Source organism: Flavobacterium lotistagni (genome assembly GCF_011392125.1).
Lineage (GTDB): Bacteria > Bacteroidota > Bacteroidia > Flavobacteriales > Flavobacteriaceae > Flavobacterium > Flavobacterium lotistagni.
In genome coordinates this window covers 346,028-403,698 of sequence record NZ_JAAJBU010000002.1, presented here as the reverse complement: position 1 = coordinate 403,698, position 57,671 = coordinate 346,028, and the positions used below count along the sequence as shown (strand labels likewise).

Here is a 57,671-nt window from a genome sequence, read left to right as displayed (position 1 = left end):
ATGAAGATTTATTGGCTGAATATGGTTTTGAGCGCATCCATCAATCGCATTTGATTAATCTGGCTTATTTGAAATCTTATGTCAAGAAAGACGGCGGATACATCATCATGGCCGATAACGCACAACTGCCGATTTCACCTCGAAAGAAAGACCGGTTGCAGGAACTAATAAAAGCACTTTAACCAAAACAAAACACTGACATCATGAAAAAAATTTTACTTTTTTTAATGCTTTTTACCGGAATGGTGAATGCGCAGATTGTGAATATTCCAGATGCGAATTTTAAAGCCAAACTGTTAGCAGCTGATGTGAGCAATACTATTGCTTATTCGAATGGTGGTTATCAAAAAATCGACTTAAATAATGATGGCGAAATTCAGGTATCAGAGGCTCAAGTGATCGATTCGCTCGATGTAAACAACTCATCGATTATGGATTTGAGTGGCATAGCTGAATTTTCTAATCTTAAGGGTTTGCAATGTGCCAATAATCAACTCAGCGACTTAAACGTAAATGGTTTAATTGAGTTGCGATCATTGTTTTGTGCCAGCAATCCACTTGGCGAACTAAATCTTTCAGGATTGGTAAATCTTGAATCGCTTTATTCCTACAATATTAACCTCTCTACAATTGACCTTTCAGGATTAACTCAATTGAAAGTACTTGAAGTCGGGGATAATGCTCTAACAAATTTAGACTTGTCAGATCAAACCAACCTCTTGGAGTTGAGATGCGGTTTTAATCAAATCGCGAATCTAGATTTAAGTCCGTTGATCAATTTGAAAGGCCTAAATTGTGATGAAAATCTACTAACATCATTGAATTTGTCAGGATTATCGGCGCTTGAATCGCTGTCTTGCAACGGAAATCAATTGACAAGTTTAGATGTTAGCCAGCAGACATCATTGGTGCTTTTGAGTTGTCGTTTGAACAATCTGAATTCCCTTTTTATAAAAAACGGAACTGGAAACGGCAATCAACTGTACTTCGATGGCAATCCCAATATCGCATTTATCTGTGTAGACGAAGCGGAATTGGTTGGGGTTGACTTGCTTTTAATCACTTATGGTTATACCAATTGCGTTGTAAACACCTATTGCACTTTCACACCAGGCGGAGATTACAACACCATTTCTGGCACTTTGACTGTTGATAACAATCAAGATGGTTGTGGTCCGGAGGATAATAAGCCGAAGAATATCAGAGTAAACGTGAATGACGAATCAAATTTAAGCGCCGTTTTTACTAATTCATCCGGATTGTATACCACTTACACACAAGAAGGTAATTTTGAGGTGACACCATCGGTAGAGCACCCAGATTGGTTTAGCTTTTCACCTGTAACAGCCATGATTCCGTTTGTAGATAATAACAACAATACGGCAACCCAAGATTTTTGTATCACCGCCAACGGCGTACACCACGATGCTGAAATGGTAATATCGCCCTACACACCGGCGCGCCCGGGTTTCGATGCAGTTTACAAATTGGTTTACAAAAACAAAGGCAACCTAACCGACGACCTTTGGCTGAACTTTACCTTCAACGACAACGTGCTGGATTTTGTGTCTTCGAGCATTCCGGTCAATCATACTGGCGGATCGGTACAGGTGATGATTCCGGCGGTTCGTCCGTTTGAAAGTGGCAGTGTCGATATTACTTTAAATGTGAATTCACCTACCGAAACTCCGGCTGTGAATATAGGCGATGTTTTGACTTTTACCTCATTTGTCGATATCATTACCGACGACAACTGGAACGATAATGCCTTTACTTTGGACCAAACCGTAGTTGGTTCTTATGATCCGAACGACATTACTTGTCTAGAAGGCGATGTTGTTGCGCCCACAGAAATAGGGAATTACTTGCATTACGCCATCAATTTCGAGAACACAGGAACTTTTCCTGCCGAGAATGTTGTGGTGAAAACTGTTATAGATCCGGCGCAGTTCAACATAGATACTTTGCAACTCATGTATGCCTCGCATCCGGTGATGGCCAGACTAACCGGCAATGTGGTAGAGTTCATCTTCAGAAACATCGATTTAGGCATTGGTGGGCACGGCCATATTCTGCTGAAAATCAAAACAGATGGTGCTTTAGCGGTCGGAAGCACAGTAACCAACCGCGCCGATATTTTCTTCGATTATAATTTCCCGATAGATACAGGAACCGAAACCACGGTATTCCAGTTGTTATCGAACACAGGTTTTGAAACAGACAACAGCGTGTCGGTAGCTCCTAATCCGGCTTCAGATGTTGTGTTCATCAGCGCGGATAATGCAATCAAATCGGTAGAAATGTACGACCTTCAGGGAAGAATCATCATGACAAATCTTCCGAACAATAAAGAATCGAAATTAAATACTGCTCAACTGCCTTCCGGAATCTATTTGCTGAAAATAAGTACAGAAAGAGGTGTCAACGTGCAGCGAATCGCTAAAGATTAGGCTCAGAGCAAAAAATCAATCAAAAAGAAATAAAAACAAAAATTCAAACGCTATGAAAAATGTTTTTTTACCCTTGTTATTAGTCGGCTTTATGAGCCAAGCGCAGGTTGTGGATATTCCCGATGCGAATTTTAAATCGATACTTTTAGCGGCCAATACCGACAATGAGATTGCCTACGCTAATGGTTCGCTGATTAGGATAGATGCAAACAGTGATGGAGAGATTCAAGAAACAGAGGCCGCTGCGGTGGATTCTTTGAGTATTTTTTCCTCACAAATTTCCTCGCTGAACGGTTTAGGAAGTTTTGTCAATCTGAAATCACTGAACTGTGAAGGTAATCAAATAAACACCGTCGATTTGACGGGGCTTTCATTACTTAGTAAGCTGAAAATCAACAACAACCAGCTTTCGTCGTTGGATGTTTCTTCTTTGGCTAATCTCCAGGAACTGTATGCGTCGGCCAATTTGATTGCTAGTTTCGCAACGGCACCGAATGCGAATTTGAAACACATCGATTTGAACAACAATTCTTTAACGGCCATCAATTTGAACGGATTGACCAATCTGCAAATCTTGAAACTGAACTACAATCAGTTGCCCTCGATTGACTTGTCGGGCTTGACGGCGCTTCAAGGCTTGTATTTGAATCACAATTTGTTGACCCAACTCGATATTGCTAGTTTAACTCAGTTGTTACAGTTGGATTGTTCTTACAACTCGATTAGTGCTTTGCCGGGTTTAAACAATTTGAGCCAGTTGTCGCAGTTGGATTGCTCTTACAACACCATCAGCAGTATCAATTTTACGGGGCTCACAGCACTTCAGTATTTGAACTACAGCGGAAATAACTTAGTGTCGCTAGATGTTTCTAGTTTGACTGGTTTGATGTCTTTGATTTGTTCGGACAACGCGCTCACTTCGATTGACCTTTCTGCTTTGACTGGGCTTTTGTATTTCGAAGGTTCATTTAACGATTTTGCATCACTTGACTTTAGTGGCAACACGGCGCTGGCCAACATTATTTGCGACCACAACCCACTCACCGCTATCGATGTTTCTATGTTGCCCAATTTGACCCGACTTAACATTTCGAGCAATGCACTGACGCAAATCGATTTGAGTCAGAATCCGTTGTTGTTTGAGTTTTTTGCCACCAACAATTCGTTTTCCAGTTTGAATTTCAATGCCAATTCAGGTTTGTATTACATTGATGTGTCTGAGAACAATACCTTGGCGTCTATTTTCATGAATAATGGTACGTTCAACCAAGGTGCAGTTCCGGGTTATTTGGGAGTGGCCAATTGCCCAAACATCGAATATGTTTGTGTGCAAGAAGAAGGTATTGGCTATGTCAATAATCAACTACAGTTTACTTCGGGAGCGAGCAATGTGGTAGTGAATTCTTATTGTTCTTTTTCTCCATCAGGCGATTACAATCTGATTAAAGGAAAGATTACTTACGACGCCTTTGCAGACGGTTGTGATGCTTCAGATTCGATTTTTCCAAATTTGAGAGTGAACCTTACAGACGGAACGAATTCAGGGGCCAACTTTATCGATGCCCAAGGGAATTATTCGTTTGTTACCCAAACCGGTTCGTTTACTGTTAGTCCGAGTATTCAGCATCCGGAGTGGTTTATTTTTTCGCCGCCTTCAGCCGTAGTGAATTTTTCAGATAATGAAAATAACCAGCAAACTGTTGATTTTTGTCTGGCTCCGCTGGGCGTTCATCGTGATGTATCAGTCGTTTTGGCTCCGGCTAACCACGCGCGTCCGGGCGATACGGCGAGTTATCAGATTGTTTATACCAACAATGGCAATCAGTTGCTTTCGGGTGCTATCGATTTCAATTTCAATGACGACGTGCTTAACCTTATCTTTTCTTCAGACACCCCAGCGCAAGTGCAACCGGGAATTTTGACCTGGAATTACACCAATCTGCAACCTTTCGAAAGTAGAAGGATTGATTTGGCTTTCAGTCTCAACGCTGCTTCGGATACGCCTGCTGTCAATATTGGCGACGTGTTGAATTTTTCTGCTGCGATACTTCCCGTTGCCGATGACGAAATACCGCAAGACAACACTTTTGCGTTTAGCCAAACCGTGGTCGATGCCGATATCTTGAACGATATTATTTGTTTGGAAGGTACTGTGCTCGATCCGAGTTACATCGGCCAATACCTTCATTATATGATTAATTTTGAGAATGTCGGTACATTGGCAGCTACAAATACCGTGATTCGGTTTGAAGTCGATACAAATATTTTCGACCTCAGCACGCTGCAACTTTTGGATGCTTCTAATAACGTGGAGACACAGATCACGGGCAATGTAGTCGAATTTATTTTTCAGAACATCAATCTTGAAATTGGCGGTCACGGCCATATTCTGCTCAAGATGAAAACCTTGGAGAACTTACCAGAATCAACTGTGGTTTCCAATCGGGCCAGTGTCTACTACGATTTAAATGCGCCATTAGATACACCGACGGTCAATACGGTTTTCCAGACATTGTCTAGTGTAGATTTTCTCAATGAAGCTTCGGTGGTGCTTTTCCCGAACCCTGCTTCGAATGAAATCAACGTTTTGGCCAAGCATTCAATCGAAAGCATCACCCTTTATAATCTTCAGGGAAGTCAAATAGGCAAAAATGTCACCAACGGCAAAGAAGTAAAAATCAACCTAAATCAATATCCTTCAGGAGTTTACTTAGTCAAAGTAGTAACGTCTAAAGGGGTTCTAATCGAGAAGTTAGTGAAAAGGTAATTATACCGGTTGTTTTTTCCGAGAACGCATTGCCCAAAAGCAGTGCGTTTTTTGCTGTTACAGGTAGCTATATCTAATTTGCAACTTTTATAATTTAATTAACGATTTGCTTGCGAAATTGTTTTTTTAATTCATAGGGAATTCCATAGATTTGTTAAATTATTATTTCAACAGACAAATTTCCAATCACACTATGTCAAAAACTGCAATATTAGAATTAGATGGCAAGAAGTATGAGTTTCCGGTCATCGTCGGAAGCGAGAACGAAGTAGGAATCGATATCAACAAACTTCGCGATTTAACAGGTGCCATTACGATGGATCCGGGTTACAAAAATTCCGGTTCATGCACCAGCGAAATTACTTTCTTAGATGGCGAAGAAGGCATTTTGCGTTATCGGGGTTACGCTATCGAAGATTTAGCCGACAAAGCCGATTTTCTCGAAGTCGCTTATTTGGTCATTTTTGGCGAATTGCCTACCAAAGCCCAATTGCAACAATTCGAAACAGATATTCGCAAGTATACCTTAGTGAATGAGGAAATGAAAAACATCATCGACGGTTTTCCAAAAACAGCGCACCCGATGGGTGTTCTTTCTTCACTGACCAGCGCGCTGACCGCTTTCAACCCGAAAGTAGTTAACGTAGACAATGAAAAGGAAATGTACGAAGCGGTTTGTAAAACCATGGGTAAATTCTTAGTAATTGCCACCTGGACTTACCGCAAAATGATGGGTTATCCTCTGAACTATTATGACAATACCAAAGGCTACGTAGAGAACTTCATGCATTTGATGTTTGAGTTGCCAACTGGTCCTTATTCGGCTAACAAAGTTGTCGTTGATGCTTTAGACAAATTATTCATCTTACACGCCGACCACGAGCAAAATTGTTCTACTTCTACGGTACGTATAGTAGGCTCTTCACACGCAGGTTTATTCGCCTCTATTTCTGCTGGTGTATCGGCACTTTGGGGACCACTTCACGGAGGTGCGAACCAAGCAGTTTTAGAAATGCTAGAGGAAATTCACAAAAACGGAGGCGACTGCGATAAGTATATGGCCAAAGCCAAAGATAAAGACGATCCGTTCCGACTCATGGGCTTCGGTCACCGCGTATACAAAAACTTCGATCCGAGAGCGCGGATCATCAAGAAAGCTGCCGATGAAGTTTTGCAAACCTTAGGTGTGAACGACCCGATTCTCGACATCGCTAAAAAATTAGAGGAAGCCGCTTTAGTAGATGATTATTTCGTGTCAAGAAAACTCTATCCGAACGTAGATTTCTATTCAGGCATTATCTACCGCGCTTTAGGCATTCCAACGGATATGTTTACGGTAATGTTCGCCATCGGTCGTCTTCCGGGATGGATTGCCCAATGGAAAGAAATGCGTATCAACAAAGAGCCAATCGGTCGTCCGAGACAAATTTACACCGGTTATCCGCTGCGTGATTTCAAACCAGCAGACCAAAGATAAAATTCACATTTTTTCATAATTAAAGAAGCCATTCTGAAAAGGGTGGCTTTTTTGTTGGGCAGCAACAACAACTTATCAACGATTATCCACAAAGCAATAAAATTTAGGGCTGTTTGGCTATCTTTGCCCAAATCCAAAGAATTTTTATGCTAGCATTGAATGTCAAGAACGAAACTTCCCGACTGCGCGCTGTAGTGCTCGGAACCGCCGTCAGTAATGGCCCAACGCCTAAAGCCCAAGACGCTTACGATCCGAAATCTTTAGAACATATTTTAGCCGGAACTTATCCTACAGAAGCCGATATGGTAGCCGAAATGGAAGCCTTCAACAAAGTGTTCGAGAAGTATGATGTAAAGGTGTATCGCCCTGAATTGGTAGCCAACGAAAACCAAATTTTTACTCGCGACATTGCTTTTGTCATTGACGATATCATTATCGAAGCCGGCATTTTACCCGAACGCGACAAGGAATTTCCGGCCATCCAATACATCATCGACCAGATTGATCCGGCCAAATTCATCCAAATTCAAGACAAAGACAAAGTGCATATCGAAGGCGGCGATGTGATCCTTTGGAACGACTACATTTTCATCGGCACTTACCGCGGCGAAGATTACAAACAAGTCAAAACGGCGCGCACCAATCAAGCCGGTATTGATTTGATTAAGGAATTATTTCCGCATAAAAAAGTACTCACTTTTGATTTAGTAAAATCCTGGGAAGACGCCCGCGACAATGCATTACATCTCGATTGCTGCTTCCAACCTGTTGGCGCTAACAAAGCGATTATTTATAAAGGCGGTTTCAGAAATGAAGCAGAATACCAACAACTCGTTGATTTGTTCGGTGAAGAAAACCTGTTCCAAATCACGCGCGATGAAATGTACCAGATGAACTCGAACGTCTTTTCCATTGCGCCTGATGTGGTAGTTTCGGAGAAGAATTTCACCCGGCTCAACACTTGGTTGCGCAACAACGGTTTTACCGTAGAAGAGATTCCGTACGCCGAAATCGCCAAACAGGAAGGATTGTTGCGTTGCTCGACGCTTCCGCTGATCAGAGACTAATGCCCGCGTTAGGGATTGAAGCGGCAGCCCGCAGCCTTGCGAGGACTACAGCGAAAAGCCCGGCCCGCAGGGAACGCCATAACAAAAAATAAAATGAAACAAACCACCAACGCCATCCTCATGATTCGCCCGGTCGCGTTCCGTATGAACGAGCAGACCGCCGTTAATAATTATTACCAGAAAGTGCTCGACGGGCTTTCGCCTCAAACGGTTAATGCCAAAGCGCAGGAAGAATTCGATGCTTTTGTGAGCAAACTCCGCATGGTCGGCATCGACGTAACCGTCGTAGAAGATACGCTTGATCCAGACACGCCCGATTCGATTTTCCCGAACAACTGGATTTCTTTCCACGAGAACGGCGATGTGGCTTTATACCCAATGTTTGCCGAAAACCGCCGCCACGAACGCCGCGAAGACGTGCTCGATATTCTCGAAGAAAAAGGTTTTGTAATCAATGAAATCATGGATTATACCTCGGCCGAAGCAGACAATATTTTCCTAGAAGGCACCGGAAGTTTGTTGCTCGACCGCCAGAACGCAAAGGCCTATTGCGCTTTATCACCCAGAGCTGATGAGGAATTATTCATAGAATTCTGTGAGGATTTTGAATTCACGCCGATTATTTTCGAAGCCTTTCAAACCGCGGGTGGCGAGCGCAAACTGATTTACCACACCAACGTGATGATGTGCCTTGGAGAAACTTTCGCGGTCATCTGTGCAGACTGCATCGACGACAGAAAAGAACGCAAAGCCGTTTTAGACAGCCTTCGCGAAGACGGCAAGGAAATTATTCTTATTTCGGAAGACCAAGTCAACAATTTCGCTGGCAATATGCTCGAAGTAAAAGGCACCGACGATAAAAGGTATTTGGTGATGAGCCAATCAGCGCATCAAAGTTTGACTCCGCAACAAATTGCCCAAATCGAAAAACACGCGACGATTCTAAGTTCAAGCCTCGACACTATTGAAGCTTGTGGTGGGGGCAGCGCGCGTTGCATGATGGCTGAGGTTTTCCTGCCTAAGGAATAAAGTAATATTTCTCGCAAAGCCGCAGAGCCGCAAAAAAATAACAACTTCGCGCCTTAGCGTCTTTGCGAGACCATATTATAAAGCAACAGATTCTTCTATAGCCTCAGAACTTCAAGCCCGTTGCATGATAGCGGAAGTTTTTCTTCCCAAAGAATAGTCTTGCAGCGAAGCGGTCTTGAATCTTACAGCGTAGCGGTCTACCTTCTAATCAAATCCCGCGAATAATACTCAACACCGCACTGATGATATACTGGATTCCGATGGCAATGGTCAAAAATCCGACAATCCTTGAAATAGCAACAATACCTGAAGTACCGAGCATTTTAGACAAATAATGTGCGCTTCTCAAAATGATGAAAATCACCAATGAAGTGGCCAAGATCGCTAAACACGAAGGAATAATCTCTGCGGTTGTATTGTGGTCTTGGTAATAAGTAATCAGCAATGACATCGAACCCGGGCCGGCCAACATCGGCATCGCCAGTGGTGTTAAGGCGATATCATTGCGCACTTGTATTTCTTCCTCGACTTTTTTATTGATTCCTTTGTTTTTGTTGAACCGCCCGTTGAGCAGCGAAAAACCCGAACTCGCAATAATGATTCCGCCGGTAATGCGCAAAGCCGTGATGGTAATTCCGAAGAAATCCAGCACATATTTCCCGACAAAAAACGAAATCATCAGAATAATAAAAACATCAATCGAAGTCCAGAGCGAAATGCGCGAACGTTCTCTTTTGGTGTCGTCTTGCGTGAGCCCGACGAAAATCGGAACGGTTCCAATCGGGTTCAAAACCGAGAACAAAGCGAAAAACAGATAAACGAAAATTTCCATAGTTTTTGGGTAAAGTTACCGCTGCCGCTGCCTGCAAAGTTAAACTATAAATTAATCTAAAGTTAAATTTAACGCGCCAAAACCCTTGATGTTCGTAACTTCGCGCCATGGAAAAGAAAAAAACACTCGTCCTCGGGGCCACGACCAAAGCAGACCGTTACTCCAACCGTGCCATTCATTCGCTTGTCAATCATCATCATCCGGTAGTGGCTATTGGTCAGCAAACCGGTGAAGTAGCCGGTGTGAAAATCCAGACCAAAATGGTTCCGGTCAAGAACATCGATACTGTCACGCTATACCTGAATCCGCGCAACCAACGCGATTACTACAATTATATCATCGAAGCAAAACCCAAACGCGTGGTTTTCAATCCGGGCACCGAAAATCCGGAACTCTACCAACTACTCAAAAGCAACAATATCGAAGTCGAAGTAGCTTGTACTTTGGTGCTTTTGGCCACGAATCAGTATTAGAGTGCCTGAGTTCCTTAGTTCCTTAGTGCCTGAGTTTTTTTATAAGAAGCTGTTTCCGGCTGTCCGCTATATCTTTTCTGTCTTCGCCGAGGCTGCGCCATAAAAGGATGCCGCTGCCATCCGGGCTAGGGCAGTAGTAGTGATTGGAACTTTTCAGTATCAAATGAGGTACTCAGGCACTTTCTCAAAACTTCGTCTGCGAAACCGCCGGCTTGCTAATGGCCATCAATCCTAAAAAGGTAATCAATCCGTTGACGATAATCAGTTCGTTGTCGAAAACATAATCTCCGAAAAGCAACGCCGAATTTTTGCTGATTAGAAAACAAATCGCCGGAGAAAGCACGCAGATATAAGGAACCAGTTTGTCATGCACCGTTTTCGTTTTCACAAACAGCCCGAATGCGTACAATCCTAAAAGCGGTCCGTAAGTATAGGAAGCAATTTTGAAAATCATGCTCACCACCGAAGCGTCATTAATCGCGTTGAAAGCCACAATCACCAAAAACATCAAAAACGAAAAAGCGATGTGAACGCTGTGTCTGGTTCTAACAATATTGGGTTTGTTTTGGTTTTCGGTTTTGTCCATACCCAGAAAATCCACGCAAAACGAAGTAGTTAAAGCCGTGAGCGCTGAATCGGTCGTCGCGAAAGTAGCAGCGGTCAATCCGAGCAAGAACACCACCGACGGAATCAAACTCAAATGATGAAACGCAATTTCCGGAAACAGCAAATCGGTTCTGGGCTTTCCGGTCACCAAATCTGCGGGAACTTCAATGTTGTTTTTCGCGGCATACATATATAATAGCGCGCCGACGCTCAAAAAGAAAATATTGATCAGTACAAAAATACCGGTAAACGTATACATGTTTTTCTGTGCATCGCCGATATTTTTACAGCTGAGGTTCTTCTGCATCAAATCCTGATCGAGCCCGACCATGGCAATCGTGACGAAAATTCCGCCCAGAATCTGCTTCCAGAAATAAGTGCCTTTGAGATAATCTTCAAAGAAAAACACCTTCGAATAATTACTGTTTTTAACTTGTTCAAACGCTTCAAAAACCGACAAGTTCAAACTCTCGCACACAAAGAAAATCGTCAGGAACACCGAAGAAACTAAAAAGAACGTCTGCAAAGTATCGGTAATAATGATAGTTTTCAAACCGCCGCGATAAGTATAAGCGAAAATCAATCCGAGCGAAATCAATACCGTCAAAGCAAATGGCACATGATAAAAATCAAATACATAACGTTGCAAAACAATCACTACCAAATACAACCGGAATGACGAGCCAATTGTTCGGCTCAACAAGAAAATAAATGCGGCTGTTTTGTAGCTGACCGTGCCGAGCCGTTTCTCGATATAACCGTAAATCGAAGTCAGGTTCATCCGGTAATAGAGCGGCAAAAGTACTTTGGCAATAATCAAAAACCCAATAGCGTTGCCCAGCACGAACTGAAAATACTTGAACTGGTTTTCGGGGTTTCCAACTTCGCCCGGAACCGAAATAAAAGTCACGCCAGAGAGTGCTGTTCCAATCATTCCGAAAGCTACGAGGTACCATTTTGAATTTTTATTTGCTTTGAAAAAAGCCTCATTGTCGCTGTTCTTTTTACTGGTCAGGTGCGAAATCAAAAACAGCATACCGAAGTAAACTACAATCAGCAATAAAATGGCAAATGGAGTCATAGTGGGTTTTTTAATCGACGCCAAAATACGAAAAAATCAGATGGTAAGACGGTAGGATTTTAGGGCGGTAGGATTTTAGGACCGTGAAACCTTGTGGCTGAGACTTGAAATCGCTGCCCATGGGAAATCCTAAAATCTTAGGATCCTACAGTCTTACAATCCAATAATAACTATCTTTGGCGCATGGAATTCTCATCGAAACTTCTCGAAAAGGCAGTACACGAAATGTCGCAATTGCCCGGAATTGGCAAACGCACGGCACTCCGATTGGTGCTACATTTGCTCAAACAACCCAAGGAACAAACCCAATTCCTGAGCCAAGCCCTGACTCAAATGCGCGAGGAAATCAAATATTGTAACAGTTGCCATAATATTTCTGATGTCGCGCTTTGTGAAATTTGCGCTAATCCCAACCGCGACCACGGTATCATTTGCGTGGTGGAAGACATTCGCGATGTGATGGCCATTGAAAATACACGCCAATTCAAAGGGATTTATCACGTATTGGGCGGAAAAATTTCACCTATGGATGGCGTCGGTCCGGGTCAACTCCATATCTCCACTTTGGTCGAGAAAGCCAAAACAGGCAACATCCGAGAACTGATTTTCGCATTAAGTTCCACCATGGAAGGCGATACCACCAATTTCTTTATTTATAAACAAGTCAAAGATTTTCAGCTCGTTACCACTACCATCGCACGCGGAATTGCCGTTGGTGACGAACTCGAATATGCTGATGAAGTTACCCTCGGGCGTAGTATTTTACAGCGAATTCCGCTCGAAATTTCATTCAAAAACAATTAACCATTTTGTAGCGGTACTTTATTTTGTTTTTATAAATGAAAAACTATCTTTGTTTGCTAAATTTTCAAAAATCAAAATGAATCAAAAAATATTGTTTTTGATGCTCACATTGGGGCTGATACTGACCTCGTGCGTTCCTATCAAAGACCTAGTTTACCTTCAAAATAAGAATCAAGCAGACACAACAGCGGTACAGTCGGTTTCGATGAAGCCCTATCGACTGCAAATCAATGATATCATCAGTATTTCAATTAGTGCTAATGACCCTAAGTTGGTGCAAATTTTTTCAACCTCCAACCAACAAAGTGAAACATATCGAAACGAGAGTTCGCTTTATTTTGAAGGTTATACGGTAAATGACCATGGCAATATTCGTATGCCTGTGCTTGAGGAAATCAATGTGGTGGGTTACACTTTAGATGAAGTTCGGCTCATGATTGAAAAGCGTTTGCTTGAGGAGTATTTCAACAAAGAAGCCCGAATATTTGTAAAAGTCAAACTCTCCGGATTGCGCTACACCGTTAATGGCGAAATTGTTTCTCCCGGGACCAAATTGTTGTTTCAGGAAAAGCTTACGATATTAGAGGCTATTGCCAATGCGGGTGATATTACAGTTGTTGGAGATCGTAAAAACGTCACTATCTTACGACAAACTCCGGCCGGAACTGAAATTCATACGATCGACCTCACGGATGCCAAAGCCATGCAGTCACCATACTATTACGTTCAATCGAACGATTATATCTACATCAAACCGCTGAAACAAAAGTCTTGGGGCACCGGAAAAACCGGTATAGAATCCTTGACAACAGTATTCACTATGCTCACTTTAGTGGCTACAACCATTCTCCTTTTAAGAAACTAAAGCATGATTGATACTAAAGATTTTTCGTTTTTTGAAAGCCAGAACAGCTTTGATTTCAAAGGTTTTCTGATAAAAATCACGAGTTACTGGAAATGGTTCGTACTCAGTTTGATGATTACATTTGCCATTGCGCATCAGGTTAACATCCGAAAAGAAAAAGTGTATGAAATGGAAACTTCCATGGCCATCAAGGAAGAAAATAACCCGTTCTTCACTTCCAATACTAGCTTGGTTTTTAATTGGGGCGGCACTTCTGATCAGGTTCAGAACATTTCCAACACCCTGAAGTCGCGTTCGCACAATGAGTTGGTGGTAGAGCGGTTACAATATTATATCGATTATCTCAGAAAAGGCGAGTATAACTTTCAAGATGTTTATGGCGCCGTTCCTTTTACCGTTGCGATTGACAAAAGCAAGAGCCAGCTTTATTACACCATGATTTCGGTGAAATTCCTCTCGGAGAACGAATTTCAATTGCGCATCAATTTCGATGGAACCACAGCTCCACTGGTTAATTATACTGATAACAGCAAAAGTGAAATTTCGGTCGAGCATGGCGAATTTATTAAAAGGTACAGAGTCGGACAACAGATTTCCCTTCCGTTTTTAAATGCGAAATTGCTCATCAAAGACAAGCCTGGTTTTTACAAAGGCAATGAATATTATTTCCGCTTCAACGAATTTGATGAAGTTGTGGCGCGTTATCAAGGCATTAAAGTTGATATTGACCCCAAGGCGCCTTCGATTTTGCGTTTGTCGTTGCAAGGCACCAACAAAGCCAGAATGGTCGATTACTTAAATTCGACTGTCAAGATGCTTATTGATACCCAGCTAAACCGAAAGAACCAATTTGCAACCAATACCATCGAATTTATTGACAGTACCTTAGTTTCTATGGGCAAGCAACTCAAAGAAACTGGTAATGCGCTAAAGGCTTTCAATCAAGACAAAGACATGATGGCCATTCAAGACGAAGGCAATTCGATTTCTGCACAATTGTTTGATTATGAAGTGCAAAAAGATGTGCTTACGCGAAAAATTAATTATTACAACACGCTCAAAACCTACCTCAAAAACAGTCTGGATTATTCTAAATTACCAGCGCCAACAGTAGCCGGGATTGAAGATCCAAACATTCTAACCAATGTAGCTAAACTTATTGAGCTTTCGGCCCAAAGATCACAATTGGCCTATTCGGTGAAAAGCGAGAAAATTTTCAGGGATTTTGATGTGCAGATGGAAGCTATCAAGAGCGTATTGCTTGAAAATATAGCCTCGGCAACCAACTCGCTGAAATACGATTTGAACCTTACCAACAACAAAATCAATCAACTTGAAAGCAATATTCGCAAACTGCCTGAAGACAAACAGGAATACCTCAAAATCATGCGCAAATATGATTTGAGCGACAACATTTACAATGCGTTTTTGCAAAAGCGTAACGAAGCGGAAATCGTCAGAGCCGCCAACTTATCGGATATCCATTTTATTGATCCGGCCAAAGATACCGGTGGTGGGCTTATCGGGCCTAACACCAGTGTGAATTACGTATTGGCAACTTTCTTGGGCTTGCTGATTCCGCTGATGATTGTTTTTGTGTTGTTTTTCCTTGAAAACTCAATTCTCAATACCGAAGATATTAGTAAACTTACTTCAATTCCGCTTATTGGTGTGGTTGGAGTTAAGCATTCGAGCTCTAACCTTTCGGTATTTGAAAAACCAAAATCAGCACTTTCAGAATCCTTTCGAGCAATTCGTTCCTCGTTGCAGTTTCTGTATAAAAAATACGACATTACTGGTTCTAAAACCTTGATGCTCACTTCGTCTATTAGTGGTGAAGGAAAAACTTTCTGTTCACTAAATTTGGCCACTGTTTTTGCGATGAGTGAAAAAAAGACCGTTATTGTTGGTCTGGATTTAAGAAAGCCAAAGATTTTTGAAGATTTCAATATCAAGAACGATATCGGTGTGGTAAATTATCTTATTGGCCAAAAAAACATCGATGAAGTGATTCAAAGCACGCACGTTCCCTATCTTGACGTAATTACCTCAGGGCCGATTCCGCCAAACCCATCAGAGATTATCATTGGTGAAAGCATGAAAGAATTTATGCGGCAACTCAAATCGCGCTATGATTATATTATTCTTGATACGCCACCGGTTGGATTGGTTTCCGATGCACTTGAACTTGCAGAATATGTAGATCTGACCTTATATATCATGCGTCAGAATTACACCAAAAAAGACATGGTAACTTTGCTCAACAACAGGCTTAAACGAGGTGAACTTGACAATATCAGTATCATTCTAAACGGTTTCGAGAACAAAGCCAAATACGGAACAGGTTATGGTTACGGCTATGGCTATGGCTACGGTTACGGCTACGGAACCTATGGAAACGGTTATCATGAAGTAGATAAACCGAAGAATATCTTCCAGAAATTGATTTCTTTTTTGAACAAAAATTAATGGTACCCGAATGACAAATCCTAGTTGTAAAATATTGATTACTGGAGGCGCCGGATTTATCGGTTCTAATCTCTGCGAATACTTTATAAACAAAGGACATCAAGTAGTTTGCTTGGATAATTTTGCTACGGGTCATCGGCACAATCTCGAGGCTATAATCAGTCATCCGAACTTTACTTTGATTGAGGGCGATATCAGAAATCCCGAAGATTGCCAGAAGGCCGTTCAAGGTTGTGATTATGTCTTGCATCAAGCGGCTTTGGGTTCAGTTCCAAGGTCGATTAAAGATCCGGTTACGACCAATGAAGTCAATATTTCGGGTTTTGTCAATATGTTGATTGCTTCCCGAGATGCTCAAGTCAAGCGGTTTGTATATGCGGCCAGTTCTTCTACCTATGGCGATTCAGAGAAATTACCCAAAGTAGAACCCAACATCGGTAAGCCATTGTCTCCGTATGCGATTACGAAATATGTGAATGAGTTGTACGCAGAGAATTTCAGCAAAATATACGCGATAGAAACCATAGGACTCAGATATTTTAACGTATTTGGGCGCAAGCAGGATCCAAACGGAGCTTATGCAGCGGTCATCCCGAAATTTGTAATGCAATTCATGAAGCACGAAAGCCCGACCATCAACGGAGACGGAAATTATTCGCGCGATTTTACCTATATTGATAACATCATTCAAATCAACGAATTGGCGATGCTTACGCAAAATCCTGAGGCGGTCAATACAGTTTATAATGCAGCTTTCGGAGATCGCACCACGCTCAACGATTTGGTTTTTTATCTTAAAGAATTGCTTGCTGAGTTCGATGCAACCATAGGTGAAGTTCCAGTTATTCACGGCCCGAATCGAGCAGGCGATATTCCGCATTCTTTGGCCAGCATTGACAAAGCCAAGCAATTTTTAGGCTATGCTCCAAAATTTTCCATGCGTGAAGGTTTGGCCGAAGCAGTCAAATGGTATTGGTCGCATTTAAAATAAATTGAAATAAAACAAACATGAAAATAGCTGTAGTAGGTTTAGGATATGTAGGATTGCCATTGGCCCGCCTTTTTGCGACCAAATATCCGGTAGTCGGTTTCGATATTAACCAATCACGGGTAGACCAATTGAATGCCGGAACAGACTTTACTTTAGAAGTCGAACCGGAATTGCTTCAATCGGTATTGCTCAAAAATCCAAAAGAAAATGCAGTAGGGTTGTATTGTTCTACTCAGCTAGACGATATCCGTGATTGCAATTATTACATAGTGACAGTGCCTACGCCGGTCGATAAAAACAATCGTCCAGATTTGACTCCATTATATAAGTCTAGTGAGACGGTTGGGAAAGTACTGAAAAAAGGTGATATTGTGATTTACGAATCAACGGTGTATCCCGGAGTTACCGAAGAGGAATGTGTTCCGGTTTTGGAGAAAATCAGTGGTTTGAAATTCAACGTCGATTTCTTTGCGGGCTATTCTCCAGAACGAATCAATCCAGGAGACAAACTTCATACAGTAGAGAAAATCTTGAAAGTGACGGCGGGTTCAACGCCCGAAATAGGATTGAAGGTCAACGAACTTTATAAATCGGTAATTACTGCCGGTACGCACTTAGCACCCACCATCAAAGTGGCAGAAGCGGCAAAAGTCATCGAAAATTCGCAGCGCGACATTAATATCGCCTTTGTCAACGAATTGTCGAAAATCTTTAATATTCTCGGTATCGACACCCATTCTGTGTTAGAAGCGGCAGGTACAAAGTGGAATTTCCTTCCGTTCAAACCCGGTTTGGTCGGTGGTCATTGTATTGGTGTCGATCCATATTATCTGGCTCAAAAAGCGCAAGAAATGGGCTATCATCCCGAAATTATTTTAGCTGGAAGAAGACTCAACGACAGTATGGGTGAATATGTGGCTTCGCAAGTGGTCAAGCTCATGATCAAAAAAGGGGTAGTAGTTAATGGGGCTAAACTATTGATGCTTGGAATTACTTTCAAAGAAAATTGCCCCGATGTTAGAAACACAAAAATTGTCGATGTGATTGCCGCTCTAGCTGATTACGGGATTCAAGTTAATATTTATGACCCATGGGCAAACCCTGACGAAGTCGCGCATGAATACCAACTCAAAACTACCACCAGCCTGCCAGACGAAAAATTTGACGCGATTGTTTTAGGCGTGGCTCATGACAAATTCAAGCCGCTAAATTTCGATTCCTTGAAAAAAGAAAATGCCGTATTGTATGATGTTAAAGGCATCCTTGGCGCTATTGCAGATGCTAAATTATAAACTAATATAATCATGAAAATTACTTCCATTTGTTGCATCGGGGCAGGCTATGTTGGTGGGCCCACCATGGCGATGATTGCACAGAAATGTCCACATATTAAAGTGACAGTGGTAGATTTAAACGAAGATCGAATCAATGCTTGGAACGATCCGGACGTCAATAATATTCCCATTTACGAGCCAGGCCTAAGTGCGTTGGTTGCCGAAACCAGAGGGCGTAATTTATTTTTTACTACCGAGGTAGAAAAAGGTATTGATGAATCCCAAATGATTTTTATATCGGTCAATACACCAACCAAAACTTATGGTCTAGGCAAAGGAATGGCAGCCGATTTAAAATACATAGAACTTTGTGCACGTCAAATCGCGATGGTAGCCAAAGATGATAAAATTGTAGTTGAGAAATCTACTTTACCGGTAAGAACGGCCGAGGCTATCCAAAATATTTTAGATAATACGGGTAATGGCGTACAATTTCAAATTCTTTCCAATCCGGAGTTTTTAGCAGAAGGCACTGCTGTAGAAGATTTGCACAATCCTGATCGTGTACTAATAGGAGGAAACCCTACCCCAAGAGGCACGCAAGCCATCAACGCACTTGTAGAAATTTATGCCAACTGGGTGCCCAAAGACAGAATTTTAACGACTAATTTATGGTCGTCAGAATTATCCAAGTTAACAGCAAATGCCTATTTGGCACAGCGTGTTTCGTCTATTAATGCCTTGTCTGAATTGTGTGAAAGAACCGGTGCTGACGTTAACGAAGTAGCCCGAGCCATCGGTATGGATAGCCGAATCGGACCAAAGTTCCTTAAAGCATCTGTTGGCTTCGGTGGTTCCTGCTTTCAAAAAGACATTTTGAATTTGGTGTACATCGCCAAATCTTATGGTTTGAATGAAGTGGCTGACTATTGGGAACAAGTCGTGATTATGAACGACCATCAAAAGCGCCGTTTTGCCAATAACATCATTCAAACATTATATAACACGGTCGCTGACAAAAAGATTACTTTTTTAGGTTGGGCTTTCAAGAAAGACACTAATGATTCTAGAGAATCTGCCGCTATTAATGTTGCCGATCATCTTTTACACGAAAAAGCGAATATTGCTGTTTTCGATCCTAAGGTTAGAAGCAAACAAGTCATCTCAGATTTGCAGTATCTCAATGAAATGGAGTTGTCAGAACTTGAAAAATCTGTAGCAGTATTTGAAGACCCTTATCAGGCTTGCGAGAAAGCGCATGCGATTGCCATCATGACCGAATGGGACGAGTTCAAGAACTATGACTGGAAAAAAATCTACGATAACATGCAAAAACCAGCTTTTATTTTTGATGGCCGAAACCTACTTGATCCAGAAAAAATGCGGGCTATCGGCTTTATATTTTCTGCAGTAGGAAGCGCTCGCTAGACCTCATTATCAAAACATCAATAGACTGTAAAATCGATATGAAATAGTGTCGGTTTTGCAGTCTTTTTTTGTGCTTACTCCAATTAAAATTTTTATTTTTAACAAAATTTTATAGTTCAAAATAAAACGAGTACTTTTGTTACTCGTTATTAAGTAATTTCTAATGTTAGAAACCCTCATTACTTCCAAAACCAGGATTCGCATATTAGTTAAATTTTTTATCAATGTGGCCAACAACGGTTACTTGAGAGGATTGGCAGAAGAACTCAACGAATCGACCAATTCCATCCGCAAAGAACTCAACAACCTGCTCGATGCGGGTTATCTCGAGAAGGAATCCATTCAGAATAAAATCATTTACAAGGCCAACACTAAGCATCCACTTTTTTCTATTCTGCAGAAAATTGTGCGTCAGCATATTGGTCTTGATGCCATGATTGAACTGATTTTGCAACGAATGGGACAAGTGGAGTTAGTAGTTTTAATTGGTGATTACGCCAAAGGCATCGATAGCGGAACCATAGAAGTAGTACTGGTTGGAAAAGATTTGAATTCAGAGTATATCGAACAATTGATGGTGAAGATTGAACATGAAATTAAGCGTAGGGTTCGTTTTCATATCACAGAAGAGCACAACGGCGAAGGCCTGATTGTATACGGAGCTTAGAAGTTATGCCTTGGTATGTCATTTACACGAAACCCAGAAATGAAAAGAAAGTAGCCGAACGATTGAAATTGGCCGGAATTACCGCTTTTTGCCCGATGATTAACATGGTCAAACAGTGGTCAGATCGCAAAAAGAAAGTACAAGTGCCATTGCTGAATTCGTATGTTTTCGTGCAGTTGGAAGAAAAAAACCGCGAGGCAGTATTCCAAATCAGTGGTGTTGTTCGGTACTTGTTCTGGCTAGGAAAGCCCGCTGTGGTTCGTGAAGATGAAATTGACGCGCTCAAGAACGGACTCAAAGACACGATGGCTTCTTTCGAAGTCAAAGACATAAAAGTAGGCGATTTGTTGCCAATTCCTAGTGGCCCATTCCAAGGCAAGGAAGGAATTATCAAACAAATCAACAAGAATAGTTTACAATTGGTGCTGACTGAACTAGGCGTACTGATTACGCTTCATAAAGAAGACAAATTGTAAAAAAATAAAGTTCACGTTTTAAATGAATTAGCCCTGAAAATGGGACTGATGGGGCGAAGCCGTAGCAAAAAGCAACTGTAAAATGAAAAAAATACTCATCACTGGAGGCGCAGGATTTATCGGTTCGCATGTGGTTCGTCGCATGGTTCAAAAATATCCTAACTATCAAATTGTCAATCTAGATGCGTTGACTTATGCGGGCAATCTAGAGAATATCGCGGATATTGAGCACGAACCCAATTACACTTTTGTGAAAGGAGATATCGTAGATGCTGATTTTATCTCGGCACTTTTCAGAACGCACCAATTCGATGGAGTGATACATTTGGCTGCTGAATCACATGTGGATCGCTCCATTACTGATCCTTTGGCTTTTGTGAAAACGAATGTAATCGGAACGATGAATTTGCTTAATGCAGCCAAAGAAATTTGGAAAGGCAACTTCGAAGGAAAGCGTTTTTACCATATTAGCACAGATGAAGTATACGGAACTTTAGGAGCTACAGGTTTGTTTACTGAAACTACGCCTTACGACCCTAATTCGCCTTATTCCGCATCTAAAGCTAGTTCCGATCATTTTGTACGCGCTTACGGAGAAACTTACGGTTTGCCCTACGTGATTACGAACTGCTCAAACAATTATGGTCCGAACCATTTTCCGGAAAAACTCATTCCGCTATTAATCAACAACATCCTTCAAAATAAGCCTTTGCCTGTTTATGGTGACGGAAAATATACCCGAGATTGGCTATTTGTGAAAGATCATGCCGTAGCGATTGACTTGGTTTTTCACGAGGGAAAAAATCATGAAACCTACAACATTGGTGGTTTTAACGAATGGCAGAACATCGATTTGGTACGTTTGCTTTGTCGGAAAATGGATAGTAAACTAAACCAAACTGAAGGCACAGCTGAGCAGCTCATCACTTTTGTGAAAGACCGCCCAGGTCATGATTTGCGTTATGCCATCGATGCGACGAAAATCAATCGAGAACTCGGTTGGAAGCCATCGGTTACTTTTGAAGAAGGCTTGGAGCAAACCATCGATTGGTATCTGCAGAATAAAACTTGGCTCGAGAATGTCACCAGTGGCAGCTACCAGAAATACTACGAAAAGCAATACCAATAAACGCATTTTCAATGGAATCTAAACAAGATCTTACTCAGCCGCATATTATCGAACTTCCAAAAATTATGGATGTTCGCGGCAATTTGTCGTTTTTGCAGAACCAAGATCAGATTCCGTTCGATATCAAACGTGTGTTTTGGATATATGATGTACCCGGTGGCGAAACCCGTGGAGGGCATGCGTATAAAACCCAACAAGAAATTATCATTGTCATCAGCGGCAGCCTTGACATTATTGTAGTGGATGTTCACGGAAATCAAAGCAAATTCTGTCTGAATCGTTCCTATTACGGGCTCTATATCCCACCGATGCATTGGCGCCATTTAGAGAATTTCTCTACCAATTCGGTGTCGGTGCATTTGTCAAGTTCTGATTTTTCTGAAGCCGATTATATCCGCAATTACAACGAATTCCTCACAAAACCATAAGATGAAAACCACCACTGTTTTTGATTGCACCATGGTCGAGTTACCGATTAATCACCAAGCCAATGGCAATTTGACCGCCGTGAGCAATAGCAATCAAGTTCCGTTCGACATCAAGCGGGTTTATTATTTGTACGACGTTCCGGGCGGATTCAGTCGCGGCGGGCACGGACATCTGGAATTGCAGCAACTCATTGTTGCACTCAGCGGCAGTTTCGATATTATTGTCGACGACGGTCAAGTCAAAAGAACTTTTCACCTCTCGCGTCCGAACATGGGTTTGTATATGCCTTCTGGGCTTTGGCGTGAACTTGACAATTTTTCCAGCGGATCAATCTGTTTTGTTTTGGCTTCGATTGAATATGACGAAAAAGACTATTTCCGCAATTACGACCAATTCAAAGCATGGAAATCCTCGAAGTAAACGCTGCGCAATACGCCGACTATTTCCCGAATCCGAAGCAGGTTTTCAATTCGGCAGCCTTTAATGCACTCAATAGTTACAAATGCGAGCAGGTATTTTACTTAGTTTTTAAAGACACCAAAGTTAGGCTAGGAATTATTTTCGGATTGCGCGCCAATAAAATCGTTTCGCCATTTTCTGCACCTTTCGGAGGTTTTGAAGCCGCCAATGATGAGGTGCGTTTGCAACAAATTGATGCCGCAATTGAGACTCTAATCCAATGGGCCACAGAGAAAAAATTTGAAGGAATTCGCATTGTATCGCCCTCGTTTTTTTATCGAGAAAATTTCCTGAACAAAATATACAATTGCTTATACAGAAGCGGTTTTCAAACCAGCAACATTGAACTAAATTACCAATTTCCTACTCGAAAATTTACTGAAAATTATGCATCGGAGATCTGGTATAACGCCAAGAAAAACCTCAAACGAGCCCAGCAAGCGGGATTGGTCTTCGAGGAATTGACATCAGAAAATGCTAAATTAGCTTACGATGTCATTGCCCAAAACCGAAGCGAACGCGGTTTCCCACTGCGCATGACTTGGGAGCAAGTTCAAGAAACATTACAAGTAGTTAAAGCCGATTTTTTTCTAGTCAAAAGAGAGCAAATGGCTACCGCTGCAGCCGTCGTTTTTCATGTTGCTGAAGCCATTGTACAAGTAATTTACTGGGGCGATTTGCCTGCTTACGCCGAACATAAGACGATGAATTTCTTGTCATTCGAGGTTTTCAAATACTACAAGCAGCAAGGAATTCAAATCATTGACATCGGTCCATCTACCGAAGATTCTGTCCCGAATTATGGCTTGTGTGAGTTCAAAGAAAGTATTGGCTGCGAGATCAGTATCAAAACCGAATTTTATAAACCGCTGAACTGATGTTTGTACTGCATCCGGATCCGTTTTTGTTGCCCGCTTACCGCATCAGCCCTTTTCAGACTATGCATCTGGCTCAGAACGCAGCATTGGAAACCAACGATTTTGCCTCTGCCTATTTTGACCAACGTTTCGGAAAAAACCAATGGCAGTATACCTTGAACGGCCGCGAGGCGATTCGGTTGGCACTTCAAAATTATAATTTGCAACCTACTGATTTAGTAACGATACTAACCACGTCGGAGAATTTTTATATTAGTTCTTGCGTGACTAAAACCATCGAGGCCTTTTGCCAATGGAACCGAACCTTGAGTAGCGCTACCAAGTTGATTTTGGTGAACCACGAATTCGGTTATCCGCATCCCGAAATGGAAAAGCTCAAAGCTTCCGGTTTGCCTATTATTGAAGATTGTTGTACCACGTTTTTCAGTCAGGATGTTCAGAATAAAGTAGGTCAATACGGCGATTTTTCAACCTATAGTTTTCCTAAGTTTTTCCCAATTCAAATTGGAGGTTTGATCGTGGCCAATTCAGGTTATTCAACTTCGTTAACTTCTCAAATGAGCCCTATTGAAAAACAGTATCTTGAGAAAGTCATGTCGTATTACTTAATGCAAAGCAGCGATTTGCTGAGCCAACGAAAAGCCAATTTTGACTACGCTCACCAAGCCTTTCAATCGTTAGGTTTTAGTTTGAGATTTCCCAAATATGACCATGTGGTGCCGTCTGCCTTGCTTTTGAACAACCACCAACAAATTCTAGATTTGCCTTTGCTCAAAGATTATTTAGCCCAACACGGCATCCAAAGTAGCGTGTTTTATGGTGAAGATGCATTCTTCATTCCTTGCCATCAGAACTTATGCAGAGCGGATATCGATTATTTCGTTGAGGTGATTACTGCTTTTAAACAACAAACGATTCATGGGTAAAGCAAAGATTGTTTTGGCCGGTTTTGGTCAGCCGATTATTGATCTCTACCAATGGTTAGCGAGCGATTTTGATATTTTGGGTATCATTGTAGATTATCATCGTCGGGCTAAATTCCCCAACTTTTATGAATTTCTAGAAAGCAACCAGTTGTCGATTCTGGATTTTGAAAGCGCCCAAAAACTACAAGCTCAAGCCATTGTGGTATATAATTACAACAAGATTATTTCGGTTGCTAATATACAAGTTCCTTATTTGCTCAACATTCACATGGGTTTACTGCCAATTTATAGAGGAAATAATGCGAATTCTTGGGCGATTCTTAACGGAGATTACACGGTGGGTTATACGCTTCACGAGGTCAATGAAAAACTCGACCAAGGCGATATCTATTACAAATTCGGTTATACTATTCAAGCCAATGAGACCTATTTTCACGCCAAGCAAGCCATGAAAGCCGACATGCAGCAAAATCTTTCCGCACAAATTGTCCAAATCCTACAGGGCAAAGTGACTGCGCAAAGCCAGAAAGACGCTTCGTTCCTATATGCTTGCCCGCTCGTGCCGCAAGATGGAATTATTACCGATTGGAACCAACCCACGCAGGATTTCATCAGGCGGTATATGGTTTTTGCCAGACCATTAGGCACAGGGCTTCAATTAGAATACAACAATACTTTATACGAAATCAATCAACTTTCGGAAGTGCCAGGGTTTTTATCATCCAAAGGAATTCCCGGAGCGGTCGTATTACTTACTTCCGAAGGAGCCGCTTGGATCAAAACCGCAGATACGGCCATTGCTATCGAAAGTCTTACTCAAGACGGAAATGTCATTTTGCCGTCAGCACTATTTAAAATCGGACAAAGATTATGATCAAATTTTTAGATCTTCAGAAAATCAATGCTTTACACGCCAAGGAGCTGAAAGAGGCCGCAGCCCAAGTCATCGATTCAGGTTGGTTCTTAATGGGAAACCAACTCAATAGTTTCGAGGAAAAACTGGCCAAGTATATCGGTGCTTCGCATGCTATTGGCGTAGCAAATGGGTTGGACGCCTTGCGTCTGATTCTTAAAGCGTACATCGATTTGGGTGTAATGGCAGCCGGCGACGAGGTCATCGTTCCAGCCAATACTTACATTGCTTCCTTGTTGGCCATTTCAGACAATCAGTTAAAGCCGGTTTTGGTTGAGCCAAGTATCCATTCGTATAACCTCGACATTGATTTAATCGAGAAAAGCATTACCGCCAAAACCAAAGCCATTATGGTGGTGCATTTGTACGGACAAGTTTGTTGGAGCGACGATTTGCAAACTTTAGCTAAAAAATATAGCCTCAAGATTATTGAAGACAACGCTCAAGCTATCGGTGCACAGTGGAACGGCATCAAAACCGGGAATCTCGGTGATGCTGCGGGTTTCAGTTTTTATCCTGGGAAAAATCTCGGTGCTTTAGGCGATGCTGGAGCAGTAACCACTAATGATTCAGTTTTGGCAGCACAAGTTCGCGCACTAGGCAATTACGGGAGCAAACAGAAATACGTCAATGAGTTTTTGGGTTTGAATAGTAGGCTCGATGAAGTTCAGGCTGCTTTTCTAAAGGTCAAACTCGCGCATATCGATGCCGAGAACCAATACCGAAGAACATTGGCCTCAGCTTATCTCAATGGAATCAAACATCCGGAAATCCAGTTGCCGGTGCCTTCGAACAAGAACTTCAAACCTGAGGAAAATACAGAACACGTTTGGCATTTGTTTGTTATTCGTCACCCAAGAAGAAATGAATTACAACAATACCTTACCGATAACGGCATACAAACTTTGATTCATTACCCAATTCCGCCTAATAAGCAGTTGGCTTACAAAGAAATGAATGGTATTGACTATCCAATTACCAATGAAATCCACGAGACGGTTTTGAGTTTGCCCATCAGTCCGGTGCTTACAGAAACAGAAGTAGCTACTATTATCGAAGCATTAAACCGTTTCCAATGAATGCAAAGGCAACAGCACTAAAGCTAATCCTATAAATCCTAAATAAATGTGCCCGTTTCAATGACAACCGATTTAGGAAAGTAAAAAGGGAACTTAAAAACAAACAGTTAATTAATTCAGAATAAATGTTAGACAACAAATCAATACTCATCACAGGCGGAACGGGTTCTTTGGGAAAAGAACTTACCAAGACCATATTGAAAAAATGGCCGAACATCCGAAAACTGGTCATTTACTCCCGAGACGAGCAAAAGCAATTTCAGATGGCACAGGAATTTCCAGAATCGAAATATCCGGCTATTCGTTATTTTATTGGCGATGTACGCGACTTGGAACGACTCAAAAGAGCGTTCAATGGTATTGATTATGTTATCCATGCGGCAGCGATGAAGCATGTCCATATCGCAGAGTACAATCCGGATGAGTGCGTAAAAACTAACATTGGCGGAGCTGAGAACGTGATTAAGGCAAGTTTGTCCTCAACCGTTTCTAAAGTCGTTGCCCTTTCTACCGATAAAGCATGTGCGCCAATCAATCTTTACGGAGCAACCAAACTAACTTCAGACAAGTTATTCATTGCAGCCAACAACATCAAAGGCGCGCAGGACATTAAATTTTCGGTGGTGCGTTATGGTAATGTGATGGGTTCCAACGGTTCGGTGATTCCGTTTTTTATGGAGAAAAGAAAAGAAGGCGTTTTGCCCATTACCGACCCAAACATGACGCGTTTCAACATATCGTTAGAAGGTGGAGTCGATATGGTTTTACACGCGCTTGAAACTGCTTGGGGCGGCGAATTGTTTGTGCCGAAAATCCCATCATACAGAATTCTTGATGTGGCGCAGGCTATCGGACCGGATTGTGAACACCGCATTAGTGGTATTCGTCCGGGCGAGAAAATCCACGAAGAAATGATTACCTCATCAGATTCTTTCACCACTTATGATTTAGGAAAATACTACGTCATTTTGCCACAAGTCACCACTTGGAATTTGAATGCTTACATCGAGAAGTTCAATGCCAAACTGGTTCCGCAAGGATTTAATTATACTTCCGGTGAAAATACCGAATGGGAAACTGTCGATTCTTTACGGGCTTTGATTAAAGAGCATTTATACCCGGATTTTACCGTTTAAAATATGATACCTTACGGAAGACAAAATATAACCGAGCAAGATATTGCCGCTGTAGCCCAAGCGCTCAAAGGTGACTTTCTGACACAAGGCCCAACAATTCTTGAGTTTGAAAAGCAATTTGCACAGTATATCGGATGCAAGTTTGCCGTAGCTGTAGCCAACGGAACGGCAGCTTTGCACTTGAATGCGCTGGCTTTGAACGTAAAGCCCGGCGATAAAGTGATTACGACACCCATTACTTTTGCGGCTTCAGCCAATTGTATCCGCTATTGTGGTGGCGAGGTGGTTTTTGCCGACATCGACCCGAAAACTTATTTGCTCGACATCAACAAAGTAGAAGCCCTACTAAAAGCGTCGCCAAAAGGTACTTACCAAGGCATCGTTCCTGTAGATTTTGCTGGACGTGCCGTTGATTTAGAAGCTTTCCGAAAACTCGCGGACGAATATGGCTTATGGATTATTCAAGATTCGTGTCATTCGCCCGGCGGGTATTTCATCGATAGCAAAGGACAAAAACAAAACTGCGGCAACGGAAATTTTGCCGACCTAGCGATTTTTTCGTTTCATCCCGTGAAGCATATTGCCACAGGCGAGGGCGGAATGATTACCACTAACGACGAAAAACTCTACAAAAAACTCTTAGAGCTAAGAACGCATGGTATAACGCGTGATGCGGCTATTTTCCAGAATTCGCCATCATTTGCGGCAGGCCAAGAAGTTCCATACGATAGCGCTTATCCGGGCTGGTACATGGAAATGCAGACTTTGGGTTACAATTACCGTTTCACCGATTTTCAAGCCGCTTTGGGTATTAGCCAACTCTCGCGCGCAGATGAAGGTTTGCAACGCAGAAAGCAAATTGCAAAAAAATACAACGAGCGTTTCTCAAGCCATTCCAAAATTGAAGGTCATTCTGGCTTTGTGGAAGGCCACGCTTACCACTTGTATGTGATTGAAGTAGAAGATCGTTTGGGTTTATACAATGCTTTGCGCGAAGACCAGATTTTTGCCCAAATCCATTATATTCCTTGCCATCTGATGCCTTATTACCGTCAGTTTGGTTGGAAGGAAGGCGATATGCCGAATGCCGAAAACTATTACAAACATTGTATCAGTTTACCAATGTTTCCTACACTGACCGAGCAGCAGCAGGATTTTGTGATTCAAAAAGTGGAGGCTTTTTTAAACCGATAAACTCTTGAGAAGAATTGCAATCATTCCTGCGCGCGGTGGCAGCAAACGAATTCCGAGAAAAAACACCAAACTTTTCTTCGGAAAGCCGATTGTGGCCTATTCCATTCAAGCCGCTATAAATAGTGGTTTGTACGATGAGGTCATGGTTTCCACAGACGATGAAGAAATTGCCGCTATTGCCCGCCAGTACGGAGCTCAGGTTCCGTTTATGCGTTCGGATGAAAACAGTAACGATTTCGCCACCACTGTCGACGTGCTCTTGGAAGTACTCGATTGGTATGCCTCTCAGGGCCAAGAATTCCATCAAGGAACTTGCATTTATGCGTGCGCGCCGTTTGTGAGTTCAAGGTTGTTGACCGATTCATTCGCGCTGCTGGAGAAAGAAAATGGCGATTGTGTTTTCCCGAGTTTGGCTTACTCGCATCCGATACAACGGGCTTTGAAAGTGGCATCCAATGGGAAAATTGAACTTTTCGATCCGTTGAGTTCCAACACCAGAACCCAAGATCTAGAAAGAGCTTATTTCGACGCCGGTATGTTTTACACCTTCGACGTTTCCAAATTGAAGCAGACCAAAAGTCTAAGGACCCAAAATACTTTTACCATCGAAGTGGATGATTTGCTCGCGCAGGACATCGACAACGAAAACGACTGGAAGCTCGCTGAAATGAAATACCAACTGTTCTTCAAATGAGAAATTATCGTTGCCTCAACCAACAAATTTTCACCGCCGAAGGGTTTTCAATCGAGCCGATTCGCGATGAAGATAAATATGCCATCATGCATATCCGCAACGAGCAGATTTACCATTTGCGCCAAGCCCAACCGCTCACGGCAGAGGATCAAGAAAATTATTTTGCTACAGTTGTCGCTAGTTTGTTTAATCAAGAGAAGCCTGCTCAGATTTTGTTTTCCTTTTTTGAAAATGGCAAATTTGTGGGTTATGGCGGTTTGGTTCATATGAATTGGATCGACAAGAACGCCGAGATTTCTTTCGTGATGAAAACCGAGCTTGAAGCCAATCATTTTCAAAAGTACTGGGTGAATTATTTGAATTTAATTGAGCAAGTAGCCTTTCAGGAATTGCAGTTTCACAAACTATTTGTGTACGCTTTCGATTTGCGCCCGCATTTATACCAAGCGGTCGAAGTGGCCGGATATTACCAAGAAGCCCGACTCAAAGAACATTGCTTTTTCAACGGAAAGTTTATCGATGTAGTGATTCACTCTAAAATTTCCAGCAAATGAAGTTAGGCGTTTTAGTCAGCGGGAATTTAGGAAAAATTGTCTTGAAGCATTTGTATGCGAGGCACGAGATTGACTTCGTATGCACCGATTCAAAATCCGACAGCATCATTGAGTTCTGCCAAGCGAACCAAATAGCAGTTTTCGCTGGCAATCCGAGAAATGGTAAAGCAAAAGATTTTTATCATGACAAAGCCATCGAGGTATTGGTTTCGGTCAATTATCTGTTCTTGATTGAAGAAGATTTGATTGCACATCCATCAATTTTAGCCTTTAATATCCACGGCTCGTTACTGCCAAAATACCGAGGAAGAACTCCGCACGTCTGGGCCATCATCAACAACGAAACCCAAACGGGCATCACAGCGCATCTGATTGATTCGGGTTGTGACACAGGCGATATCATCGAGCAAGTAATCGTAAACATTGGCCCGAAAGATACCGGAGCCATGATTCTCCAGAAATACAATGAGCAATACATTCCATTGATTGATCAGGTATTGTCTGATATTGAAAACAACACATTAAAGACAAAAAAGCAAAACAACGCTGAGGCGACTTACTTCGGCAAACGCAGTCCGGAAGATGGCGCGATTGATTGGAATTGGCAAAAAGAGCGCATCTACAATTGGGTGCGGGCGCAAGCTGATCCTTATCCGGGCGCATTCTCGCAACTCAACGGACAAAAAATCACCATAGATGCAATTCAGTTTTCTCCCTTGGGTTTCGATTGGGAAATGCCCAACGGATTGGTGTTGTCAGTAAATCCGTTAGCAATAAAAACGCCCAATGGAGTCGTTGAAATCACTAAATACAGAACCTTCGATTTCGAAATTACTGTCGGATCGATATTGGTGTAAGCCCTCAAATTGACATGAAAATAGGAAATTTTACCATCGACCAAAATAGCCCGGTATTTATTATAGCCGAGCTTTCTGCTAACCATAACGGAAGCCTCGACAATGCGCTGGCTACGATAAAATCTGCGAAAAGGGCAGGAGCCAATTGCATCAAATTGCAAACGTACACAGCCGATACGTTAACACTCGATTCTAACAAGGAAGATTTTGTCATTCAAGGAACCATTTGGGAAGGCAAAAAATACCACGAACTTTACCAAGAAGCTTACACGCCTTGGCAGTGGCATGAAGCATTATTCAAAGCTGCGCAGGAAGAAGGTTTGATTTGTTTTTCATCACCATTCGATAAAACTGCGGTAGACTTTCTTGAATCGTTGAATGCACCTGCCTATAAAATTGCTTCGTTTGAAATTACAGATATTCCGCTGATTGAATACGTGGCTTCTAAAGGAAAACCGGTGATTCTCTCTACGGGAATTGCACAAGAAGCAGATATTGAACTCGCGCTTGAGGCTTGTCATAGAATGGGCAACTACGATGTGGCACTATTGAAATGTACCTCGAGTTATCCGGCGCCGATTGAAGAAGCCAATATGTGTATGGTAAAAGATTTAGCCGAAAGATATCAAGTCATTTCAGGACTTTCCGATCATACGATGGGCAGCACGGTTCCGATTGTGGCCACGGTTTTTGGAGCAAAGATTATCGAAAAACACTTTATAATCGATCGTGCCATTGGCGGTCCGGATGCTTCCTTTTCGATGAACGAGCAAGAATTTGCCGATATGGTCAAAGCCGTGCGTGAAGCCGAGAAAGCCATCGGAAAAGTTGATTATACTTTAACCGAAAAACAAGCCAGCGGCAAGCAATTTAGTCGTTCCTTATATATTGCCGAAGATGTAAAAGCCGGAGAAATTCTCACCGAGAAAAACTTGCGTTCGGTGCGTCCGGGTTTTGGTTTGCATCCGAAATATTATCACGAATCTTTGGGCAGGAAAGTTAAATTCGATGTAGAAAAAGGTACTCGATTTTCTTTGGATTTGGTTGATTGACTTTCAAATGAAGTACGACAAGGCGATAGCTTAGTCAATGACTTCAAAGTATAAAAATGAGCGAGAAAAGCACACATTACAAATCTATTTTCAAAGCCACTTCGATTTTCGGAGGCGTTCAAGTATTCAATATACTCATCACACTGATCCGTGGTAAGGCAGTAGCCCTGCTTATAGGAACTGCAGGGATGGGGCTCAACGGTTTGTTTCTCTCGGGCTTGAATTTAATCAAAACGATTTCTTCACTGGGGCTAGCAGAGAGTGCTGTGCGCGATTTATCTAAGGCACACGCATCAGGTGATGAGCATAAAATGCGTCTGACCTTTACGGTTTTCGGTCGCTGGATCTGGTTGACTGCTTTGTTGGGAATTCTTGTTACAATAGGTCTTTCTCCGTTGTTGAGCCGTTTCTCATTCAACGATACTTCGCATACATGGTCTTATATTGCTTTGAGTTGTACCTTTATTTTTGGCGCATTGATGGGCGGAATATACACCATCTTACGCGCAACCCGACAACTGAAATACCTTGCCCAAGCTAATGTTTTAGGCGGTGTCGCAGGATTGTTGATTGCCTTGCCGATATTTTATGTTTGGGGAATGGCTGGCGTAGTGCCTGCTATTATTGCATCGGCTTTTGCTGCTTATTTGGTCTCACTCTATTTTAAAAGAAAAGTACAGGTGCAAACCGTCGCTGTAAGTTGGAAAGAGACCATTGATCTGGGAATGCCGATGGTTAAGTTAGGATTGAGCTTGACGGTGGTGAATTTACTTGCCTCAGCGGTGGCGTTTGCTTTGAACGGTTATATTTCCAAAACCGGAACCCTTTCAGATGTTGGTCTTTATAATGCTGGTTTGGCCATCGTTGACGGTTATGTCGGGATGGTTTTCACAGCCATGTCAACGGATTATTTTCCTCGACTTTCTGCGCTGATCAACGATGAGAAGCAATGGAGACAAGTAGTCAACCAACAAGCAGAGTTGGTTTTAATCGTTCTGGCCATCGTTTTGGTTTTGCTTATTTCGACCACACCACTACTGATTAGAATCCTTTTGAGTAAGTCCTTTCTTCCAGCTCAAGATTTTATCTTTTTGGCAGTTTTGGCTATTCCATTCAAAGGTTTGGTTTGGGTGTCTGGATTCATCATTTTAGCTAAAAACAACAACAAGCTCTTTATGACTGTTGAGATTGTCGCCAACCTCTTACTCTTGATCTTGAATATTTTATGTTATCGATTGTATGGTTTAAATGGTTTGGGAATTTCTTTTTTGGTGGCGTTTATCCTGACTGCAATCATGATTTTTTGGGTTATCCAAGCGAAGTATGAATTTACATTCAATAAAGAAGTATTCAAACTGGCCACCATCTCTATGGTTTCATTGATTGCTTCTTTACTCATCATCAAAACACTGTCATCACCAATTGTTTACGTTGCTCAATTTATCGTGGTATTGCTGACTATAACCTTTTCGATGCATGAATTGAACAAGCGGGTAAACCTGAAAAGCATTGCACAAAAAGTAAGATCTAAATTTTGAATGTTGTGGCCAGAAATCCTCTGAAAATTATTGGTTTTGTTCTTACAACTTTGTTGCGTCTGAATTTGTTCCAGACTTTGTATTTCAACTTTAAATGGTTGCCTTTCAGACAAGCTTACCGACTGCCGGTTCACATATACGGAAAACTAAATTGGGCGAATAAGTCTGGTAAATTTTTAATCGAAAACACTCAAATCAAGTTTGGGATGATTGTCTTTGGAGCCAAACATGAAGTCGTAATCTGTCCGAACACACCCAGTCGAATTTTCAATGCAGGAACGGTTATTTTCAAAGGGCCAGCAATGTTCGCCAGAGGAATCAATCTAACGCTGCTTGAAGATTCGGTCTTAACCATCGGAAGGAATTTCTCAATAGGCAGCTTATCTCGAATTATCGTTTTTAGGAACATGACTTTCGGTGACCAAGTGTTGGTATCATGGGAAACCCAGTTTTTCGATACGGATTTTCATTATCTTCAAGACAAAAATCAAGTCATTAAAGACAATTGTGCTGCAGTAGATATAGGCAATCAAGTTTGGATTGGCACCAGAGCCACTATTTTGAAAGGAACGCGAATAGCCCATAAAACTGTTGTAGCAGCTGGAGCGGTTTGTTCCGGAAATTATTGCGAAAAGCATGGCGAATCAGCTCTGCTGGCAGGAGTTCCGGCGCGTTTTGTCAGAGGCGAAATGGATTATGTTACCGACAAAAGACAAGAGTGGAAACTCATGCAATATTTTAAAGAACATCCGAATACAGCAGTAAAATGGGAACATTAGTAACTGTAGCAGTCGCGACTTATAATTCGGCAGTTTTTGTTGAAGAAACGCTCGAGAGCATTTTCAACCAGAGTTATCGGCCTATTGCGTTGGTAGTCTCAGATGATTGCTCTAAAGACAGCACTGTTGCTATTGTTCAGCAATGGCTTTTGCAAGAGCGTGTGGTTCAGCGTTTTGAGAGCATCCAACTGATTACCGTGGCAGAGAATACCGGAATTTCCGCCAACAGCAATCGTTGTATTGCCGCCGCGCCGTCAGACTGGATTAAATTTTTAGCCGGCGACGATATTCTACTGCCGAATTGCATCACCGACAATATGGCTTTTGCTCAAGAAAATCCCAAGGCCAAAGTAATTTTTAGTCAAGTTCGTTTGTATCAAGACCATTTTAATCCAGAGTGTTATATCAAAACTTTGCCGCTGGAATTTCCGAACAATTTGATGCACCCTGATTTTACGGCCCAAGACCAATATAAACTATTGCTGGTTTCAGACCGAATTAACTATACACCATCTTATTTTTTCAACAAGAAAGCGGTTTTAAAAGTAGGCGGCTACGACGAGGCCAATCGTTTGATAGAAGACTATCCGATGTGGCTCCAACTAACGGCTTCTGGCGAAAAACTTTATTACCATCACCATGAAACCGTAGGTTATCGTATCCATCAGAATGCAGCTAATAATGTCGGCGATGAGGTATTGTTTAAGCCTTCTGTGTTGAATTCTTATCTGATTCGAAAGAAGATAGCCCATCCATTTTTACCTTTTGAAATCGGGAAATCGGAGCAGTTGGTTTACGGTGTTTCGAAATTTTTCCAAAGTCTGGGATGGAACAAAAACAAAGGTTTCTATCGGTCATTATACCGATTGAGCTGTTTTTATTTGAACCCGTTTTATTACATTTTTAGTTTGAAGAAGCGTTTGCCTGAGAATAAAACCAATTTTTTCTACCATTAAATGCGCCTGAGTATCATCATTCCGGCATATAAAGTGGCGGATTATATCGAGAAATGCATCCGAAGTTTGGAACAACAAGACCTGCCTGCTGCCGACTTTGAAATCATTGTAACCAACGACGGTTCACCAGATAATAGCAGCGAAATTGTTAGAAAGTTGCAAACCGAATTCTCTAACCTCACTTTAATCGACCAAGAAAATCAAGGCGTTTCGATGGCGCGCAACAATGCAATCGCCAAGGCCAAAGGAAAATATATTTTGCCGATTGATCCTGATGATTACGTTTTGCCGAACACCCTGAATCGATTGTTGACCATCGCAGAAAACGACAATTTGGATGTGTTTTATCTCGGTTTTGAAATCTTCGACGCAGCAGGAAAAAGCATCTGGCACACCAATTACGAGCTACTACAAGATAAAAAACTCGACGGTGTTGAAGGCTATTTTGCCTCGCGCGGTTCTGGTGTAATTGATCCGGATCGTTCGGTGGGAATGTTCTTCAAAAGAGAGATTCTAGAGCAGTTCCAGATTGATTATCCGAAAGATGTTCCTTATTTAGAAGACGGATTGTTCTTAGCCAAATTTTTCGCAGTTGCCCAAAAAGTAGGTTTCGATAACGAGCGGTTTTACCAACGAACCACACGCGCAGGTTCGGCTACCAATTCCAGATTGTTCTATTCCGAAAAGGCGTTGCAAGGTTTTATTAAAGCCATAGAAGATATCAAATCTTTTGGAGAAAAACATTCGTTTGAACACCAACAGAAATTATTGATTAATCATGTAGTTGCCAAATTCACTTTGTTGCCTTTAACTTCTTTGATTGGGCAGAAAAGCTTGAAAAATTATTACGCATTTATTGAAAGACTCAAAACAAAAAAAATTCACAAAATTCTGAATGAAGGCTTACGTTTCGACTATGGCCAGATGGCCAGAATTTATAATCAAAGCGCATTATTATTCTACTTATATTACCCAATCAGTTGCAAACTAAAAACTTATAAAAGATGAGAGTACAAGACATTATCCCAATTTCGATTAGAAAATCACTACTTAAAATCCATCAATCTACAGTGTGGCCCAAAGCGTTGAAAGCTTATAAAGAGTGCATCGCAGCCAACCAAATGCCATCAGAAGAACTGATTAAGAAACTCGTTTACGGTTGGGGCAATCAAGGGTTTTCGGCCCAAATTGATTACATCAAAACCTGTATCGACAAAACGATGAAATCCGAAGGCTTGATTTTCGAATGTGGTAGCGGGTTGTCTACTATTCTTTTGGGTATTATTGCACAAAAACAAGGGCGCAAGATGGTTTCGTTCGAACATATTGATTTTTGGGCGGCGCGCATCCAGAAGGAACTCGACAAAAACCAAATGACAGCAAATACGATTTATACTCGCGGTTTGAAAGATTATGGCGCTTTTGCATGGTATGACATCGACGGATTTCAGTGCGAACCCATCGGTTTGTGCATTTGCGATGCGCCTCCGGGCAACACCAAAGGCGGGCGACGTGGTTTTTTGTATTTGTTCCGCGAGTACTTGAAAACCGGAGCGATTATTTTGGTCGATGATACTATCCGCGAAGACGAACAACTCATGATTCAAGAATGGGAAAAAGAGTTGCCGATGAGTATCGAGTTTTCGGGCGTTTTTGACCCGCATGCGATTTTAAGAATCTACTAGTTTATGATTAAGAAAATAACGCTGATCGCCGGGGCAAGGCCGAACTTCATCAAGATTGCACCGATTGTCCACGCTTTGAAAAAGTCGGGAAAGATTGCCTATAGATTGGTGCATACCGGCCAACATTTTGACGAGAAGATGAGTCATACTTTCTTCACGCAGCTCCACATTCCGGAGCCCGATGTGAACCTGAATTGTGGTGGCGGCTCGCAAGCAGAACAAACTGCGGCAATCATGGTGGCTTTCGAAAAGGAACTACTGGCGAACCCGACTGATTTGGTATTGGTCGTTGGCGATGTAACCAGCACAATGGCTTGCAGTATTGTGGCGAAAAAGCTCAATATCAAAGTGGCACACGTCGAGGCCGGAATTCGTTCGTATGACATGGCAATGCCCGAAGAAATCAACCGTTTGGTGACCGATGCTATCACCGATTATTTTTTCACCACGACCACTTGGGCATCAGAAAACCTCAAAAAGGCAGGCGTGTTCGACGACCAGATTTTCTTTGTCGGTAACGTGATGATCGATACTTTACTGAGTAAACGCGAACAATTTGTTCAGCCGGGCTTTTGGAATGATTTCAACCTCGAACCTAAAAAATATTTTGTCCTCACTTTGCATCGTCCGGCAAATGTAGACAGTGCCGAAAATTTATTGGTGTTACTCAAGGAGATTACTAGCAATGTCAACGGATTGCCTGTTTTGTTTCCGATTCATCCGCGTACAGCCAAAGTACTGATGGAGTCGCATTTTACCAGCAACAACCTCAGAATTATTGAACCTTTGGGTTATCTAGAGTTCAATTATTTGGTAGAGAATGCACTATGTGTGATTACCGATTCTGGTGGGATTACCGAAGAAACGACCGTAATGGGCATTCCGTGTATGACTTTGCGTGACAATACCGAACGCCCAGAAACCATAGAACTTGGTACTAATGAATTGCTAGGGACAAATCCGCAAGCGATTGCTCCGGCGTTGAAGACTTTGTTCGATCAGCAGTGGAAGAAAGGTTCAATTCCTGAACTGTGGGACGGAAAAGCAGCTGAACGGATTGTAACTGTTCTGGAAAATTTATAAAACGCTTCGATTTTATGAGCAAAAAAATATTGCTGGTCAGTAATGCTTTTTACCCTGAGAATTCTCCGAGGTCGTTCCGAGCAACGGAATTGGCCAAAGAGCTTGTGCGGCAAGGACATAATGTGAAAGTGATTACACATCCGCGCGAAGGTGTGGAGCAATTTTGCCAAGACCACGGAATAACATACAAAAATCTTGGCTCACTTACTTGGCCGGTGCCCAAAGTGAAAGGCAGTGGTTTGGTCTTATTATTTTGGAGAATTGTAGTGCGGTTCAGCATACTGTTGTTCGAATACCCGATGATCCAACTCATTCCGTTGGTGAAGAAAGCACTCAAAGACGAATCGGGTTACGATGCACTCATTTCGATTGCTGTTCCTTATCCAATCCATTGGGGTGTTGCCTCAGCTTGGTCTGATAAGATCGCCAAAAACTGGATTGCAGACTGCGGCGATCCGTATATGGGTCAAGAAAACGACACATTCAAGCCGCCGTTTTATTTCAAATATTTCGAAAAGAAGTTCTGTCGAAAAGCTACTTATCTTACTGTTCCGACGCAAGCATCAATTAAAGGCTACTATCCTGAATTTCATTCCAAAATTAAAGTCATTCCTCAAGGTTTCCGTTTCGAAGATGTGAAGCTTTACAGCGGAGAAAAGCCATCAGACAAAATCATTTTTGGTTACGGCGGAATGTTTATTCCCGGGCGCAGAGATCCGTCAGAGTTCCTGAATTTTCTGAATTCGCTAGATGATTCGCATCGTTTTGAATTTCATATATACACCACAACGCCACAGTTTGTAGAGAGTTTCATCGGCGCATCCAAAGGAAGAATTCAACTCAAGGGCTTGCTCGACCGAAATTCATTAATGTACGAAATGAGTAAAATGGATTTTCTTGTCAACTTTGAAAATGCCGGAACCGCACAAACTCCTAGCAAACTTATCGATTACGCTATCTTGAAAAAGCCAATATTGTCGGTGCGTTTTGGTGAGATAAAAAAAGACCATTGGCTCGAATTTCTGAGCGGAAATTATCAGCAAAGTATGGTCATTGAAAATCCAGACCAATACCGCATTGAGCAGGTTGCCTCAAGGTTTATGGAACTGGTAGGTTAATTTGAAATTAGCTTGTATAAAAAAAGACCGCATCCGTTGAAGAACAATTTTATCTTCTTTATTTTTTCTCCCTTTTTGGGTTTTATCCAAGCCATCAAGCACTATCGCGAACGTTGGGCTAAAAACAGCATTTGGTTGTTTGTCATCTTTTACGGCTATACGATGTACCGTCCGGAGATTATGGATTCGAGCCGCTACGTAACCAAACTCAAGCAGCTTTATAACACACCGCTGAATTGGGAAGTTTTTATTGCTAATTTCTATTCAGACGATTCCGGAACTGTTGATATATACCAACCGCTGGTGACTTATTTACTCTCGATGGTCACTGATAACGGCAATGTCCTTTTTGCAGTTTTTGGTATTCTGTTCGGCTACTTTTATTCGCGCAATATCTGGATGCTGCTCGATTTGACCAAAAGCCAGAAAATGAACACCACCATGATAGCGATTCTTCTGGCCTTTGCTTGCGTGATCGGTTTCTGGAACCTCAATGGTGTTCGAATGTGGACCGCAGCGCACATGTTTTTCTATGGCGCATATATATTGCTGGCTGATGCAAAGAAAAAAGGCATCGTTATCGCAGTACTAAGTATTTTGGTGCATTTCTCTTTTGTTTTGCCTGTTGGGCTTTTGCTGTTGTTTTATTTTGCAAGACTGCCTTGGCGCATTTTGTATTTTTTCTTTGTATCGAGTTTTTTCATTTCAAGTCTCAACATTGAATCAATCCGAACCCGATTGGAAAGTATTGCTCCGGATTTTCTTTTGCCGCGCGTTAAGAGTTATACCAGCGAGGAATACGTAGAGACCATTTCAGATTTGAACGCTACCGGAAATTGGTATATTACTTACTACAGTACGAGTATTAACTGGTATATCATGATTTTGTTTACGGTGATTTATTTTTCTAGAAACAAATTTGGGAGTTATAACCAATCGTTTTTTAACCTGTTCGGCTTTTCGTTGTTGTTTCTCTCCATCGGAAATATCACCGCGCTTTTGCCTTCAGGAAACAGATACTTGCTCGTGGCCCAGCTTTTTGCGACGGCCTTTTTGTTTTTTTACTATGCTATTTACGATAATCGTGAGTTCAAAAAATGGGCGATGCTTTTCTCGCCGCTGTTGTTCTTTTTTATTATTGTTTCGATTCGGATGTCGTTTGATACAATTAGTTTGATGACTGTCTTGACCAATCCGATACTGGCTACATTGATTGATTTACCGATTCCGCTCATTGATTTAGTCAAATAATCATGAAAACGAAAAACCAGCTCATACAAAGCCTTAAATCGTATCTCGCGGCTTCAAAAATCAATACCAAAGGGAAATCGGTCAAAGAAAAAATCGTGCTCATTGAATCCGACGATTGGGGTGCTATTCGTACGCCATCTGCAGCAGCGGTAAAAGCTTTCGAGCAGAAAGGATTGGAGATCGCTCAAAGTATCTATAGAAATGATGCCTTAGAATCACAAGACGATTTGGAACTGCTTTTTGAAGTGCTTTCTAAACACAAAGGTTCCGATGGGCAACCTGCAAAAATGACGGCCAATGCCATCATGGCCAATCCAGATTTTGATAAGATTAAAGCATCGGGTTATACCGAATTTCATTACGAAAAATTTACCGATACTTTCCAGAAATATCCGAATCACGGCAATAATTTAACCTTGTGGAAGCAAGGCCAATCAGAGAATATTTTCCAACCGCAGTTTCATGGCCGCGAGCATCTGAATTACAAACGATGGCTAAGGGTTTTGCAACAGAAAAATGAAGCCGCTCTATTTTGTTTCGATCACAACGCCACTTATTCCGGTAAAGAAGATTACAGTTTTATGGAAGCTTACGACTGGGATTCTAAAGACGATATTCCTGAGCAAATACAAGTCATTGAAGACGGTTTTCGCATCTTTAAAGATACCTTCGGCGAAACGTCAAAATCGTTCATCGCACCTTGCTACAATTGGGATCCGATGATTGAACCGGCTCTAAAAAACCAAGGCGTCACTTGGCTGCAAGGCATTTCATCGCAATTGGTTCCAACAGGTGTTTTTGATCGGTATGATCCGATTCGCCACAGGTTTGCCGAGGAAAATCATTTAGGGCTTCGTTATAATGTGCGGAATTGTATTTTTGAACCTTCAATGAATCAGCAACGCGATTGGGTCAACAGTTGTTTGGCGCAAGTAGCCAGTGCTTTTCATTGGAACAAGCCCGCTGTGATTTGTGCGCACCGCATTAATTTCGTGGGTTATATCGATCCGAAAAACCGCGACCGAGGATTGAAAGATTTGGATGTATTACTGCGTTCCATCACCAAGAAATGGCCAGATGCCCGATTCATTTCAACCGATCAGTTGGATGCATTTTTAAATTAAATCAAAGAAAATCTCTCGCTAAGCGCTGAGATAAGAATAGATAACTTTGCGTCTCTGCGTCTTTGCGAGATCAAAAAATAAGCAGAACAAACAAGTAATAAATGAAAGCTTTTTCACAACTCAAAAAGAATTTAAAACAAGATTTTTCGAACCTGAAAAAGGTCAAAGTAGCGCTACTTGGCGATTCAGCTACTCAGTTTTTGAACATCGCCATTCGCGGGATGGGTTACGACCGCGGTTTCGATTTGCAGATTTGGGAAGCCGATTTCAACCAAATCGAACTTCAGGTCACCGACCCCAACTCAGAGCTCTACGAATTTGAACCCGAAGTCATTGTCATTTTTCAGTCGGCGCACAAGCTTTTGGGCAAGTTCAACAAGATGAAAGTCGAGCAGCACAGCCAGTTGGCGGAAAATGAATTGAACTTTATCAGCCGCATTACCGATACCATTTCGAGCCAAACCAAAGCCAAAATCATCTATTACAATTACACAGAAATCGATGACACGGTGTTCGGAAATTATTCCGGGAAAATCCAAATGTCATTTTTGTACCAACTTCGCAAACTCAACGTCGAGTTGATGAATTTCGCCTCGCAAACGGCTAATTTTTATTTGTGCGATCTTTCGAGCATCCAGAACCAATTGGGCAAACCGAACTTTTTTCAGACTTCGGTATACATCAATACCGAAATGGTTTTGAGCATTGATGCATTACCTTACGTAGCTTCGAGAACGGTCGATGTCATTGCGGCCTTGCAAGGAAAATTCAAAAAATGCGTGATTCTAGACCTCGACAATACCACTTGGGGCGGCATCATCGGCGACGACGGCATCGAAAATATCCAAATCGGAACTTTAGGCATTGGAAAGGCATTTTCAGAATTTCAGTACTGGATTAAGAAACTCAAGAATCGCGGTATCATCGTAGCGGTTTGTAGCAAAAACACCGATTCGGTGGCGCGCGAGCCTTTTGAAAAGCATCCAGAAATGGTTTTAAGATTAGAAGACATTTCTGTATTCATCGCCAACTGGGAAAACAAAGCCGACAATATCCGTCAGATTCAAAGCATTCTCAATATTGGTTTTGATTCGATGGTGTTCCTCGACGACAATCCGTTCGAACGCAACATCGTCCGCGAGAACATTCCTGAAATCACGGTCCCGGAATTGCCCGAAGATCCGTCGGAATACCTGGAATATCTGTACACTTTGAATTTATTCGAAACCATTTCTTATTCGAATGAAGATACCGAACGCACCAAACTATATCAAATCGAAGCGCAACGGGCCAGCTTGCAGCAGAAGTTCACCAACGAGGAAGATTTCCTGAAAAGTTTAGACATGCTTTCAGTGGTCGAGCCATTTAACAAGTTCAACAAACCCAGAGTAGCTCAGCTTTCCCAGCGATCGAACCAGTTTAACCTTAGAACGGTACGTTATACAGACGACGATATCGATAAGTTGATTGTAGATCCAGACGCGCATACTTTTTCGTTTACACTTGAAGACAAATATGGCGACAACGGCCTAATCTGCGTGATTATTCTCAAAACGGAATCTGCCGAAACTTTATTCATCGACACTTGGTTCATGAGTTGCCGCGTGCTCAAAAGAGGCATGGAAAATTTTGTGCTCAACACCATTGTAAATTTCGCCAAAGAAAATGGTTTCCAATACCTCAAAGGCGAATACATCCAGACCGCAAAAAACGAAATGGTGAAAGACCATTATAAAGGTTTAGGTTTTCAAGAAGCTAATGGTTTTTGGGAACTTGACGTGAACCAATACGAACAAAAAACAACTTATATTACTAAAAAATAAACTTATGAACCGCAGCGAAATTATCTCTCAAATCACAGACATTTTTATCGACGTTTTAGACAACGAAGACATCGAACTCAACGAATCCACCACCGCCGCAGACGTAGACGATTGGGATTCTTTGAACCACATTCAATTAGTAGTGGCCATCGAAAAACACTTTAAAATCCGCTTCACCTCTAAGGAAATCCAAAGCTGGGGCAACGTAGGAGAAATGATGGATACCATTCAAGAAAAAACCGCTTAATGTTCACTCAAGGCGATTCTTATTCACAGCAATTCACGGTTTCCGAAGCAGTTCACCGCGATTTTGTGGCTTTGTTCGGAGATGAAAATCCGCTGCACACCGACGAAGTTTTTGCAAAGGCTAAAGGTTTTCAAGGCTGCGTGATGCATGGTAATATCCTCAATGGCTTCTTGTCTTATTTCATTGGCGAATGTATGCCGACCAAAGACGTGATTATTCATTCTCAGGAAATTCAGTTCAAGAACGCGGTTTACATGGGCGATGTGCTCGATTTTAGCGCAACGGTTGAAGGTTTCTACGAATCGGTTAACGCTGTTGAATTCAAATTCAGTTTCAAGAATGCAGCTTCGAAAGTGGTTGCAAAAGGTAAAATTCAAATCGGATTACTGCAATGAACATACTGATCACCGGCGGCGCTTCAGGTTTGGGAGCAGCAATTACCAGAACTTTTGCGAAGAGCAGCGACAATCAAGTGTATTTCACTTTCAATGCTTCGGACGAAAAAGCCAAGGCCATCGAAAGCGAATTTCCGAACACCAAAGCCCTACGCTGCAATTTCAAAAACGCAGAAGATATCGCTCAGTTGCAACAGAAAATAAGCGAACTTGATTTAGATGTTCTAATCAACAACGCTTATTCGGGCGAACCCATCAAGACTTATTTCCATAAAATTCCAGCAGAAGATTATGCGAAGGAATTCAACGAAAACTTAATTCCGACAATTCAAATCACGCAAGCCGCAATTAACAGTTTCCGCAAGAAGAAAAGCGGTAAAATTATCACGGTTTTGACTTCGTTCCTGCTCAACACGCCACCAACAGGTGCTGCGGTTTATGTAGCCAACAAAGCTTACTTGGCCTCGCTGGTGAAAACCTGGGCAACTGAAAACGGTAAGTTCAACATCAGTTCGAATGCTATTTCGCCATCGTTTATGCTTTCTGGTTTTACCCATGACACTGACGAGCGCATCATTGAACAAATGACCGAGAGCCATCCGCTCAAAAAATTACTGACCCTACAAGAAACCGCCGACACGATTTTGTTTATGGCCAGCGCCACGCCACACATGAACGGCCTCGATATCGTACTCAACGCCGGAACTAACTTAAAATAAAACATGCTTTTTAATTCGTATCCGTTTTTTGTTTTCTTCGCCGTAGTCTTCGGGCTGTACTGGTGGGTTTTCAATAAAAATGTCAAGGCGCAGAACTTCGTGGTTTTGGCCGCGAGTTACTTTTTCTACGCTTGGGCCGATTGGCGTTTTTCGTTTTTGCTGCTCGGTGTCACCATCTTGAATTATTTTCTCGGGATTTACATCAATCGATCGGAAAAACCAATGACACGGAAAATCTTGCTGAACATAGGGTTGCTTCAAGGCATTGGCGGATTGGCGTTTTTTAAATATTACAACTTTTTTGTCACTTCGATTGCCGATGCGTTCGCTTTGATTGGTGTGCAGGTTTCGTTGCAAACCTTGAATATTATTGTACCACTTGGAATCAGTTTCTTCACGTTCCGAACTTTGAGTTACCTGCTCGATGTCGAGAAAGGCAAAGTAAAACCAATCACCGACTGGATTTCGTTTTTCACTTATGTTTCGTTTTTTCCGTCGTTATTGTCTGGGCCGATAGACAAAGCCCGAACATTCATTCCGCAACTAGAAAAACTCAGAGTGTTCAATTACGACATGGCCGCCGACGGTTCGCGACAGATTCTCTGGGGATTTTTCAAGAAAATAGTCGTGGCCAACAACATCGCGCCGCTGACCAACGAGATTTTTACCAACTACCAAACCTTGCCCGCGAGTTCGCTTTGGCTCGGTGCAGTGCTATATGCTTTCCAGATTTACGCCGATTTTTCGGGTTATTCCGATATGGCGATTGGCTTCTCGAAGTTGCTTGGCTTCAACATCACCAAGAATTTCGACAATCCGTTTTTCGCTCAGAGCATTCCCGAATATTGGAGAAAATGGCACATTTCACTCACGGCTTGGCTTACTGAATATGTGTTCACGCCGCTGAGTATTACGTTCCGAGATTACGATAAATTGGGATTGATTCTAGCGATTGTCGGGAATTTTGTAATTGTCGGGATTTGGCACGGCGCGAATTGGACTTATGTTTTCTTTGGGCTTTTCCACGGTTTGTATTTTATTCCGTCGATTCTCAATGGCACAATGAACAAAAAAATCAAAACCGATAAAACCAAACTTTGGCCCACACTAACCGAGAGTTTCAACATGGCGCGCACGTTTTTCGTCATTATGCTGACTTTCGTGATTTTCAAAGCCGATTCGATGGCGCATGCTTTTGGTTACTATAAACACATGGTTTCGACTTCAATTTTTTCAATACCAGTAATTGATTTTGCTTCAGTAGCGATTGTACTCTTGTTTTCACTGTTGATGTTCGGCACTGAATGGAAACACCGTTACCAAGATCACGGTTTAGTTTTGAGCGAACCAATGGATTTGAAACGTTGGGGTTTTTATTTGTTGCTGATGCTGAGCTTGTTGTTCTTCGGTGCTTTCGGCGAGAACCAATTTATTTATTTCCAATTCTGATCGCATGAAAAAGTTTATACAAAAGTGCGCGCTTGCAGTTTTATTGCTGATTTTGGTGAACGTTATCGCTTTCTTTGTGTTGATGGCAGTGAATCCGATGCTCAAAAAAGTGCAGGAATCGGCGAATTTCAAAAACCAGAAATTCGATTTGTTGGTTTTCGGAAACAGCATGACCGTAGATGGAATCGATTGCGATTATCTTTCCAAAAAAGGAATCAACAGTTACAACCTTGCCACCAACGGCAGTCACATGTGCTCGTCGTTATTGCAACTCAAAGCTTATTTGAAAAACAACGCCAAACCTAAAATAGTGATTATCGGATTGCCTTCTGCTACCGGGAAATCTTTGCTCAATCCGGTGCCTTACCCGAATCCGCTTGTAGATTTCTTCTATGAACCGAACCTGAAGAATTGCGTTTTGAATCCGCCGCCGGTAAATTTGCGTTGGCTGTATGTAGAATCGTTGAAGATTGTTGTTTCTAAAGCGCACCGCGAATCTAAAATCGTCCGCGGCCAATGGAAATCGCCCAAAGTCATCGCCGACGAAACTTCGTTCCAGAACAAGAAAACCGAGTTCTATTACGACAACGCAGACTTTCAGGAATTCATCAGTATTTGCAAAAACGAAGGCATCCAAGTGATTCCGATCGAAATGCCCGGCAGCAACGCCAACCGCAATTCATTGCCCTATAATTATCCCATCGAACTCGCAGACCAATCGCAGTTGAAATTGTACAATCTCAATAACTACGAGGTTTCCAGTCAATTCATCGACCCCAAAAACGACTGGTTGGCACCCGACCATTTGAACCAGAAAGGCGGCGCGAAACTGACAGCGTTCGTCTATGAAAATATTTTAAAACCTCAAATCGCAGAGCATGATTAAGATAGGTTTTACCGGTGATTTTTGCCCGTGGTTGCGTGTGGAGAAAGCTTTTGAGAATGGCAATTGGCAACCGATGTTCGATTCCGTTCGTCCGTTTTTTCTGGAAAATGATTTGAATGTTTTCGATCTCGAATGTCCGCTCACGACTTCTAATGCCAAAATCAAAAAGACCGGCCCGCATATTAAAGCCAAGCCCGAAACCGCGGCGATGCTGAATGATCTGAATTGCCAATTGGTCGCGACAGCCAACAATCATTTCAAGGATTACGGCTGGGAAGGTATGCAGGAAACTTACGAAACTTTGCGCAATCACGATATTCAATGGCTCGGAAGCGGCGCGAATTTAAACGAAGCTTCAAAGATTTTCTACTGGGAAAAAGAACAGACTAAAATAGCTTTCATTAACGTGGCAGAAAATGAATGGACGACGACTTTCGGCAAAGAACCCGGTTGTCATCCGATGGATTTACCCAATGTTTTCAATCAAATCCAAGAAGCCAAAACGAAAGCTGATTTTGTTGTGGTCATTGCCCATGGCGGCCACGAACATTACGAGTTGCCGAGTCCGAGAATGAAAAAATGGTACCGTTTCTTCGTCGATGCCGGAGCGAGCGCTGTAGTTACGCATCATACGCACATTATTTCGGGTTACGAAACTTATAAGAATGCCCCGATTTTTTACAGCCTCGGGAATTTCTGCTTCGATTGGGAAGGCCAAAGAAACCAACCTTGGAACAAAGGAATGATTGTCCGTTTGCACTTCGAGAAATCCCAACCCGTGACTTTCGAAATGGAATTCACTTCGCACAATAATGAAGAAGTAGGTGTTTTTCTGATGGACGAATCCGAGAAAAAAGCGATGCTCGATCATCTGTCAAAGCTCAATGAAATCATCCTCGACGACGAAAAACTCCAAGCCGAATTCGACCAATACATCGAAACCTGGAGCCCAGTCATGAACACTTGGATCCAACCTTACCAAGGAAAATATTTACCCAGTTTGTATAAAAAAGGCTTGCTTCCTTCGATTATCAACAAGAACAAGAAGTTGCTTTTCACCAACCTGATCCGTTGTGAAGCGCACCGTGATATTTTACTCAACTCCATAAAACCAAAATCTTAAGATGTGCGGATTTACCGGATACCACTATTTAGATTCCCGACGAGAAACCACTAACCAAGGCATCTGCGGAATGCTCAACGTGCAGAAACACCGCGGCCCGGATGATTCAGGCGTGGTGGGCATTAATACTGAAAACCGAACCTTTGAAGTCATCGGTTTCGAAAAAACGGAAAACTTCCAACACCCGAACGATCTGATTTTTGGATTCAACAGGTTAAGTATTCTCGACCTTTCGCCCAATGGCCACCAGCCTATGATTAGTCCTGACGGCAAAGTCGTCTTGATTATGAACGGCGAGATTTACAATGCTTTCGACTTCAAACCCGAGCTTGAACAAAAAGGGCATACGTTCAAAAGTACTTCCGATACCGAAGTCGTGCTGCATTTGTACCTCGAATACGGCATGGAAAAAATGATTCGGATGCTCAACGGCATGTTTGCACTCGCAATTTACGATTTCAATCTCGATACTTTGTTTTTGGCGCGCGACCGTTTCGGCATCAAGCCTTTATATATTTTAAAAGAAGAAGGCCGGCTCGCGTTTGCCTCAGAAATGAAGAGTTTCAAAGCTTTGCCTGATTTTAAATTCGAAGCCGATTTTACCAACCTCGACGAGTTTTTGTTGTTCCGCAATGTAGTGAACCAAACTTTGTTCAAGAATATTCGTAATTGTACGCCGGGCACTTATTTGAGCATCAAAAACGCTACGATTGACGAGCATGTTTTTTATGATATCAATCAGGAAGGCGGACAATCCATCGCTAAAAATTCAGCCAAAGCCGAACTGGAAAACGCGCTCAAAAAAAGTGTTGCCTCGCAAATGATTTCCGATGTGAAATTGGGTTGTCAGCTTTCAGGCGGCGTGGATTCTTCATTGGTGAGTTATTATGCGGCCAAGTCTTTAGATGAAGGCAATCTGGAAACGATTTCCATCACGTTCAAAGATCCGAAATTCTCAGAGGAAAAATATATCGACCAAGTAGCTGAAAAACTTTCGCTTAAAGCACACAAATACGAAATGCAGGCTGAGTATTATTTTGATGTACTTGAAAAAGCAATCTGGCATTTCGAACAACCGTTGAACCATCCGAACACCATCGGGATTTACCTGCTGAGCCAGCAAGCCAAAAAGCACGTGACGGTTTTGCTTAGTGGAGAAGGCGCTGATGAATCACTCGCTGGTTATAGCCGTTTTATCCGCGCGAAACAATCAGCGTATTTCAATAAATCTTTCCTCGGTGCAGTCAAGAAAAATCTCGGGAACATCGGCGAATTTCTTGGTTATTATACCAACGCCGACCAGCGCATGATCATGGAAACCGCTTTCGGAACCATCGCCACGGCAAAATCCTTAAAGCCTGATTTCAAACTGGGCAACGCTTTGAAAGATCGCGTACGAACTTTTAAAAAACTCAAAGGCGGCACCAATTTAAGACAGCGCAAATACGAACTTTTGACTTATTTGCCTGATTTGTTGATGCGCCAAGACAAAATGTCGATGGCCCATTCGATTGAGAACCGCGTACCTTTCTTGGATAACGAAATGGTCGCCACCTCATTGAACATTCCAGACGATTTGCTGATTGCCCAACATCACAATAAAGACGAAGCCAAAGTTTTGCTCAAAGACATCTGTGCCGACAAATTCGGGGAAGCTTTTGCGTATCGCGACAAAATGGGCTTCGGGATTCCTTTGCGTGCTTTCATGGCTTCGGAAGTTTTCCAACAGAAATGGAAAAACCAGATTCAGCCCGGCATCACCAAAAGAGGCGTTTTCGAATCGAAAGCGGTAAATAATTGGGTGAATAATATCGCCAATGCAACTCCTGAACAGCTTGACGCGATTTGGCTCATGGTCGGTTTCGAGCTTTGGGCGCAACAATATTTAGATTAAATGATAGCCATTCACAATAATCCGAGCGAAGTTGTTTTCCATTACCGCTGGATCGATTACTGCGAGAAAAACAATATTCCGTACAAACTCGTCAATTGCTATGACGACGATATCATTGAGCAACTCAAAGGTTGTTCGGCGCTGATGTGGCATTATCATCAGGCCAACTTCAAAGACATCGTGATGGCCAAACCGCTTTTGTATTCACTCGAACAAAGCGGCATGAAAGTGTTTCCCGATTTCAACACAGCTTGGCATTTTGACGACAAAGTGGGGCAGAAGTATTTGCTCGAAGCACTCGGTTTTGATTTGGTCAAGACTTGGGTTTTCTACGACAAATCGTCTGCTTTAAATTGGATCAACGAAACGACTTTCCCTAAAGTATTCAAGCTTCGCGGTGGCGCAGGTTCTCAAAACGTAAAACTGGTGCGCTCTAAATCGGTGGCGGAATCGCTAGTGAATAAGGCATTCGGCAAAGGTTTTCCGGCTTATGATGCTTGGGGCAGCGTGAAAGAAAGAATCCGCAAATGGCGTTTGGGCAAAACCGATGCGTTCGATGTTTTGAAAGGTTTCATCCGATTGGTGAATCCGCCCAAGTATGCGAAAGTCATGGGCAACGAAATCAACTACATTTACTTTCAGGAGTTTCTGCCAAACAATGATTCAGATACGCGTATTATCGTAATCGATGGAAAAGCTTTCGCGCTCAAAAGAATGGTCCGGGCCAACGATTTCAGGGCTTCGGGCAGTGGCGATTTCCGTTACGAAAGAGAAGTTTTCGATGAACGTTGCGTTTCGATGTCGTTCGAATACACCCGAAAAATGAACGCCCAATGTGTCGCTTACGATTATGTTTTTGATGCGGAAAATAATCCAAAATTGGTCGAAATCAGTTATGGATTTGCCAACAAAGTTTACGATCCGTGTACGGGTTACTGGGACGAACAAATGAACTGGCATCCGGGCGCTTTCAATCCTTACGGCTGGATGATTGATTTGATACTAAAAAATGGAAAGTAAAATGGCTCGCAAAGACGCAGACACGCAAAAAAAAATATTAATAAAACTTTGTGTCTCCGCGCCTTTGTGAGAACTAAACAAACAATATGAAAATTCTCATTATAGGTTCCAAAGGGTTTATCGGCCAGCACGCTTTTGATTATTTCAAAGCCGCCGGTTTTCAGGTTTTTGGCTGCGATGTCGTGACTGATTACGTAAGTGAAGATTACATTCAAATCGACGCGACGAATTCCGATTACCACGCGATTTTTGAGCAGCATCAAATAGACGTTTGTCTAAATTGCTCTGGCGCGGCGAGTGTTCCGTTGTCGTTGCAATTTCCGTTCAAGGATTTCAATCTGAATACATTAAACGTATTTAAAATTCTCGAAGCCATTCGCGTTTATCAACCGAGTTGCAAGTTCATCAACCTTTCGAGCGCTGCGGTTTACGGCAATCCGGAATTGTTACCTATTAACGAAAAAGCTACACCGAAACCTTTGTCTCCCTACGGTTTACACAAACTTCAGGCGGAACAGATTTGCAGAGAGTTTTTTCAATATTACCAAGTTGCGACTTGTTCACTTAGGATTTTCTCGGCTTATGGCGAAGGTTTGAAAAAGCAATTGTTCTGGGATTTGTACCAGAAGTTTTTGCACAATAATCAGATTGAACTTTTCGGCACCGGCAACGAATCGCGCGATTTTATTCACGTGGATGATATCGTTCGCGCTATAGAACTGGTCATTAAAAATGCAGCGTTTCACGGCGAGGAAATCAACATTGCCAACGGAGAAGAATTTACCATTAAATATGTTTCGGAGTTGTTTCATCAGAATTTCGCGGGCGGCAAAACCATCAGTTTCAATAACCAAGTCAAAGCCGGTGATCCGTTGAATTGGCGCGCCGATATTTCGTTTCTGAAAAATTTGGGTTATCGGCAAACCATTTCCATTGAAACAGGTATCGGCCGTTATATCGATTGGATTAAAGGATTGTGAGGAAAAGACTGTAAGACCGCTTCGCTGTAAGATTTTAAGATTACGTAATAATTTGAACCTAGAAAAAAATAAAGATTTGTGTTTTGTGATCCATTCGCTGCAAGCCGGCGGTATGGAACGCGTGATGTCGGAACTGTTGAATTATTTTGCAGCCAAAAATGAATACCGCGTGCATTTGGTTCTATACGGAATTAAGCGTGATGTGTTTTACACAATTCCTGAGAACATCAAAATCTATCGTCCGGACTTTGTTTTCGATAATTCCAAACGGTTGCTCTCAACAATTAAAACGCATTTTTTCCTCAGAAAAACCATCAAACAAATCAATCCGATTTCAGTTTTGTCATTCGGCGAGCGTTGGAACAGTATGGTCTTGCTGGCGATGTACGGCACAAAGATTCCGGTTTACGTTTCCGACCGCGCGCAACCTGATAAAAGTTTAGGGAAACTGCACGACAAATTGCGGATTTTCCTTTATCCGAAAGCGAAAGGCATCATTGCACAAACCCAAAAAGCCGAGGCGATTTTCAGAAAAATGTATGGCCACGAGAATTTCAAAGTCATCGGCAATCCGATTCGTCCGATTGAAAACACTGGCGAAACCCGCGAAAATGTAATCTTGATGGTCGGTCGTTATATCCAATCCAAACAGCAAAATGTACTGATTGAGATTTTCGCCAAACTCAACGCGCCTGATTGGAAACTGGTTTTGGTCGGTTACGATCACCTCAAACAGAAAAACCAACACCAATGGGAAGCTTTGGCTCAAAGACTGAATGTTGAAGAGCGTGTGGTTTTCGCCGGAAAGCAGGAAAACGTTGAGCATTATTATAACACGAGTAAGATTTTCGCTTTTTCATCGGCATCGGAAGGTTTTCCTAATGTGGTCGGAGAAGCCATGTCTGCTGGGCTTCCGGTGGTTTCTTTCGACTGTGTGGCCGGCCCGAGCGACTTGATTACTGATAACGAAAACGGCTTTTTGATTCCGCTCAACAATCAAGAAAGGTTCGCCGAGAAGCTACAATTCTTAATCGACCATCCGCAGCAGCGCGAATCGATGGGTAAAAAAGCAAAAGAGGCCATGGCGCAATTCGAATTGAACTATATTTGCAGCGCGTTTGAACAATTCATAGTTTCGAATCAATAGTATGGCAACAGGCAGATTCCGATTGGGCATTCTTTTTAATTTCAATCCGAAATGGACCGGCGGTTTGATTTACCTATTAAACGTAGTCAGAATTCTGGATTTTTTGGATGAAAAAGACAAGCCAACTGTAGTAGTGCTATTCAATCCGGCTTTAAAGAAATACGTCGACGAGATTAATTATCCGTATTTAGAGTTGGTTCCGAACCAGTTTCCGTCGATTTACAAAGGTTATGCGTTATCGATTTTGAAGAACAAAAATTTGTTTGTAGATGATTTAGCAATTCAACACCAACTCGATGCGGTGTTTCCGATGCACGATTATCCGGTCAAAAGCAAACTTAAAATCAAATTGGTTTCTTGGTACGCCGATCTGCAACATCAATATTACCCGCAGTTTTTTTCTAAGTTGAAAATCTTCGAACGCAACGCTAGGATTAAAATGATCTTGAGAAATTCTAAGGATTTGGTGGTTTCCAGCCAAGCGGTGAAAGACGATTTTGAGAAGTTCTACAAGATTCCGAAAAGTCTAAAAATCAGCATCTATCATTTCGTTTCGATTATCGATAATTTGCCCGATTTGACTTTCGAGCAACTCAGGGAAAAATACAACTTGCCGCAAGAATATTACATGATCAGCAACCAGTTTCACAAGCACAAGAACCACAAAGTCGCTTTTGAAGCCGTAGCTGAACTCAAAAAGAAAGGCATCAGTACGCACATTGCCGTTACTGGCCGTTTCCCGGAAGAAACGAATTCGGAATATTTGCAGCAGTTGCACGATATCGTGAATCAGAATGAACTTAAAACCTCAATTTCATTTTTAGGATTGATTCCGCGCGGCGACCAACTGTTACTGATGAAATACGCCAAAGCCATCATCCAACCGAGTTTGTTTGAAGGCTGGAGCACGGTAATCGAAGACGCGAAATCACTTCAAGTTCCGGTAATTGCCGCGAACCTGAATGTCAATATCGAGCAGTTACAGGAAACAGGAACCTACTTCGAACCACATAATTTTGGGCAATTAGCCAGCATTTTAGCCAATTATCCTTCACGGGATTTCGCCAAAGTGTTATATGAACCTTACTCAGAAAGAATGAAAAAAGCAGCTTACGAATTTCTGGCTGTTTTCAAATAAATTACCATGAACAACAAAAGCAAAATATACGTTGCTGGACACAAAGGCATGGTCGGAGGCGCAATATTTAAAGCGTTAAAAGACAAAGGTTACGAGAATCTCGTTGGGAAATCCAGCAAGGAGCTCGACCTGAGAGACCAACAAGCCGTTCGCGAATTTTTCGAAACCGAGCAACCTGAAATCGTCATCGATGCTGCGGCCAGAGTTGGCGGGATTTTAGCCAACAACAACTATCCGTTTACGTTTTTGATGGAAAACATGCAAATTCAGAACAACCTGATTGATACCGCTTTGCAACAGAATGTGGAGAAATTCATCTTTTTGGGAAGTTCTTGCATTTACCCGAAACTCGCGCCGCAACCTTTGCATGAAGATTGTCTTTTGACTTCTTCGCTCGAGCCGACTAACGAATGGTATGCGATTGCTAAAATTTCGGGTGTCAAAGCTTGTGAAGCCATTCGAAAACAATACGGTAAAGATTTCGTGAGCCTGATGCCGACGAACCTCTACGGGCCGAACGACAATTTCGATTTGCAGACTTCACACGTGCTGCCCGCGATGATGCGTAAATTCCACGAGGCGAAACTCAACAACAACGCACCGGTGACGCTTTGGGGTTCGGGCACGCCGATGCGCGAATTCCTGCATGTGAGCGATTTGGCAGAAGCCGTTGTTTTTGCTGTGGAAAACAAATTCGAAGACAACTTATACAACGTCGGAACCGGCGTAGATTTGACCATTAAAGCACTTGCAGAACTGATCCAGAAAACCGTCGGTCATCAAGGTGAGATCATTTGGGACAGCACCAAACCAGATGGCACTCCCAGAAAACTCATGGATGTCAGCAAAATGGCCACGCAAGGCTGGAAAGCCAAAATCAAACTCGAAGACGGCATTCGCGAAACCTACGACTGGTTTTTGCAGCACGCGCATTCGTACAAAGAAGTAAAAATTTAATTTGAAGATATAAATAGTAAGAATATGAAAGTAGCATTAATTACAGGAATTACAGGGCAAGACGGCGCTTATTTGGCAGAACTGCTTCTCGAAAAAGGATACATGGTTCACGGTATTAAAAGGCGTTCGTCATTGTTCAACACCGATCGTATCGACCATTTGTACCAAGATCCGCACGCGAAAGAAATCCGTTTGAAATTGCATTACGGCGACATGACCGATTCGATGAATTTGACCAGAATCATCCAAGAAGTACAGCCAGACGAAATCTACAACTTAGCGGCGATGTCGCACGTAAAAGTGAGTTTTGATACGCCCGAATATACTGCCAACGCCGACGGAATCGGAACTTTGCGTTTGCTCGAAGCGGTTCGTTTACTAGGATTGCAGAAGAAAACCAAGATTTACCAAGCCTCTACTTCAGAATTGTACGGTTTGGTGCAAGCGGTTCCGCAATCGGAAACCACGCCTTTCTATCCGCGTTCGCCTTATGCTGTGGCTAAGATTTATGCTTACTGGATTACGGTGAACTACCGCGAAGCTTATGATATTTTCGCTTGCAACGGGATTTTGTTCAACCACGAATCGCCGTTGCGCGGAGAAACTTTCGTGACCAGAAAAATCACACGCGCGGTTGCCAAAATTGCGCTAGGTTTACAAAGCGATCTTTACATGGGTAACCTTGATGCACAGCGCGATTGGGGCCACGCGAAAGATTATGTCGAGGCCATGTGGAGAATTTTGCAACAAGACAAACCAGAAGATTACGTGATTGCTACCGGAATTACAACCCGCGTGCGCGATTTCATCAAAATGGCTTTCGGACAAGTTGGTTTCAACGTTCGTTTTGAAGGTGAAGGCGTGAACGAAGTAGGCGTTTTGGAGTCGATTGACCAGACGGTTTACCAAGCGGCTTTGGGTGAAGATGCGTGTTCTGCTCCGGCGATTGGTTCGGTGCTTGTGAAAGTCGATCCGGCTTATTTCAGGCCAACCGAAGTAGATTTGCTCATCGGCGATCCGTCGAAATCGAAAACCAAATTGGGCTGGCAGCCTAAATACGACCTGAAAATGCTCGTCGAGGAAATGGTAGCTTCAGACGTTTCGCTGTTCCAGAAAGACATTCATTTGGTCAAAGGCGGACACAAGATTTTAAGACAAGCCGAGTAACTTTTTTTAGGAGCCGGGAACCTGCTGTACGCTATAGTCCTCGCTGGGCTGCGGGCTGCCGCTGCCATCAGGGCTAGGGCTTCAGGGTAAAAAACAAGTTCTCGTTACCGCGAGCTGCGTGAGGGATAGCAGCAAGTACCGCGTACTGCGTATAGCCCGACCCTTGTGGTCACGCCCAAAAACTTTAAAAACTAAAACCATTCATGAGTAAAATACAAAACAGAAAGATTGTCGTGGTGAACCAAGCTTCGAATTATCTGACTGTTGGTTTTTGCAACGCTTTTGCCGCGCAATTTGAAACTGTCGCTTTGGTTACCGGAAGCGTTCACGTGCAAGGCGAAGAATTGAACCCGTCGATTGAGGTCACACCAATCAACAAATGGGTCGAACGGCCGGCGCGCGCCAAAATGATTTCGTACCTCAAAGCCTGTTTCAAGATTTATTGGCTTTTGATAACCAAATACCGCGGTTATGAAGTGTTTTTTGTTTCGATTCCGCCGATGGGTTATTTGCTGAACCTGCTCTTACCGCACCGTTTCAGCATGGTGATTTGGGATGTGTATCCGGATATTTTCAAAATTACCGGTATGAAAGAAAGCCATCCGCTGTACCGAATTTGGTCTTGGGCGAACAGAAAATCATTTAAGAAAGCTTTCAAACTCTTCACAATCAGCGAGAAAATGGCCGATTTGATTGAGGTTTACGTGGAGAGAAAAAAAATCATCGTGCAACCGATCTGGTCGATTTTCCAGCAGAACGAAAGGGTTTCCAAAACCGAAAATCCGTTTATTGCCGAGCACCAACTGCAAGGAAAGTTTATTGTGCAGTATTCGGGCAATATCGGGCTCACGCACAAAGTTGAAGTCGTGGTGGAATTGGCCGAACTTTTAAAAGACCATCAGAATATCGTTTTTCAAATCATTGGCCGTGGCCCGCGAGTTCCGGCTTTGCAAAAAATGGTCGAGGAAAAACAGTTGCCGAATTGTTTCTTTCTGCCGTTCCAAACCGACGCGATGTTTCCGTATTCGCTTTCGGCTACTGATTTGGGCATTGTTATTCTCGACGAACTCACTTCCAAAGGCAGCGTGCCTAGCAAATCGTACAATTTGATGAGCTATGGGATTCCGTCTTTATAC

General features: G+C 42.3%; 54 protein-coding genes (2 of these 54 running past the window's edge). 52 read left to right on the top strand and 2 right to left on the bottom strand.

From position 1 onward, the window contains the following. The 6 genes from G4D82_RS04550 to ctlX all read left to right on the top strand — a co-directional run. On the top strand, positions 1-182 hold the final stretch of the coding sequence (locus G4D82_RS04550) for a LytR/AlgR family response regulator transcription factor (RefSeq protein ID WP_166334981.1). 580 nt of this gene lie to the left of the window's left edge; the window shows 182 of its 762 coding nt (coding positions 581-762); its start codon lies off the left edge, out of view; the stop codon is at positions 180-182. Positions 183-203: 21 nt separating this feature from the next. Then, positions 204-2,450: a T9SS type A sorting domain-containing protein gene (locus G4D82_RS04545; RefSeq protein ID WP_166334978.1), complete on the top strand. Its 2,247-nt coding sequence runs from the start codon at positions 204-206 to the stop codon at positions 2,448-2,450. A 52-nt stretch (positions 2,451-2,502) separates the two neighbouring features. Further along, a complete protein-coding gene (locus G4D82_RS04540) occupies positions 2,503-5,217 on the top strand; it encodes a DUF7619 domain-containing protein (RefSeq protein WP_166334976.1) in 2,715 nt (904 codons plus the stop codon). Positions 5,218-5,410: 193 nt separating this feature from the next. Then, on the top strand, positions 5,411-6,694 hold the full coding sequence (locus G4D82_RS04535) for a citrate synthase (RefSeq protein WP_166334974.1): 1,284 nt from the start codon (positions 5,411-5,413) through the stop codon (positions 6,692-6,694). A gap of 146 nt (positions 6,695-6,840) precedes the next feature. Then, positions 6,841-7,761, top strand: coding sequence for a dimethylarginine dimethylaminohydrolase family protein (locus G4D82_RS04530; RefSeq protein ID WP_166334972.1), 921 nt, complete (start codon positions 6,841-6,843; stop codon positions 7,759-7,761). 93 nt (positions 7,762-7,854) lie between these two features. Continuing rightward, complete coding sequence (gene ctlX / locus G4D82_RS04525; protein ID WP_166334970.1) at positions 7,855-8,790, top strand: citrulline utilization hydrolase CtlX; 936 nt, start codon at positions 7,855-7,857, stop codon at positions 8,788-8,790. 208 nt (positions 8,791-8,998) lie between these two features. Here the strand turns inward: ctlX and G4D82_RS04520 are convergent, their stop codons facing one another. Further along, positions 8,999-9,622 (bottom strand): MarC family NAAT transporter, encoded by a 624-nt coding sequence (locus tag G4D82_RS04520; protein WP_166334968.1) that lies wholly within the window; start codon positions 9,620-9,622, stop codon positions 8,999-9,001. A gap of 107 nt (positions 9,623-9,729) precedes the next feature. Between G4D82_RS04520 and G4D82_RS04515 the strand changes: the two genes are divergently transcribed. After that, entirely contained in the window at positions 9,730-10,095 is a 366-nt protein-coding gene (locus tag G4D82_RS04515) for a CoA-binding protein (RefSeq protein WP_166334965.1), read from the top strand. A gap of 184 nt (positions 10,096-10,279) precedes the next feature. On the opposite strand, the gene G4D82_RS04510 is transcribed toward G4D82_RS04515, so the two are convergent. Continuing rightward, positions 10,280-11,782, bottom strand: a complete 1,503-nt coding sequence (locus G4D82_RS04510) for a sodium:solute symporter (protein WP_166334963.1) — start codon at positions 11,780-11,782, stop codon at positions 10,280-10,282. Positions 11,783-11,965: 183 nt separating this feature from the next. On the opposite strand from G4D82_RS04510, the gene recR reads away from it, so the two are divergent. From recR to G4D82_RS04290, 45 genes are all read left to right on the top strand, one after another. Then, entirely contained in the window at positions 11,966-12,586 is a 621-nt protein-coding gene (recR, locus tag G4D82_RS04505) for a recombination mediator RecR (protein WP_166334961.1), read from the top strand. 76 nt (positions 12,587-12,662) lie between these two features. Beyond that, positions 12,663-13,451, top strand: coding sequence for a polysaccharide biosynthesis/export family protein (locus G4D82_RS04500; RefSeq protein WP_166334958.1), 789 nt, complete (start codon positions 12,663-12,665; stop codon positions 13,449-13,451). Positions 13,452-13,454: 3 nt separating this feature from the next. After that, on the top strand, positions 13,455-15,920 hold the full coding sequence (locus tag G4D82_RS04495; protein ID WP_166334956.1) for an exopolysaccharide transport family protein: 2,466 nt from the start codon (positions 13,455-13,457) through the stop codon (positions 15,918-15,920). Between the two features lie 10 nt (positions 15,921-15,930). Beyond that, positions 15,931-16,911 carry an SDR family oxidoreductase gene (locus G4D82_RS04490; protein WP_166334954.1) on the top strand — a complete coding sequence of 327 codons (981 nt, stop codon included), beginning with the start codon at positions 15,931-15,933 and terminating at the stop codon, positions 16,909-16,911. Positions 16,912-16,928: 17 nt separating this feature from the next. Next, complete coding sequence (locus G4D82_RS04485; RefSeq protein WP_166334952.1) at positions 16,929-18,203, top strand: nucleotide sugar dehydrogenase; 1,275 nt, start codon at positions 16,929-16,931, stop codon at positions 18,201-18,203. Between the two features lie 12 nt (positions 18,204-18,215). Next, positions 18,216-19,613 carry a UDP-glucose 6-dehydrogenase gene (locus G4D82_RS04480; RefSeq protein WP_166334950.1) on the top strand — a complete coding sequence of 466 codons (1,398 nt, stop codon included), beginning with the start codon at positions 18,216-18,218 and terminating at the stop codon, positions 19,611-19,613. Between the two features lie 163 nt (positions 19,614-19,776). Further along, entirely contained in the window at positions 19,777-20,280 is a 504-nt protein-coding gene (locus tag G4D82_RS04475; protein WP_166334948.1) for a helix-turn-helix domain-containing protein, read from the top strand. A 5-nt stretch (positions 20,281-20,285) separates the two neighbouring features. Continuing rightward, the gene (locus tag G4D82_RS04470; RefSeq protein ID WP_166334946.1) at positions 20,286-20,756 is read left to right on the top strand and encodes a UpxY family transcription antiterminator; all 471 of its coding nucleotides are present in this window, start codon (positions 20,286-20,288) and stop codon (positions 20,754-20,756) included. Between the two features lie 82 nt (positions 20,757-20,838). After that, positions 20,839-21,885: a dTDP-glucose 4,6-dehydratase gene (gene rfbB / locus G4D82_RS04465; protein ID WP_166334944.1), complete on the top strand. Its 1,047-nt coding sequence runs from the start codon at positions 20,839-20,841 to the stop codon at positions 21,883-21,885. Positions 21,886-21,896: 11 nt separating this feature from the next. Further along, complete coding sequence (locus G4D82_RS04460; RefSeq protein WP_166334942.1) at positions 21,897-22,313, top strand: sugar 3,4-ketoisomerase; 417 nt, start codon at positions 21,897-21,899, stop codon at positions 22,311-22,313. Between the two features lies 1 nt (position 22,314). Beyond that, positions 22,315-22,734 carry a sugar 3,4-ketoisomerase gene (locus tag G4D82_RS04455; RefSeq protein WP_166334940.1) on the top strand — a complete coding sequence of 140 codons (420 nt, stop codon included), beginning with the start codon at positions 22,315-22,317 and terminating at the stop codon, positions 22,732-22,734. Continuing rightward, positions 22,716-23,651, top strand: coding sequence for a hypothetical protein (locus G4D82_RS04450; protein WP_166334938.1), 936 nt, complete (start codon positions 22,716-22,718; stop codon positions 23,649-23,651). Before G4D82_RS04455 ends, G4D82_RS04450 begins: the two co-directional genes overlap by 19 nt. Next, positions 23,651-24,577 (top strand): DegT/DnrJ/EryC1/StrS family aminotransferase, encoded by a 927-nt coding sequence (locus G4D82_RS04445; protein ID WP_166334937.1) that lies wholly within the window; start codon positions 23,651-23,653, stop codon positions 24,575-24,577. Before G4D82_RS04450 ends, G4D82_RS04445 begins: the two co-directional genes overlap by 1 nt. Beyond that, positions 24,570-25,451 (top strand): formyltransferase family protein, encoded by an 882-nt coding sequence (locus G4D82_RS04440; RefSeq protein WP_166334936.1) that lies wholly within the window; start codon positions 24,570-24,572, stop codon positions 25,449-25,451. Before G4D82_RS04445 ends, G4D82_RS04440 begins: the two co-directional genes overlap by 8 nt. Next, on the top strand, positions 25,448-26,569 hold the full coding sequence (locus tag G4D82_RS04435) for a DegT/DnrJ/EryC1/StrS family aminotransferase (RefSeq protein WP_166334934.1): 1,122 nt from the start codon (positions 25,448-25,450) through the stop codon (positions 26,567-26,569). The genes G4D82_RS04440 and G4D82_RS04435 overlap by 4 nt, the downstream gene beginning before the upstream one ends. A 125-nt stretch (positions 26,570-26,694) precedes the next feature. After that, a complete protein-coding gene (pseB, locus tag G4D82_RS14395) occupies positions 26,695-27,705 on the top strand; it encodes a UDP-N-acetylglucosamine 4,6-dehydratase (inverting) (RefSeq protein WP_207788120.1) in 1,011 nt (336 codons plus the stop codon). Positions 27,706-27,708: 3 nt separating this feature from the next. Further along, positions 27,709-28,899: a UDP-4-amino-4,6-dideoxy-N-acetyl-beta-L-altrosamine transaminase gene (gene pseC, locus G4D82_RS14390; protein WP_207788119.1), complete on the top strand. Its 1,191-nt coding sequence runs from the start codon at positions 27,709-27,711 to the stop codon at positions 28,897-28,899. A 4-nt stretch (positions 28,900-28,903) separates the two neighbouring features. Further along, entirely contained in the window at positions 28,904-29,593 is a 690-nt protein-coding gene (gene pseF, locus G4D82_RS04425) for a pseudaminic acid cytidylyltransferase (protein WP_166334932.1), read from the top strand. Next, positions 29,590-30,147 (top strand): GNAT family N-acetyltransferase, encoded by a 558-nt coding sequence (locus G4D82_RS04420; protein ID WP_166334930.1) that lies wholly within the window; start codon positions 29,590-29,592, stop codon positions 30,145-30,147. Before pseF ends, G4D82_RS04420 begins: the two co-directional genes overlap by 4 nt. After that, positions 30,144-31,004 (top strand): methionyl-tRNA formyltransferase, encoded by an 861-nt coding sequence (locus G4D82_RS04415; RefSeq protein ID WP_166334927.1) that lies wholly within the window; start codon positions 30,144-30,146, stop codon positions 31,002-31,004. Before G4D82_RS04420 ends, G4D82_RS04415 begins: the two co-directional genes overlap by 4 nt. Before the next feature lie 14 nt (positions 31,005-31,018). Continuing rightward, the gene (pseI, locus tag G4D82_RS04410; RefSeq protein ID WP_166334925.1) at positions 31,019-32,056 is read left to right on the top strand and encodes a pseudaminic acid synthase; all 1,038 of its coding nucleotides are present in this window, start codon (positions 31,019-31,021) and stop codon (positions 32,054-32,056) included. Positions 32,057-32,112: 56 nt separating this feature from the next. Further along, positions 32,113-33,594 (top strand): oligosaccharide flippase family protein, encoded by a 1,482-nt coding sequence (locus tag G4D82_RS04405; protein WP_166334923.1) that lies wholly within the window; start codon positions 32,113-32,115, stop codon positions 33,592-33,594. Positions 33,595-33,599: 5 nt separating this feature from the next. Next, entirely contained in the window at positions 33,600-34,373 is a 774-nt protein-coding gene (locus G4D82_RS04400) for an acyltransferase (RefSeq protein ID WP_166334920.1), read from the top strand. After that, entirely contained in the window at positions 34,361-35,329 is a 969-nt protein-coding gene (locus G4D82_RS04395; RefSeq protein ID WP_166334918.1) for a glycosyltransferase family 2 protein, read from the top strand. Before G4D82_RS04400 ends, G4D82_RS04395 begins: the two co-directional genes overlap by 13 nt. Continuing rightward, on the top strand, positions 35,330-36,337 hold the full coding sequence (locus tag G4D82_RS04390) for a glycosyltransferase family 2 protein (protein WP_166334916.1): 1,008 nt from the start codon (positions 35,330-35,332) through the stop codon (positions 36,335-36,337). After that, positions 36,334-37,014, top strand: a complete 681-nt coding sequence (locus tag G4D82_RS04385) for a hypothetical protein (protein WP_166334913.1) — start codon at positions 36,334-36,336, stop codon at positions 37,012-37,014. The genes G4D82_RS04390 and G4D82_RS04385 overlap by 4 nt, the downstream gene beginning before the upstream one ends. Before the next feature lie 3 nt (positions 37,015-37,017). Further along, entirely contained in the window at positions 37,018-38,097 is a 1,080-nt protein-coding gene (gene wecB / locus G4D82_RS04380; RefSeq protein ID WP_207788118.1) for a non-hydrolyzing UDP-N-acetylglucosamine 2-epimerase, read from the top strand. A gap of 14 nt (positions 38,098-38,111) precedes the next feature. Further along, positions 38,112-39,215 (top strand): glycosyltransferase family protein, encoded by a 1,104-nt coding sequence (locus G4D82_RS04375; RefSeq protein WP_166334911.1) that lies wholly within the window; start codon positions 38,112-38,114, stop codon positions 39,213-39,215. A 36-nt stretch (positions 39,216-39,251) separates the two neighbouring features. Then, positions 39,252-40,466 carry an EpsG family protein gene (locus tag G4D82_RS04370; RefSeq protein ID WP_166334909.1) on the top strand — a complete coding sequence of 405 codons (1,215 nt, stop codon included), beginning with the start codon at positions 39,252-39,254 and terminating at the stop codon, positions 40,464-40,466. Between the two features lie 2 nt (positions 40,467-40,468). After that, the gene (locus tag G4D82_RS04365) at positions 40,469-41,590 is read left to right on the top strand and encodes a hypothetical protein (RefSeq protein WP_166334907.1); all 1,122 of its coding nucleotides are present in this window, start codon (positions 40,469-40,471) and stop codon (positions 41,588-41,590) included. 101 nt (positions 41,591-41,691) lie between these two features. Beyond that, complete coding sequence (locus G4D82_RS04360; RefSeq protein ID WP_166334905.1) at positions 41,692-43,413, top strand: HAD-IIIC family phosphatase; 1,722 nt, start codon at positions 41,692-41,694, stop codon at positions 43,411-43,413. 4 nt (positions 43,414-43,417) lie between these two features. Then, complete coding sequence (locus G4D82_RS04355; protein WP_166334903.1) at positions 43,418-43,660, top strand: acyl carrier protein; 243 nt, start codon at positions 43,418-43,420, stop codon at positions 43,658-43,660. After that, complete coding sequence (locus tag G4D82_RS04350) at positions 43,660-44,055, top strand: MaoC/PaaZ C-terminal domain-containing protein (protein ID WP_166334901.1); 396 nt, start codon at positions 43,660-43,662, stop codon at positions 44,053-44,055. Before G4D82_RS04355 ends, G4D82_RS04350 begins: the two co-directional genes overlap by 1 nt. After that, positions 44,052-44,774 carry an SDR family NAD(P)-dependent oxidoreductase gene (locus tag G4D82_RS04345; RefSeq protein WP_166334899.1) on the top strand — a complete coding sequence of 241 codons (723 nt, stop codon included), beginning with the start codon at positions 44,052-44,054 and terminating at the stop codon, positions 44,772-44,774. The genes G4D82_RS04350 and G4D82_RS04345 overlap by 4 nt, the downstream gene beginning before the upstream one ends. A 3-nt stretch (positions 44,775-44,777) precedes the next feature. After that, positions 44,778-46,223 (top strand): MBOAT family O-acyltransferase, encoded by a 1,446-nt coding sequence (locus G4D82_RS04340; RefSeq protein ID WP_166334896.1) that lies wholly within the window; start codon positions 44,778-44,780, stop codon positions 46,221-46,223. Between the two features lie 4 nt (positions 46,224-46,227). Further along, the gene (locus G4D82_RS04335) at positions 46,228-47,109 is read left to right on the top strand and encodes a hypothetical protein (RefSeq protein WP_166334894.1); all 882 of its coding nucleotides are present in this window, start codon (positions 46,228-46,230) and stop codon (positions 47,107-47,109) included. Continuing rightward, positions 47,102-48,232, top strand: a complete 1,131-nt coding sequence (locus G4D82_RS04330) for a CapA family protein (RefSeq protein WP_166334892.1) — start codon at positions 47,102-47,104, stop codon at positions 48,230-48,232. Before G4D82_RS04335 ends, G4D82_RS04330 begins: the two co-directional genes overlap by 8 nt. A gap of 1 nt (position 48,233) precedes the next feature. Further along, a complete protein-coding gene (gene asnB / locus G4D82_RS04325) occupies positions 48,234-50,126 on the top strand; it encodes an asparagine synthase (glutamine-hydrolyzing) (RefSeq protein ID WP_166334889.1) in 1,893 nt (630 codons plus the stop codon). Further along, positions 50,127-51,146, top strand: coding sequence for an ATP-grasp domain-containing protein (locus G4D82_RS04320; RefSeq protein ID WP_166334887.1), 1,020 nt, complete (start codon positions 50,127-50,129; stop codon positions 51,144-51,146). It begins immediately after the preceding gene. 86 nt (positions 51,147-51,232) lie between these two features. Beyond that, on the top strand, positions 51,233-52,126 hold the full coding sequence (locus G4D82_RS04315; protein ID WP_166334885.1) for an NAD-dependent epimerase/dehydratase family protein: 894 nt from the start codon (positions 51,233-51,235) through the stop codon (positions 52,124-52,126). 52 nt (positions 52,127-52,178) lie between these two features. Next, a complete protein-coding gene (locus G4D82_RS04310; protein ID WP_166334882.1) occupies positions 52,179-53,273 on the top strand; it encodes a glycosyltransferase in 1,095 nt (364 codons plus the stop codon). Between the two features lies 1 nt (position 53,274). Next, a complete protein-coding gene (locus G4D82_RS04305) occupies positions 53,275-54,411 on the top strand; it encodes a glycosyltransferase family 4 protein (RefSeq protein WP_166334880.1) in 1,137 nt (378 codons plus the stop codon). Positions 54,412-54,417: 6 nt separating this feature from the next. Further along, positions 54,418-55,368, top strand: coding sequence for a GDP-L-fucose synthase family protein (locus tag G4D82_RS04300; protein WP_166334878.1), 951 nt, complete (start codon positions 54,418-54,420; stop codon positions 55,366-55,368). 24 nt (positions 55,369-55,392) lie between these two features. Then, positions 55,393-56,535 (top strand): GDP-mannose 4,6-dehydratase, encoded by a 1,143-nt coding sequence (gmd, locus tag G4D82_RS04295; protein ID WP_166334876.1) that lies wholly within the window; start codon positions 55,393-55,395, stop codon positions 56,533-56,535. A 203-nt stretch (positions 56,536-56,738) separates the two neighbouring features. Next, positions 56,739-57,671 carry the 5' portion of a glycosyltransferase family 4 protein gene (locus tag G4D82_RS04290; protein WP_166334874.1) on the top strand. Its footprint extends 216 nt past the window's final position, so only the first 933 of its 1,149 coding nucleotides appear in the window; its start codon is at positions 56,739-56,741; its stop codon lies beyond the right edge, outside the window.

Bases quoted from the DNA above. Each gene is read 5' to 3' on its own strand.
- G4D82_RS04545 (WP_166334978.1), top strand. From the start codon at position 204: ATGAAAAAAATTTTACTTTTTTTAATGCTTTTTACCGGAATGGTGAAT.
- G4D82_RS04540 (WP_166334976.1), top strand. From the start codon at position 2,503: ATGAAAAATGTTTTTTTACCCTTGTTATTAGTCGGCTTTATGAGCCAA.
- G4D82_RS04535 (WP_166334974.1), top strand. From the start codon at position 5,411: ATGTCAAAAACTGCAATATTAGAATTAGATGGCAAGAAGTATGAGTTT.
- G4D82_RS04530 (WP_166334972.1), top strand. From the start codon at position 6,841: ATGCTAGCATTGAATGTCAAGAACGAAACTTCCCGACTGCGCGCTGTA.
- ctlX (WP_166334970.1), top strand. From the start codon at position 7,855: ATGAAACAAACCACCAACGCCATCCTCATGATTCGCCCGGTCGCGTTC.
- G4D82_RS04520 (WP_166334968.1), bottom strand. From the start codon at position 9,622: ATGGAAATTTTCGTTTATCTGTTTTTCGCTTTGTTCTCGGTTTTGAAC.
- G4D82_RS04515 (WP_166334965.1), top strand. From the start codon at position 9,730: ATGGAAAAGAAAAAAACACTCGTCCTCGGGGCCACGACCAAAGCAGAC.
- G4D82_RS04510 (WP_166334963.1), bottom strand. From the start codon at position 11,782: ATGACTCCATTTGCCATTTTATTGCTGATTGTAGTTTACTTCGGTATG.
- recR (WP_166334961.1), top strand. From the start codon at position 11,966: ATGGAATTCTCATCGAAACTTCTCGAAAAGGCAGTACACGAAATGTCG.
- G4D82_RS04500 (WP_166334958.1), top strand. From the start codon at position 12,663: ATGAATCAAAAAATATTGTTTTTGATGCTCACATTGGGGCTGATACTG.
- G4D82_RS04495 (WP_166334956.1), top strand. From the start codon at position 13,455: ATGATTGATACTAAAGATTTTTCGTTTTTTGAAAGCCAGAACAGCTTT.
- G4D82_RS04490 (WP_166334954.1), top strand. From the start codon at position 15,931: ATGACAAATCCTAGTTGTAAAATATTGATTACTGGAGGCGCCGGATTT.
- G4D82_RS04485 (WP_166334952.1), top strand. From the start codon at position 16,929: ATGAAAATAGCTGTAGTAGGTTTAGGATATGTAGGATTGCCATTGGCC.
- G4D82_RS04480 (WP_166334950.1), top strand. From the start codon at position 18,216: ATGAAAATTACTTCCATTTGTTGCATCGGGGCAGGCTATGTTGGTGGG.
- G4D82_RS04475 (WP_166334948.1), top strand. From the start codon at position 19,777: ATGTTAGAAACCCTCATTACTTCCAAAACCAGGATTCGCATATTAGTT.
- G4D82_RS04470 (WP_166334946.1), top strand. From the start codon at position 20,286: ATGCCTTGGTATGTCATTTACACGAAACCCAGAAATGAAAAGAAAGTA.
- rfbB (WP_166334944.1), top strand. From the start codon at position 20,839: ATGAAAAAAATACTCATCACTGGAGGCGCAGGATTTATCGGTTCGCAT.
- G4D82_RS04460 (WP_166334942.1), top strand. From the start codon at position 21,897: ATGGAATCTAAACAAGATCTTACTCAGCCGCATATTATCGAACTTCCA.
- G4D82_RS04455 (WP_166334940.1), top strand. From the start codon at position 22,315: ATGAAAACCACCACTGTTTTTGATTGCACCATGGTCGAGTTACCGATT.
- G4D82_RS04450 (WP_166334938.1), top strand. From the start codon at position 22,716: ATGGAAATCCTCGAAGTAAACGCTGCGCAATACGCCGACTATTTCCCG.
- G4D82_RS04445 (WP_166334937.1), top strand. From the start codon at position 23,651: ATGTTTGTACTGCATCCGGATCCGTTTTTGTTGCCCGCTTACCGCATC.
- G4D82_RS04440 (WP_166334936.1), top strand. From the start codon at position 24,570: ATGGGTAAAGCAAAGATTGTTTTGGCCGGTTTTGGTCAGCCGATTATT.
- G4D82_RS04435 (WP_166334934.1), top strand. From the start codon at position 25,448: ATGATCAAATTTTTAGATCTTCAGAAAATCAATGCTTTACACGCCAAG.
- pseB (WP_207788120.1), top strand. From the start codon at position 26,695: ATGTTAGACAACAAATCAATACTCATCACAGGCGGAACGGGTTCTTTG.
- pseC (WP_207788119.1), top strand. From the start codon at position 27,709: ATGATACCTTACGGAAGACAAAATATAACCGAGCAAGATATTGCCGCT.
- G4D82_RS04420 (WP_166334930.1), top strand. From the start codon at position 29,590: ATGAGAAATTATCGTTGCCTCAACCAACAAATTTTCACCGCCGAAGGG.
- G4D82_RS04415 (WP_166334927.1), top strand. From the start codon at position 30,144: ATGAAGTTAGGCGTTTTAGTCAGCGGGAATTTAGGAAAAATTGTCTTG.
- pseI (WP_166334925.1), top strand. From the start codon at position 31,019: ATGAAAATAGGAAATTTTACCATCGACCAAAATAGCCCGGTATTTATT.
- G4D82_RS04405 (WP_166334923.1), top strand. From the start codon at position 32,113: ATGAGCGAGAAAAGCACACATTACAAATCTATTTTCAAAGCCACTTCG.
- G4D82_RS04395 (WP_166334918.1), top strand. From the start codon at position 34,361: ATGGGAACATTAGTAACTGTAGCAGTCGCGACTTATAATTCGGCAGTT.
- G4D82_RS04390 (WP_166334916.1), top strand. From the start codon at position 35,330: ATGCGCCTGAGTATCATCATTCCGGCATATAAAGTGGCGGATTATATC.
- G4D82_RS04385 (WP_166334913.1), top strand. From the start codon at position 36,334: ATGAGAGTACAAGACATTATCCCAATTTCGATTAGAAAATCACTACTT.
- wecB (WP_207788118.1), top strand. From the start codon at position 37,018: ATGATTAAGAAAATAACGCTGATCGCCGGGGCAAGGCCGAACTTCATC.
- G4D82_RS04375 (WP_166334911.1), top strand. From the start codon at position 38,112: ATGAGCAAAAAAATATTGCTGGTCAGTAATGCTTTTTACCCTGAGAAT.
- G4D82_RS04365 (WP_166334907.1), top strand. From the start codon at position 40,469: ATGAAAACGAAAAACCAGCTCATACAAAGCCTTAAATCGTATCTCGCG.
- G4D82_RS04360 (WP_166334905.1), top strand. From the start codon at position 41,692: ATGAAAGCTTTTTCACAACTCAAAAAGAATTTAAAACAAGATTTTTCG.
- G4D82_RS04355 (WP_166334903.1), top strand. From the start codon at position 43,418: ATGAACCGCAGCGAAATTATCTCTCAAATCACAGACATTTTTATCGAC.
- G4D82_RS04350 (WP_166334901.1), top strand. From the start codon at position 43,660: ATGTTCACTCAAGGCGATTCTTATTCACAGCAATTCACGGTTTCCGAA.
- G4D82_RS04345 (WP_166334899.1), top strand. From the start codon at position 44,052: ATGAACATACTGATCACCGGCGGCGCTTCAGGTTTGGGAGCAGCAATT.
- G4D82_RS04340 (WP_166334896.1), top strand. From the start codon at position 44,778: ATGCTTTTTAATTCGTATCCGTTTTTTGTTTTCTTCGCCGTAGTCTTC.
- G4D82_RS04335 (WP_166334894.1), top strand. From the start codon at position 46,228: ATGAAAAAGTTTATACAAAAGTGCGCGCTTGCAGTTTTATTGCTGATT.
- G4D82_RS04330 (WP_166334892.1), top strand. From the start codon at position 47,102: ATGATTAAGATAGGTTTTACCGGTGATTTTTGCCCGTGGTTGCGTGTG.
- asnB (WP_166334889.1), top strand. From the start codon at position 48,234: ATGTGCGGATTTACCGGATACCACTATTTAGATTCCCGACGAGAAACC.
- G4D82_RS04320 (WP_166334887.1), top strand. From the start codon at position 50,127: ATGATAGCCATTCACAATAATCCGAGCGAAGTTGTTTTCCATTACCGC.
- G4D82_RS04315 (WP_166334885.1), top strand. From the start codon at position 51,233: ATGAAAATTCTCATTATAGGTTCCAAAGGGTTTATCGGCCAGCACGCT.
- G4D82_RS04305 (WP_166334880.1), top strand. From the start codon at position 53,275: ATGGCAACAGGCAGATTCCGATTGGGCATTCTTTTTAATTTCAATCCG.
- G4D82_RS04300 (WP_166334878.1), top strand. From the start codon at position 54,418: ATGAACAACAAAAGCAAAATATACGTTGCTGGACACAAAGGCATGGTC.
- gmd (WP_166334876.1), top strand. From the start codon at position 55,393: ATGAAAGTAGCATTAATTACAGGAATTACAGGGCAAGACGGCGCTTAT.